The 56,701-nt window shown below is 68.0% G+C and carries 49 protein-coding genes and 1 tRNA gene (1 of these 50 cut by a window edge); 20 read left to right on the forward strand and 30 right to left on the reverse strand.

The annotated features are described in order from the left end of the window. Nucleotides 1–1,899: 1,899 nt before the first annotated feature. Nucleotides 1,900–2,193: a hypothetical protein gene (locus tag ACLV7J_RS00005; RefSeq protein WP_411867087.1), complete on the reverse strand. Its 294-nt coding sequence runs from the start codon at nt 2,191–2,193 to the stop codon at nt 1,900–1,902. 3,585 nt (nt 2,194–5,778) lie between these two features. On the opposite strand from ACLV7J_RS00005, the gene ACLV7J_RS00010 reads away from it, so the two are divergent. The 4 genes from ACLV7J_RS00010 (at nt 5,779) to ACLV7J_RS00025 (ending at nt 7,808) form a co-directional block, all read left to right on the forward strand. Further along, nucleotides 5,779–6,369, forward strand: a complete 591-nt coding sequence (locus tag ACLV7J_RS00010) for a M15 family metallopeptidase (protein WP_411867088.1) — start codon at nt 5,779–5,781, stop codon at nt 6,367–6,369. 243 nt (nt 6,370–6,612) lie between these two features. Next, nucleotides 6,613–6,915 carry a hypothetical protein gene (locus tag ACLV7J_RS00015; protein ID WP_411867089.1) on the forward strand — a complete coding sequence of 101 codons (303 nt, stop codon included), beginning with the start codon at nt 6,613–6,615 and terminating at the stop codon, nt 6,913–6,915. A gap of 147 nt (nt 6,916–7,062) precedes the next feature. Continuing rightward, nucleotides 7,063–7,302, forward strand: coding sequence for a hypothetical protein (locus ACLV7J_RS00020; RefSeq protein ID WP_411867090.1), 240 nt, complete (start codon nt 7,063–7,065; stop codon nt 7,300–7,302). Nucleotides 7,303–7,436: 134 nt separating this feature from the next. Continuing rightward, a complete protein-coding gene (locus tag ACLV7J_RS00025; RefSeq protein ID WP_411867091.1) occupies nt 7,437–7,808 on the forward strand; it encodes a hypothetical protein in 372 nt (123 codons plus the stop codon). Between the two features lie 95 nt (nt 7,809–7,903). On the opposite strand, the gene ACLV7J_RS00030 is transcribed toward ACLV7J_RS00025, so the two are convergent. Then, nucleotides 7,904–7,977 (reverse strand) — tRNA-Pro (locus ACLV7J_RS00030). A 188-nt stretch (nt 7,978–8,165) separates the two neighbouring features. Here ACLV7J_RS00030 and ACLV7J_RS00035 point away from each other — a divergent pair. Further along, complete coding sequence (locus ACLV7J_RS00035) at nt 8,166–8,843, forward strand: alpha-ketoglutarate-dependent dioxygenase AlkB family protein (protein WP_411867092.1); 678 nt, start codon at nt 8,166–8,168, stop codon at nt 8,841–8,843. Between the two features lie 10 nt (nt 8,844–8,853). Here ACLV7J_RS00035 and ACLV7J_RS00040 read toward each other — a convergent pair whose 3' ends face one another. Continuing rightward, on the reverse strand, nt 8,854–9,252 hold the full coding sequence (locus ACLV7J_RS00040; RefSeq protein WP_411867093.1) for a Rid family detoxifying hydrolase: 399 nt from the start codon (nt 9,250–9,252) through the stop codon (nt 8,854–8,856). Here ACLV7J_RS00040 and ACLV7J_RS00045 point away from each other — a divergent pair. Further along, nucleotides 9,251–10,522, forward strand: a complete 1,272-nt coding sequence (locus ACLV7J_RS00045; protein ID WP_411867094.1) for an ABC transporter ATP-binding protein — start codon at nt 9,251–9,253, stop codon at nt 10,520–10,522. The genes ACLV7J_RS00040 and ACLV7J_RS00045 overlap by 2 nt on opposite strands. 40 nt (nt 10,523–10,562) lie before the next feature. Here ACLV7J_RS00045 and gloB read toward each other — a convergent pair whose 3' ends face one another. Next, nucleotides 10,563–11,363 carry a hydroxyacylglutathione hydrolase gene (gloB, locus tag ACLV7J_RS00050; protein ID WP_411867095.1) on the reverse strand — a complete coding sequence of 267 codons (801 nt, stop codon included), beginning with the start codon at nt 11,361–11,363 and terminating at the stop codon, nt 10,563–10,565. Nucleotides 11,364–11,460: 97 nt separating this feature from the next. Here gloB and hisG point away from each other — a divergent pair, with 97 nt between their 5' ends. Then, nucleotides 11,461–12,111: an ATP phosphoribosyltransferase gene (gene hisG, locus ACLV7J_RS00055; RefSeq protein ID WP_411867096.1), complete on the forward strand. Its 651-nt coding sequence runs from the start codon at nt 11,461–11,463 to the stop codon at nt 12,109–12,111. After that, entirely contained in the window at nt 12,111–13,910 is a 1,800-nt protein-coding gene (locus ACLV7J_RS00060) for an ABC transporter ATP-binding protein (RefSeq protein WP_411867097.1), read from the forward strand. The genes hisG and ACLV7J_RS00060 overlap by 1 nt, the downstream gene beginning before the upstream one ends. On the opposite strand, the gene ACLV7J_RS00065 is transcribed toward ACLV7J_RS00060, so the two are convergent. Beyond that, the gene (locus tag ACLV7J_RS00065; RefSeq protein ID WP_411867098.1) at nt 13,883–14,665 is read right to left on the reverse strand and encodes an alpha/beta fold hydrolase; all 783 of its coding nucleotides are present in this window, start codon (nt 14,663–14,665) and stop codon (nt 13,883–13,885) included. The two genes, ACLV7J_RS00060 and ACLV7J_RS00065, sit on opposite strands and share 28 nt — an antisense overlap. 87 nt (nt 14,666–14,752) lie before the next feature. Between ACLV7J_RS00065 and ACLV7J_RS00070 the strand changes: the two genes are divergently transcribed. Further along, complete coding sequence (locus ACLV7J_RS00070; RefSeq protein ID WP_411867099.1) at nt 14,753–15,313, forward strand: GNAT family N-acetyltransferase; 561 nt, start codon at nt 14,753–14,755, stop codon at nt 15,311–15,313. A gap of 42 nt (nt 15,314–15,355) precedes the next feature. Here the strand turns inward: ACLV7J_RS00070 and ACLV7J_RS00075 are convergent, their stop codons facing one another. Continuing rightward, a complete protein-coding gene (locus ACLV7J_RS00075; RefSeq protein WP_411867100.1) occupies nt 15,356–16,534 on the reverse strand; it encodes a trypsin-like peptidase domain-containing protein in 1,179 nt (392 codons plus the stop codon). A 93-nt stretch (nt 16,535–16,627) separates the two neighbouring features. Between ACLV7J_RS00075 and dnaA the strand changes: the two genes are divergently transcribed. Further along, complete coding sequence (gene dnaA / locus ACLV7J_RS00080) at nt 16,628–18,070, forward strand: chromosomal replication initiator protein DnaA (protein WP_411867561.1); 1,443 nt, start codon at nt 16,628–16,630, stop codon at nt 18,068–18,070. Between the two features lie 15 nt (nt 18,071–18,085). On the opposite strand, the gene cbbX is transcribed toward dnaA, so the two are convergent. From cbbX to ACLV7J_RS00160, 16 genes are all read right to left on the reverse strand, one after another. Further along, complete coding sequence (gene cbbX, locus ACLV7J_RS00085; protein WP_411867101.1) at nt 18,086–19,051, reverse strand: CbbX protein; 966 nt, start codon at nt 19,049–19,051, stop codon at nt 18,086–18,088. Next, entirely contained in the window at nt 19,038–19,292 is a 255-nt protein-coding gene (locus tag ACLV7J_RS00090; protein ID WP_411867102.1) for a 4a-hydroxytetrahydrobiopterin dehydratase, read from the reverse strand. Before ACLV7J_RS00090 ends, cbbX begins: the two co-directional genes overlap by 14 nt. A gap of 33 nt (nt 19,293–19,325) precedes the next feature. Then, nucleotides 19,326–20,426 carry a CO2 hydration protein gene (locus ACLV7J_RS00095; RefSeq protein WP_411867562.1) on the reverse strand — a complete coding sequence of 367 codons (1,101 nt, stop codon included), beginning with the start codon at nt 20,424–20,426 and terminating at the stop codon, nt 19,326–19,328. 116 nt (nt 20,427–20,542) lie between these two features. After that, complete coding sequence (locus ACLV7J_RS00100) at nt 20,543–22,099, reverse strand: NADH-quinone oxidoreductase subunit M (RefSeq protein WP_411867103.1); 1,557 nt, start codon at nt 22,097–22,099, stop codon at nt 20,543–20,545. A 10-nt stretch (nt 22,100–22,109) separates the two neighbouring features. After that, complete coding sequence (locus tag ACLV7J_RS00105; RefSeq protein ID WP_411867104.1) at nt 22,110–23,966, reverse strand: NAD(P)H-quinone oxidoreductase subunit F; 1,857 nt, start codon at nt 23,964–23,966, stop codon at nt 22,110–22,112. A gap of 125 nt (nt 23,967–24,091) precedes the next feature. Next, nucleotides 24,092–24,616, reverse strand: a complete 525-nt coding sequence (locus ACLV7J_RS00110; RefSeq protein ID WP_411867105.1) for a ferritin-like domain-containing protein — start codon at nt 24,614–24,616, stop codon at nt 24,092–24,094. A gap of 5 nt (nt 24,617–24,621) precedes the next feature. Continuing rightward, nucleotides 24,622–25,167: a BMC domain-containing protein gene (locus tag ACLV7J_RS00115; protein WP_411867563.1), complete on the reverse strand. Its 546-nt coding sequence runs from the start codon at nt 25,165–25,167 to the stop codon at nt 24,622–24,624. 256 nt (nt 25,168–25,423) lie between these two features. Then, the gene (locus tag ACLV7J_RS00120) at nt 25,424–25,675 is read right to left on the reverse strand and encodes a carboxysome peptide B (protein WP_411867106.1); all 252 of its coding nucleotides are present in this window, start codon (nt 25,673–25,675) and stop codon (nt 25,424–25,426) included. Next, nucleotides 25,675–25,968: a carboxysome peptide A gene (locus ACLV7J_RS00125; RefSeq protein ID WP_411867107.1), complete on the reverse strand. Its 294-nt coding sequence runs from the start codon at nt 25,966–25,968 to the stop codon at nt 25,675–25,677. The genes ACLV7J_RS00120 and ACLV7J_RS00125 overlap by 1 nt, the downstream gene beginning before the upstream one ends. Continuing rightward, complete coding sequence (locus ACLV7J_RS00130; protein WP_411867108.1) at nt 25,968–27,785, reverse strand: carboxysome shell carbonic anhydrase; 1,818 nt, start codon at nt 27,783–27,785, stop codon at nt 25,968–25,970. The genes ACLV7J_RS00125 and ACLV7J_RS00130 overlap by 1 nt, the downstream gene beginning before the upstream one ends. 12 nt (nt 27,786–27,797) lie before the next feature. Next, nucleotides 27,798–30,278: a CsoS2 family carboxysome shell protein gene (locus ACLV7J_RS00135; RefSeq protein ID WP_411867109.1), complete on the reverse strand. Its 2,481-nt coding sequence runs from the start codon at nt 30,276–30,278 to the stop codon at nt 27,798–27,800. Nucleotides 30,279–30,465: 187 nt separating this feature from the next. Further along, nucleotides 30,466–30,807, reverse strand: a complete 342-nt coding sequence (locus ACLV7J_RS00140; RefSeq protein WP_255125784.1) for a ribulose bisphosphate carboxylase small subunit — start codon at nt 30,805–30,807, stop codon at nt 30,466–30,468. A gap of 151 nt (nt 30,808–30,958) precedes the next feature. Then, nucleotides 30,959–32,371 carry a form I ribulose bisphosphate carboxylase large subunit gene (locus tag ACLV7J_RS00145; protein ID WP_411867110.1) on the reverse strand — a complete coding sequence of 471 codons (1,413 nt, stop codon included), beginning with the start codon at nt 32,369–32,371 and terminating at the stop codon, nt 30,959–30,961. A gap of 71 nt (nt 32,372–32,442) precedes the next feature. Then, nucleotides 32,443–32,757, reverse strand: coding sequence for a BMC domain-containing protein (locus tag ACLV7J_RS00150; protein ID WP_094587519.1), 315 nt, complete (start codon nt 32,755–32,757; stop codon nt 32,443–32,445). 355 nt (nt 32,758–33,112) lie between these two features. Beyond that, nucleotides 33,113–33,394, reverse strand: coding sequence for a P-II family nitrogen regulator (locus ACLV7J_RS00155; protein ID WP_411867111.1), 282 nt, complete (start codon nt 33,392–33,394; stop codon nt 33,113–33,115). Nucleotides 33,395–33,397: 3 nt separating this feature from the next. Next, nucleotides 33,398–34,390 carry a sodium-dependent bicarbonate transport family permease gene (locus ACLV7J_RS00160; RefSeq protein ID WP_411867112.1) on the reverse strand — a complete coding sequence of 331 codons (993 nt, stop codon included), beginning with the start codon at nt 34,388–34,390 and terminating at the stop codon, nt 33,398–33,400. Nucleotides 34,391–34,532: 142 nt separating this feature from the next. On the opposite strand from ACLV7J_RS00160, the gene rdgB reads away from it, so the two are divergent. The 4 genes from rdgB (at nt 34,533) to ACLV7J_RS00180 (ending at nt 39,838) form a co-directional block, all read left to right on the forward strand. Then, a complete protein-coding gene (rdgB, locus tag ACLV7J_RS00165; protein ID WP_411867113.1) occupies nt 34,533–35,153 on the forward strand; it encodes an RdgB/HAM1 family non-canonical purine NTP pyrophosphatase in 621 nt (206 codons plus the stop codon). Between the two features lie 91 nt (nt 35,154–35,244). Next, nucleotides 35,245–36,666: a DUF3365 domain-containing protein gene (locus tag ACLV7J_RS00170; RefSeq protein WP_411867564.1), complete on the forward strand. Its 1,422-nt coding sequence runs from the start codon at nt 35,245–35,247 to the stop codon at nt 36,664–36,666. Then, entirely contained in the window at nt 36,663–37,874 is a 1,212-nt protein-coding gene (locus tag ACLV7J_RS00175) for a diguanylate cyclase domain-containing protein (protein WP_411867114.1), read from the forward strand. The genes ACLV7J_RS00170 and ACLV7J_RS00175 overlap by 4 nt, the downstream gene beginning before the upstream one ends. Next, nucleotides 37,871–39,838 (forward strand): EAL domain-containing protein, encoded by a 1,968-nt coding sequence (locus tag ACLV7J_RS00180; protein ID WP_411867115.1) that lies wholly within the window; start codon nt 37,871–37,873, stop codon nt 39,836–39,838. Before ACLV7J_RS00175 ends, ACLV7J_RS00180 begins: the two co-directional genes overlap by 4 nt. Here ACLV7J_RS00180 and ACLV7J_RS00185 read toward each other — a convergent pair. Next, nucleotides 39,816–40,598: a BMC domain-containing protein gene (locus ACLV7J_RS00185; protein ID WP_411867116.1), complete on the reverse strand. Its 783-nt coding sequence runs from the start codon at nt 40,596–40,598 to the stop codon at nt 39,816–39,818. The genes ACLV7J_RS00180 and ACLV7J_RS00185 overlap by 23 nt on opposite strands. 262 nt (nt 40,599–40,860) lie before the next feature. Then, nucleotides 40,861–40,983 carry a hypothetical protein gene (locus tag ACLV7J_RS00190; RefSeq protein WP_411867117.1) on the reverse strand — a complete coding sequence of 41 codons (123 nt, stop codon included), beginning with the start codon at nt 40,981–40,983 and terminating at the stop codon, nt 40,861–40,863. 135 nt (nt 40,984–41,118) lie between these two features. Between ACLV7J_RS00190 and ACLV7J_RS00195 the strand changes: the two genes are divergently transcribed. The 5 genes from ACLV7J_RS00195 to ACLV7J_RS00215 all read left to right on the forward strand — a co-directional run bounded on the left by ACLV7J_RS00195 (nt 41,119) and on the right by ACLV7J_RS00215 (nt 46,956). Continuing rightward, nucleotides 41,119–41,568: a hypothetical protein gene (locus ACLV7J_RS00195; RefSeq protein ID WP_411867118.1), complete on the forward strand. Its 450-nt coding sequence runs from the start codon at nt 41,119–41,121 to the stop codon at nt 41,566–41,568. A 196-nt stretch (nt 41,569–41,764) separates the two neighbouring features. Further along, nucleotides 41,765–43,672 carry an NAD(P)H-quinone oxidoreductase subunit F gene (locus tag ACLV7J_RS00200; protein ID WP_411867119.1) on the forward strand — a complete coding sequence of 636 codons (1,908 nt, stop codon included), beginning with the start codon at nt 41,765–41,767 and terminating at the stop codon, nt 43,670–43,672. Then, entirely contained in the window at nt 43,672–45,225 is a 1,554-nt protein-coding gene (locus ACLV7J_RS00205) for an NADH-quinone oxidoreductase subunit M (protein ID WP_411867120.1), read from the forward strand. The genes ACLV7J_RS00200 and ACLV7J_RS00205 overlap by 1 nt, the downstream gene beginning before the upstream one ends. Continuing rightward, nucleotides 45,222–46,532 (forward strand): CO2 hydration protein, encoded by a 1,311-nt coding sequence (locus ACLV7J_RS00210; protein ID WP_411867121.1) that lies wholly within the window; start codon nt 45,222–45,224, stop codon nt 46,530–46,532. Before ACLV7J_RS00205 ends, ACLV7J_RS00210 begins: the two co-directional genes overlap by 4 nt. A gap of 22 nt (nt 46,533–46,554) precedes the next feature. After that, nucleotides 46,555–46,956: a fasciclin domain-containing protein gene (locus ACLV7J_RS00215; protein WP_411867122.1), complete on the forward strand. Its 402-nt coding sequence runs from the start codon at nt 46,555–46,557 to the stop codon at nt 46,954–46,956. A 163-nt stretch (nt 46,957–47,119) separates the two neighbouring features. Here the strand turns inward: ACLV7J_RS00215 and ACLV7J_RS00220 are convergent, their stop codons facing one another. Further along, nucleotides 47,120–47,743, reverse strand: a complete 624-nt coding sequence (locus ACLV7J_RS00220) for a hypothetical protein (RefSeq protein WP_411867123.1) — start codon at nt 47,741–47,743, stop codon at nt 47,120–47,122. A gap of 89 nt (nt 47,744–47,832) precedes the next feature. Between ACLV7J_RS00220 and ACLV7J_RS00225 the strand changes: the two genes are divergently transcribed. Next, complete coding sequence (locus tag ACLV7J_RS00225) at nt 47,833–48,777, forward strand: helix-turn-helix domain-containing protein (protein WP_411867124.1); 945 nt, start codon at nt 47,833–47,835, stop codon at nt 48,775–48,777. On the opposite strand, the gene ACLV7J_RS00230 is transcribed toward ACLV7J_RS00225, so the two are convergent. The 5 genes from ACLV7J_RS00230 to ACLV7J_RS00250 form a co-directional block, all read right to left on the reverse strand. Next, nucleotides 48,717–51,575 (reverse strand): cyclic nucleotide-binding domain-containing protein, encoded by a 2,859-nt coding sequence (locus ACLV7J_RS00230; RefSeq protein WP_411867125.1) that lies wholly within the window; start codon nt 51,573–51,575, stop codon nt 48,717–48,719. The genes ACLV7J_RS00225 and ACLV7J_RS00230 overlap by 61 nt on opposite strands. Beyond that, nucleotides 51,553–52,395, reverse strand: a complete 843-nt coding sequence (locus tag ACLV7J_RS00235; RefSeq protein WP_411867126.1) for a nitrate ABC transporter ATP-binding protein — start codon at nt 52,393–52,395, stop codon at nt 51,553–51,555. The genes ACLV7J_RS00230 and ACLV7J_RS00235 overlap by 23 nt, the downstream gene beginning before the upstream one ends. An 80-nt stretch (nt 52,396–52,475) precedes the next feature. Next, on the reverse strand, nt 52,476–54,467 hold the full coding sequence (locus ACLV7J_RS00240) for a nitrate ABC transporter ATP-binding protein (protein ID WP_411867127.1): 1,992 nt from the start codon (nt 54,465–54,467) through the stop codon (nt 52,476–52,478). Nucleotides 54,468–54,583: 116 nt separating this feature from the next. After that, nucleotides 54,584–55,405 (reverse strand): nitrate ABC transporter permease, encoded by an 822-nt coding sequence (gene ntrB, locus ACLV7J_RS00245; protein WP_411867128.1) that lies wholly within the window; start codon nt 55,403–55,405, stop codon nt 54,584–54,586. 97 nt (nt 55,406–55,502) lie between these two features. After that, nucleotides 55,503–56,701 carry the 3' portion of a CmpA/NrtA family ABC transporter substrate-binding protein gene (locus ACLV7J_RS00250; RefSeq protein WP_411867129.1) on the reverse strand. The gene runs 142 nt beyond the window's last position, so the window shows 1,199 of its 1,341 coding nt (coding positions 143–1,341); its start codon lies beyond the right edge, outside the window; it ends in the stop codon at nt 55,503–55,505.

The following is a 56,701-nucleotide window of genomic DNA, read 5'->3' on the forward strand; positions in this document are numbered from 1 at the left end:
CAAGCCGGAGCCGGCCTCGCTGTGTCAGGCGGGCATTGGGGTGGCTATGCATGGAGGCGTGAGGTCGGGGTTGGTGGGTCGCACCTCAACCCGTAGCGGCCTCACACCCCCTTGTCAGCTGAACAACCTGCTGAGACAGAACAGCTAGAGCTGGAGAGATAAGCAAGGAGCCTGTCGTTACCCCCCCCCTGAGCAGTGGTGGGATTACAGGTAGTAATAGAGCGGTTACCAGGGTGGCTAGGCGGTTCATAGAGCTTGTAGAGCCACATGAGAGCGTAAGACCACGCCTAGAGGAGCTGGCTTCCATCGCAGCGCAATCCCTGCGCTGCTATCAGGTCTGCCCTCCTTATTTCCAGATCCGAACAAGGGCCTTGCGGGATCCTTCCTCTCTCAACGCTCGTGTCAAGCCAACTGCTTCTGTGTGCTGCTGAACCACCAGAGCAGTAGACCCCTAATGACCAGGGCGCAGAGTCCTAGTGGTGGGTATCCCACATTCAGGTGATACATCACACTGCCGTCTGCGCTCCTTGGCCCACTGAGTCTGCTGGTGCTGCTTGAATTGCCATTGGTCCTCGCTGACGACCATCCCGTAGTGCCCATATACTGTTGCGGGAGTCGGGCGAAACCAGTCGCTTGGCCGCGCATCCATCAGTTCCCCGTCTCTCTGGGTTGATGCCCTGTCCCTGCTGCTAGCGGGTCAGAGCGGGTACTGTAGATATTAACCCCGTCTCCAGGCACCGGATTGCCCGATCGGATCCTGCGTGTTGAAGGTGCACCTGGAGGCGTTCACCAGCGGAGCAGAGTACTTGCTACCCATAGTGCCTCCGCTTTCAATCGAAAACCACAGCCAGTACCAGTGGAGCAACATGTCTACTATTCCCTCCTCCGTTCACCCGAGTTCTCCAGGCCAAACTCAATCTGGCTCCCTCTCCATCCAGGTCTAACCATGTACTAAAGCCCACAACTCCCCTTCAGCACCCCCTCCCACAGTGCCGCGTGTGCTGCTAAAGCCTCGTTGCAAAGGTCATAGGTGCTGGGTGCTCAGCGGCGATTCGCGCGACAGGCTGGCTCGCTCTCGCAATACTCCTCAGTTTCAATGAGCCTTGCCTTGAAATGTCACCATCTGGGCTCGACAGACCTTACACTATTCTGGTATAAACATCTCAAGTACCAATCCACTCTTGCCCCTAAAGCCAATGCTCTGCCCGTGATCACTGGGTTTCATTGACAGAGTTAGCTTCGCTGGATCATTCGGGTAGTCATAGTCAGGACCAAGGAAGCGACACCCACCTTTCAAACATTCACCCACATATATCTCGATTCTGCCACCTTCTCTGTCTGGCGGTCTCCATACTGCGATCTTCGGGCGGCTACCGCTTTGTATCTTCGTCATGCAATATTCGAGGCCGCTGCCCTTTCCCCACCTACACATAGAACGTGTAAAGCCTTTAGGCGGACTATTGCTGGTGATTGGATAATATGACCCATTCCTTCCATGGTCGGCAGTCTGCCCGGGAAGCAAGTCTGCGGCATGAACTGTTGCTGTCAGCAATCCAGTGGCCCACGTACCTGCGATCAATGCAGTTCTGGTCTTCACGATCGATAGGCTGTCTTGCTTACGACAAGTCTAGCTCATCTGTTGCCACTATCGATCTATCCTCTAATTGACCGGTAGACTCTTCGCCACTCCGGGCTCTTGTCGGATCTGCCCGATTCCCGCTTGAGACCAAGCTCTGCATTATTTGGCGTCGCGACTCTATTGCATATTGTGCCTAAACCTAACGCCGCTACATCCCACAGGAACTTTCCAGGCCCCGGCCCCTGCTTGCAGTCAGTCTAAATTCTCTTTGTGACGAGAGCAGTATAAACCTGCTCCTAGGCCTGTGAATATCATCCTGTTCATATCTCTCGCGTGAGGCCTGGTCTAAGCGGGTCAAACAATTCACTCCCACTTAGAAATATGACCCTATTTGCTTCGGCTGATGTCTTCCGGCCCTCTTCGGCATCGATCGACCACCGCCCGGTCCCGTATCCGTTCGCCTTTCCAGTCGCAAATGGTGCCACTCGCTTGCTTTTGTAGCACAAGCCTCCCTCGTAGCCGAATGCCTCAGACCTGTCAATTCTGATAACTACGGATGACTTCTCCTCGCTCTTGAGTTCGTAAGTTCTCTTTAGGGACTCGGCGTTTGCCATTCTAGGGATTGATGCTGTCCCCGCTAGTAGTGTGAACGTAAAACGGGGTATCAATTGGACCCTGATTCCCGCGATGTTACACGCTGTTCCTAGGCAAGGCTTCTGGCTTGCTATGTCCAGGCTAATAATATCACAATTCGGAGTCTAGGCCTGGCACCATGGTGCTTCTCTCGCCCGTTGCATCTTTCGTGCCAATCGCACTGTGGCTTCCAAGTCTGCACCCTCCCAGAGATGTTCTTTCTTATTCTTGTGGTGGGCTGGTTGAAGTTGTGTCACGATGCATTGTGTGCGGAATCTGCTGCATTGTCTGCTGGTCTAATTCGTCGCACTCGCCGCCGCATTCTTGCTGTAGTAACAAGTCCCGTCACTCGACGTTGTCTTGCATATGTCTTCTACGTGTGGCTCTTCCTCTGGCTCCTGTGAGTACGTCTCACGCCCCAATCGTTGTTTTTCGGCTGCCTGGATTCCCACCCTCTGTCCTCCCAAGCCCCAACCCCCTCAAACCCCTCTCTCCATCCCTCGCCCACACCGATCCGCCCCCACCCTCGCCGCAGCTTCCGTGGCAAGCGAACGGCAATCCACAGCCTGCCCGCTTCCAGAGTCCTTCAATCTCGCGGGTGAAGCGTGCTGCCAGTAGGGAATAGTGAATGAGGAGCAGTATCTCTTATTGATTCGGCTCAGTAGACGTAGCTGAATTCACATCCCCCTTTAATATCGACTGTTGTCCGCTTCATCCTGCGTGCTCCCATCAAGGTGTAGTGGCGTCATAACAGGGCCAACCCACAGGACACCGTCCAACGCCTCCATGGCAACCCACTCAAGTTGACTCTTCGTAACTTTGTATCCCATTCTTTGTGCGATTCTGATGAGTGCATCGAGGAAGCCGGCTGCGGCTAATGCTTCTTCCTGCAGGTGACTACTCCTCCTCAATATATCTAGAAAGGCTTCTAGTTGTTCGTCTGGCACGGCTCGCTGGCAATCAGGCTTTCATTCCTACTCTACCTGATCTTTTGCGGAGGGTGGCTTTGTGGGTTCTTGTTGCTTGTGTGTCTGGATTGCTTCCTCTCCTTGGGCGGCGACATGCTCAGTTCTATTGGGACAGCTATTGCCTCTGCTCTCTCCGGCTTCCTATTCGAACCCCCCCCCCCCCAACTGGCTTCCAACCCCCTCACGTCCCTCCCCACCACGCGGCCAAACCGCTCTCACTCCCGCTGCAGCTTCCGTGTGCGGCCAAACCGCTCTCACTCCCGCTGCAGCTTCCGTGTCTGGAGATCGGTGATCCCCAGCTCTGCCGCCTTTGAAGTCGGTCGATTTCCCTGGTGAAGTGCCCGGCGAGCATGGGCTGGCCTAATCTTTCGACGATTATTGTTTTAGAGTGGTTTACCGCTTCTGCTAGACTATCTATGTCTTCAGAGGCAGCGAATGGTCATGCAGGCTTGTGCGCAGATTGCCTCTGGGCTTCTATTGGGCTCTTTTTTCCTCGTCCTGCCGCCAATGCGTGCTGACACGGCTTTCAGATACTGCGAACCCGGAACAAGGTGTGTCGAATTCAATACATGCTTCATTAATGCTGTTGAGCAGGCATGTGCTTATGGCAGCGGAGGCGCAACCTTTGGCGCTGTTATCTTTGATCACGGTGTGTTCCATGTGGAATGGCTTGGCAACAATTCCGCGCGTGTGACCTACGGGGTTGGAAAAGAGTTTCATGCTGCTGCAAGCATCTCAAGGGATGGCGACTATACTGTCCTCGGGCTTAGTGATGGTGTTACGGTGAGATATCCTTCCTGGGATAGCCGGGTCAGGGGTAGGCGTAACCCGAATGGCGGGCCGGTGCCCACACATCGCCCCCGCGTGGATTAGTCCCTGGCTTCCCTGGGAATCTCTACGATTTGGACTGTCTTTTGTTTTTTTGCAGGCACTGGCCGCAGAGACTCGCTTGTACGGGTTCGCTGTCTCCTGGCTTGAAACCTAGATTGCTTGTCTCCATGTATTGTCTAGTGTTGCCTTGATATCGATTGGAGTTCTTTGCGTCTGCCTACATCGCATCCTGGTCGGAGGCTTGCCTAGCGGTCAATCCTATTTCTTGCCGGTGCCACTAAATGTAGCTGACCAGGACCCCTGAAATCCGTCTACGGTGCATCTGACTTCTCTGCTGGTCGGCCTGGGAAAGGGAGCTCACCATGAAACACCCCAGGCATACGGCCGAGCTGATCATTCGCCATCCCAAAACCGTGGACCGCTGTTCGCCCAGGCCAAGAACGCCGACATCTGCCGCGTCAGCGAGGTGATTCAGCCGACCTGCGACAGCTGTCGGCGGTATGTAGTCCGAGTAAGTCAAGCGCTTGACCCAGCCTGGGAAGGAGTGATGCGGCCCCTAGGAATCAGTCCATGGTGAATGAATGTCCTCAATCGACCAAGCGTATCTGGGGTCTCCGCTAGGAAACGAATCCGCCACACCCGAGCAGACGGTTCACGGCTGCTGAGCCACTCCCCGATCAGGGCTGCGGCAACACTGGGAATGCCCACACGTCCATTCAGCCGCTCAGATCCCGCCAGCGCGGTGGTGTCCCAGGGCCTGAGGGTGGTGAGGCCCTCGCCTATCCACTCCAGTGGCTTGTACTGCAGCGACCTGTCTGGCGTGTAGAGGTGACGCAGCGACCCGGAGCCAATGGGGCCTTTCGCCCCGGCCGGGGCCGGGGCCCCAAACAATCCAACCTGCTCAGGCTTGGCCCGTGGAGCAATGCGTGTATTGCACTGGGCTTCTAGCGGCCAGATGCTGAGCCCATCACCCCAAGAGAAGCCCTAATGAATGATACCCCCCCCCTGAGCACCAGGCAGGAGTGCGCTGACGAACCGACCCCTGCTCCAACACTCTCGACGGATCTCTGGCCTTCCTGGCGTGTCAAGCCAGTCGCCGTCCTCTGCACCGCTCCAGGTGCCCCGGACCCAACAGAACGTCTCGATTGACACCTGGCCCCAGGTGCCAGCGCCGGCAGCTCCGACCACAACTGAAGACACCCTGAACTGACGATCACGGCTGATGCTAAGCAAAAACCACGCACAGCTACGCCCGACTCCCTTGGGAAGGCACCACGGCTCAGCAGATAAGTGCCCGGGGCCAACGCTCCGGGCTTTGTTTTGTCTCAGATCCTCACCCATTGAGAAGGGGCCCCTGTGCTGAGGGCCCTTGCACCGGTTGCGGTAGCTGTTGATGAACTACCGGTCGGGTTCTACCTCAGTACGAACCCTTTCCCACTGTGGTGTCAGTACGGGAAGCCGCTGTATGCTCGACATTGGTAGCTATACCAGCGCCTCCCACCAATCGCTGGCTCCAGCGGTCCCAAGGTGGCAGAAGGAGCTGACACATCGCGGCTTTTGCTGTGCCTGCCTTGTGCCTGGGTGAAGGCAGCTCGCTGACTGTCCATGGCGACCGGGCTTCTCAAGCTGGTCAGGCCTCTTCCGGAGCTTGGCCTCACGGTCGACTGAGCTCGGGAGCTGAGGGCAGGCCCCGGGCACGTGTCGAATTCGTCCCCGCGGCATAGCTTGTGGTGTCTAGGGCCGATGGCGCGGACCTTGGCTGCAGCGGTGACCCTGCTGACCTTCACCACGGCCGGCAGTACAGCACCAGTCTCTGCGTCGGTCGCCGCTGCAGGTGGATTGCGTTGCAGCGGTATCGCTCTGCTGCCCTTGCTGGCGCTAGAGCCCAGATCGCTGTTCGAGCTGCGTTACGTCAGCCCCTACAACTTCCTCGGCGCTAGCCTCTACCACGCACTTGATGGCCGGTTGCGCTGCCCAGTGGGCCTGGCCCTGCAGCAGGTGCAGCTGGATCTGGCGGCCGAGGGTCTAGGTCTCAATATCTGGGATTCCTATCGCCCCCTGGCGGTGCAGCAGCGGATGTGGGACGAGATCCGCGATCCCCGATACGCCTCCGATCCGGCCGTCAACTCCGGGCGCCACACCCGCGGCACGGCTGTGGATGTGATCCTGGTGGATCGCCGTGGCATGGAGATGCCGATGCCGACGGATTTCGATGACTTTAGCGAGGCTGCCCACGTGGACGCAGCCGGGGTCCCTACGGAGCGTCGCTGCTTCCGTTCATTCGCGACTGAGTGGTGGCACTTTGACCGGAAGGACTGGCAGACGCTGCCGGTGGTGACTGGCATCTCCCCGAACTAACCGAATTGGCCAGAATCTATGGATCACCATCAGCTGCCCATCTGTAGGCTGCACGTAAAGGACCCAATGATCCTGGTGTGGACGTGGAGTTCACAGCCGGGGTGGCGTGGCTGATGCTCTCCTTCATATGGAGGTGGATGAACCAGAGGCTGATCGACGCAGGGGCGGCACCAGCGCTTCCTGGCTCCGACAGACGTTGCCACTTAGCTTGGTCAAATTCGGTTTCCCCCGACCGCCCAGCCGATGTCCCTGCAGGATCAGCAGCTCGCCGAGACCGCCAGCCTGGGCGCCCGCAACCTGGCCGAAGCCTTCGCCAACTGGAGCTGCCTGCTGGACTTCCCCGATCCCGAGCTGCACGATGCCGACGCCATGGGCCTGACCGATCAGGTGGCCGAGTTCTCGATGCTGCTCCTGCACTGGCACGAAGTCGCCGCCCTGCTGCTTCCGGCCCAGAGCGCCCGGCTGAGCGGGATGTCACCCGAGTACCGCATCCCCGCCAGCGAGGTGGCCAGGCGGCTGGGCATCGCTACCCACCAGCAGGTCTGATCGCCACGGGGGCGGCTGAAGTCGCCCTGCTATATTGTGGATCTGGAGGTTGGAGCTACCTGTAAGAGCGCTCGGCGCTGGTGAGGTGTTGCGAGGCGCCGATCCGAAAGGCGCTGTGAACAGCCTCCACCCCATTGCCGAGCCGCCGTGAGCGAAGACGTCCTGGCTGAAGGCCCCTACGGGCCCGCCAAGCGCAACCCCGATGGAACCTTCGGGAGCTTGGAACACGCCAACGACCCGTGGGACATCCTCCCCGTGTCGATGCGGCGCTCCCTGAAGCAGCGGATCGTGGCCCACACCGCTGCCCGCAACACCAAGACCGCAGTCTGGGCCCGTGACGTGCTGGTGGCGGCCATGGAAGCCGACCAGGCAGATCCCCAGCCATGAGCGCCCGAACCCTCTGGGCCCTGCCCCTCGCACTGGCTCTGACGGGCCAACCTGCGGCTGCTCAGCTGCAGCATCCATCTGAAGTGCAAACCCCAGCCCCAGCGCTGAGCCAGCCTGAGAGTCCCTTCAAGGGGGTGAGCGAGGCCCTTGAGGCCATCTCACCTCCCGAAGCAGCACCGTCCAAGGAAGACCAGCTGCGCCAGAAGATCCATGCCCGTGAGGCTGCACGTGGGTGGCGCAGCTTCGGCGGCCCTACCTCCTACGCCTGGCGGGAGTGGAAGCTCATCGCCCCAGGCGTCAGGGACACCGCCTTCAAGACCGAAGCGGGGGGCTTCGCTCCCGTGATCACCAGCGGCACGGTTTCGGTGAACTGCTCGCGGCTCGCATGGCGGCAGCAGGGGGGAGCCTGGATCAACGCAGGCAGTCCCGAGAGCACCTCAGACGCCAACGCGATGGTGGTGGCCCTCTGCGCCCACCTCCCCAGCTCGGCCCGAAAGGCCAGTTGATACGCCCCGTATCAACGGTTTATCAACTAGCCCCCTCCGCAGGGCACGAAAAAAGGGCCCTCAGAATCGCTGAGAGCCCTTGGCATCACTGAATATCGGGGTGACAGGATTCGAACCTGCGACCTAATGCTCCCAAAGCATCCGCGCTACCAAGCTGCGCTACACCCCGTCGTGGGGCAACTTAGCTGGCCGTGACCCCGGTGCTGCGGCGGGATCACGGCGATCAGGCACCAATCCGCCACCCATCGTCCTGCCGCGCCGACGCCTGGGTGGCCGCTACAAAGGAGCGGCCCTGAAGCGCGCCATGGCTGAGGTCTGTGCGTCCTGGCCCCAGGCTGGCTCCGTGGCGCCGGGGCCGTGAGATCCCCGCTTCGGCTCCAGTGCGCCCCAGGGCTGCAGCTGCGCCACGGACCGGCCTGGCTGCAGGCCCAGGGGCTGGACCTGCCCCGGCTTCAACGCGCCTTGACGGACACGCTGCCCTGGCAGCAGCCCCTGGTCACGGTGTATGGGCGCCAGCACCCCACGCCGCGGCTGGTGTGCTGGGTGGCGGATCCGGGCTGCACCTACCGCTACAGCGGTCTGGAGCAGGCGATCACGCCCTGGACGCCGGAACTCAGCCAGCTGCGGGAGCTCCTGGAGCTGGAGCTGGGGGTGCGCTTCAACAGCCTGCTGCTCAATCGCTACCGGGATGGAGCCGATCGCATGGGCTGGCATGCCGACGACGAGCCCGAGCTCGATCCGCTCGCCCCGATCGCCTCCCTCAGCCTGGGGGCCCGCCGCAGCCTGCGCTTCCGGCCGAAGCCGCCCGGCCGCACGAGGCCTGGATCCGCCCAGGGCACAGGCCGGCCGGAAGTGGGCAGCGGGCGGTTGGATGGACCAGAGGCCCAGGCCCCCTTCGCCGTGGAGCTCGCCGATGGCGACCTGCTGGTGATGGATCCCCCCACCCAGCGCCACTGGCAGCACGCCCTGCCGGCGCGGGCGCGGGTGTCGAGCGAGCGGATCAACCTCACCTTCCGGCTGCTCCGCCCGCGTTGAGCCCGGGCGCTCAGCCCAGCACGGCGATGCAGTCGATCTCCACCCGGGCGCCCTTGGGCAGTGCCGCCACTTCGACGCAGGCCCGTGCGGGCGAAACGCCGGCGCCGAAGGTCTCGGCATAGATGGCGTTGACCAGGGCGAAGTCGCCCAGGTCGGCCAGGAACACGGTGGTGCGCACCACCTGCTGGGGGGTGGCGCCGGCCTCGGCCAGCACCGCCTCGAGGTTCGCGAGCACCTGGCGGGTCTCGGCCTCCACGTCGCCGCCGCCCACCATGGCGCCGCTGACGGGATCGAGGGCGATCTGGCCGGAGCAGAACAGCAGCCCGCCGGCCTTCACCGCCTGGTTGTAGGGGCCCACGGGGGCGGGGGCGCCGGCGGTGGTGACGGCCTCGATCGCTGCGGCGGACATGGCGGGGGAAGATGGGGCGCTGAGCCTATGGCCTCCGGGCCCGCCCGCCATCGCCAGCGCCGATCTGCCGCGCCCCGACCTGCTCTCCCCTGCGGCCGCCGCGGTCCCGGCCGCGCACGGGCAGCCGCTGGCGGCCGCCTCCGCAGCCTCCGCCGACCCGACGCCCCAGGTGGAGCTGCTGGGCCTCTGGCACCGCTACCGCGGCCCCGCCGCCAGCGGCGCCTGGACCCTGCAGGGCATCGACTTCCAGCTGCAGCCCGGTGAGCTGGTGGGCCTGCTGGGCCCCTCGGGCTGCGGCAAGACCACCCTGCTGCGCCTGATCGCCGGCTTCGAGCGGCCCGATCGCGGCCTGGTGCGCATCGGCGGCCAGGAGGTGGCCGGGCCCCACCGCTGGCTGCCGCCGGAGCGACGCGGGGTGGGCATGGTGTTTCAGGACTACGCCCTCTTCCCCCACCTCGACGCCTGGCGCAACACCTGCTTCGGCCTGCGCCGCGGCCAGGACACCAGCCGGGCCGCCTGGCTCCTGGAGCTGCTGGGCCTCCAGGGCCTCGAGCACCGCTACCCCCACGAGCTCTCGGGCGGCCAGCGCCAGCGCCTGGCCCTGGCCCGGGCCCTGGCGCCGGGTTCCTCGCTGGTGCTGCTGGATGAGCCCTTCTCCAACCTGGATGTGGAGGTGCGCCTGCGGCTGCGCAGCGAGCTGCCGGCGGTGCTGGCCCAGTGCGGCGCCAGCGGCGTGATCGTGACCCACGACCCGGAGGAGGCCCTGGCCATCTGCGATCGGGTGGCGGTGCTGGAGGCGGGGCGGCTGCACCAGTGCGCCCGGCCCCGGGAGCTGGTGCGCCATCCCGCCACGGGCTTCGTGGGCCGCTTCGTGCTGCAGGGCAACCTGCTGCCGGCCCAGTGGCAGGCCGGCCGGCTGCGCACCGCCCTAGGCCAGCTGGAGCCGGCACTGCCACCCTCCGGACCCGCGGCGGCCGTGCCCCGGCCCGAGCCCGGCGAGAGCCTCGAGGTGCTGGTGAGTCCCCAGGGGATCAGCTTCCAGCCGGAGTCCGGCGGCGAGGCCTGCGTGATGGGCCGCGAGTTCCTGGGGCGCGAGTGGCTCTACCAGGTGCAGCAGGGCAGCCTCAAGCTGCGGCTGCGCCTGCCCCTGGAGGCCGATTACCAGCGGGGCCAGCGGGGACGCCTGGGCCTGCGGGCCGGCGAGGGGGCGCGGCTGTTCCCCGGCGGCCTGGAGCTGGTGGCGGCACCGGACTGGCCGGCCGTGCTCTGAGGCGCCCGGATCCGCGGGACTGAGATATCCAGGGCCCGGATCAGCCGCGCCAGTGGTCCTTGCTGCGGCGCCGCTCGGCCAGCGCCTCCACCGTGGCGGCGCGCACGAACAGGTTGGTGGCCTGTTCCGCGCCGATCGTGCTGGGGATCGTGGGCTGGCCGGCGCTGCGGGCCGCGCCCACGGCGGTGAGCCGCTCGGCGATGGGGCCATCGCCGGGCTCCTGGGCGGCCGCCCAGCGCAGGTTGGCCTCGGTGTACTCGTGGGCGCACCACACCCGCGTGGCCGGCGGCAGGGCCGCCAGCCGCTGCAGGGCAGCGTGCATCTGGGCGGGGGTGCCCTCCATGATCCGCCCGCAGCCGCCGGCGAACAGCGTGTCGCCGCAGAAGAGCTCGCCGCCGCCGGCCCCGGAGCCCGCGGCTGCAGCCCCCGGCAGCGGCGGCAGGACATAGGCGATGTGCTCGGAGGTATGGCCCGGGACCGCGAGCACCTGGATCTCGCGGCCCAGCAGCGTGAGCCGATCGCCGCCGGCGACACCGCGGGTCTGCAGGGGGATGCGCTGGCGATCGGCGGCGCTGGCGATCACCTCGGCCCGGGGCCAGCGGCGCAGCAGGCCGGGGGTGCCACCGATGTGGTCGCTGTGGTGGTGGGTGTGCAGGATCGCCACCAGCTCCAGGCCGCGCGCCTCCAGCCAGGCGATCACGGGCGGCGCCACGGCCGGATCCACCACCACGGCAGGCCCGGGCCCGTCGCCGTGGAGCACGAACACGTAGTTGTCGTCGAGCACCGGGATCAGCGACACCCGCTGGGCCGGCTCGGGACTCGGGGCGGACGGGTGGCTCACTACAGTCGCGGTTGATGCGCAGCTCCATGATCGCCGCTGCTCAACGGCCCGGGGCCACCGCTCTCCCGGGCGTGCTGACCACCCGACGGAGCGCGCCATGATCACCGTTGCCCTGGCCAAAGGCGCCCTGCTCAAGGACTCGGTGCGCCGCTTCGCGGCCGCCGGCCTCGATTTCGCCGCCGTGCTCGAGCCCGGCAACCGCCAGCTGATGGTGCCCAGCGCCTGCGGCAGCGCCCGGGCCCTGCTGGTGCGCAATGCCGACGTGCCCGTGTACGTGGCCTACGGCCAGGCCCAGCTGGGCGTGGTGGGCTACGACGTGCTGCGCGAGCACCAGCTGCCCGTGGCCCAGCTGCTGGATCTGGGCTTCGGCGGCTGCCGCATGAGCGTGGCGGTGAAGGCCAGCAGCCCCTACCGCCGCTCCGCCGACCTGCCCGCCCACTGCCGCATCGCCAGCAAGTTCACCCGCTGCGCCCAGGAGTACTTCGACGCCCTGGACCTGCCGGTGGAGCTGATCCACCTGGCCGGCTCGGTGGAGCTGGGGCCGATCACCGGCATGAGCGAGGCGATCGTGGACCTGGTGGCCACCGGCCGCACCCTCGAGGAGAACGGCCTGATCGCCATCGAAGACCTGTTCCAGTCCACCGCCCGGCTGGTGGGCCACCCCCTGGCGCTGCGGCTCGATGACGGGCCCCTGCAGGCGATCGTCGATCGCCTCGCCGCCGCCGCCCTGGCCCCCCTCCCCGCCTGATGGCCCGTCTCGATCGCCAGCGGCTGCTGCGGCTGCTCCCCTACCTGGGCCGCGACCGCCGGCGCCTGCTGCTCACCCTGGTGCTGCTGATCCCGGTGGCGGGCGCCGCCGCCGTGCAGCCGCTGCTGGTGGGCCAGGCGATCTCGGCCCTGCGCCACGAGCCGGTGATGCCCTGGCTGGCGGGCATGGCCGTGCCCGAGCAGCTGCGCACCCTGGTGGGGCTGCTGCTGGTGGCGGTGCTGGTGCGGCTCGGGCTCCAGGGCGTGCAGAGCTACAACGTGCAGGCGGTGGGCCAGCGGCTCACGGCCCGCATCCGCGACGACCTGTTCGCCCACGCCCTCGACCTCTCCCTGCGCTTCCACGACCGCACGCCGGTGGGCAAGCTGCTCACCCGCCTCACCAGCGATGTGGATGCCCTGGCCGAGGTGTTCGGCAGCGGCGCCGTGGGGGTGCTCGCCGACCTGGTGACCCTGCTGGTGATCGCGATCACGATGATCTCGATCGAGCCGCGCCTGGGGGTGCTGCTGCTGGCCACCCAGGTGCCGGTGACCCTGGCGATCCTCTGGCTGCAGGGCCGTTACCGCAAGGCCAACTACCGGGTGCGCGAGGAGCTCAGCCAGCTCAACGCCGACCTGCAGGAGAACCTGCAGGGCCTGGAGGTGGTGCAGATGTTCCGGCGCGAGGCCTTCAACTCCGCCCGCTTCGGCCGCACCGCCGACGCCTACCGCCAGGCCGTGACCGGCACGATCTTCTACGACTCGGCCATCTCCGCCCTGATCGAGTGGGTGGCCCTCACGGCCATCGCCGTGGTGCTGGGGCTGGGGGGCTGGATGGTGACGGCCGGCGCCATGGGCCTGGGCACCCTCACCACCTTCATCCTGTTCTCCCAGCGCCTGTTCGATCCCCTGCGCCAGCTGGCGGAGCGCTTCACCCAGATCCAGGGGGGCCTCACCGCCGTGGAGCGCATCGGCGAGCTGCTGGAGCAGCCGATCGAGATCCAGGAGCTGCCGCTGGAGCAGCGCTCCGCTGCGGCCGTGCTCAGCGGCGTCGAGCGCGCCAGCGCCGGCGAGGTGATCTTCGACGACGTGTCGTTCGCCTACCGCGACGACGATCCGATCCTCACGGACCTCTCCTTCCGGATCGCCCCCGGCGAGCACGTGGCCCTGGTGGGCCCCACCGGCTCCGGCAAGACCACGGTGATCCGCCTGCTCTGCCGGCTCTATGAGCCCCAGCGGGGCCGGATCCTGCTGGATGGCGTGGACATCCGCGAGCTGCCGATCCCCACCCTGCGCCAGCGGCTGGGGGTGGTGCTGCAGGACACGTTCCTGTTCAGCGGCAACGTGGCCGACAACCTGCGCCTCGATGCCCCAATCGCCGACGCCGATCTGGAGCGGCTCTGCGCCGAGCTGGGCCTGGCGCCCCTGCTCAACCGCCTGCCCCAGGGCCTGGCCACCGAACTGCGTGAGCGGGGCGGCAATCTCTCCTCCGGCGAGCGCCAGCTGCTGTCGGTGGCGCGGGTGGCCCTGCGCAACCCCTCGGTGCTGGTGATGGATGAGGCCACCGCCTTCCTCGATCCCTCCACCGAGGCCACCCTCCAGCGCGACCTGGACCGGCTGCTGCGCCAGCGCACGGCGATCGTGATCGCCCACCGCCTGGCCACCGTGGAGGCCTCTGATCGCATCCTGGTGCTCAAGCGCGGCCGGCTGGTGGAGGAGGGCAACCACCGCCAGCTGCGGGCCGCCGGCGGCCTCTACGCCCAGCTGGCCGAACTTCAGGAGCGGGGGCTGGCCGCGCTCTGAAGGGCCGGCAGTAGGTCGTCCTCGCCCACGGCCCCTGACGCTCCGGCGCCGCTGCCGCCGAGGCCCTGCTCCGTCAGCCAGGTGCTGATCAGGGCCGCCACCGGTGCCGCGTGGCGGCCCACCGGCAGGTGCCCGGCCCCGGCCAGCAGCTCAAAGCGATGCTCGGGGCTGTAGGCCGCCAGGTGGCGCACGTAGCGGGGCTCCATCACCTGGTCGCGCTCGCCGGCGATCCACAGGCTCGGCACCTGCAACTTGGCCGTCAGGGCCGGCAGCTGCTGCACGGCGCCGCGGGTCATGCTGCAGGCCAGCAGGCCACGGGCCGCCCGCAGCTCCGCCGTGAGCGGGCTGCGCAGGGCCTCGGTGCCGGGCAGCTCCGCCAGCCAGCGGGGCCGCCAGCGCAGGAAGGCGGCCCCGCCGCGGCGCACGGTGCGGAAGGGCCGCGGCTGGTAGACGCCGCCGCCGGCGGCGATCTGCACCAGGCCCACCAGCTGGTCCTCCAGGTGGCCGGCGGCGTGCAGGGCCAGGCTGCCCCCCAGGGAATGGCCCACCAGCACCAGGGGCCGCCCCGCGGCCTGGCGCCGGGCCTCCTCGGCCACCCAGCGGCCATAGCTGGCCAGGCTGGGCTGCAGGCCCCGGGGCCGCTCCGCCAGGCCGAAGCCCGGCAGGTCCGGGCTCCAGATCTGCCACTGGGGCTCGAGTTCGGCGCGCAGCGGCTGCCACAGCCGGCCGGAGAGCAGCCAGCCGTGCAGGCACACCAGCAGGGGGGAGTCGGTCAGGGGCCCGGTGGCGGAACGGGCTCCAGCCTGCCCCAGGGGGGCGCCGCTTCGGGCAGGATCGTGCCAATGCTTAGCCGCCCGCCCAACCAGGAGCCCGCGCCGCCCGCCGCCGCTCCATCCCCCGCGCCGGAGGCTGGTGACGGCGGCGATCCGCTGTTGGAGCGCTTCTACGGCGGCGGCCACCGCTGCTGTCCGGTGCCCAACGCCCAGCTCACCCTGGTGCTGAGCCGCGAGCGGGAGATCGACCTCTACGACCTCGAGCAGCTCTGCGATGCGGTGGGCTGGAGCCGCCGGCCGCTGCGGCGGGTGCGCAAGGCCCTGGAGCACAGCCTGCTGGTGGTGGGCCTGTGGCGCCACGACGAGCGCCTGCCCCGGCTGGTGGGCTTTGCCCGCTGCACCGGCGACGGCGTGATCGAGGCCACCGTCTGGGATGTGGCGGTGCACCCCCTCTACCAGGGGGCAGGCCTGGGGCGGGCCCTGATGGACTACGTGCTCGAGCTGCTGCAGGCCATGGGCACCGAGCGGGTGAGCCTCTACGCCGATCCGGGCGTGGTGGGGTTCTACAGCGCCCAGGGCTGGGAGCTGGAGCCCCAGCAGAAGCGCTGCGTGTTCTGGTACTCGCCCTGAGGCGGGGCCGGAGCCGCCCCTGGGCGCCCCCGGCGGGCCGGCTCAGTTGCTGCGGGGCAGTTCGGCGGGCCGCAGCTGCAGGGTCAAGTCGCGGCCGCCGCGCTGCACCTGCAGGCTGAGGGGCTCGCCCACCTCGCCCTGGTCCACCGCCACCTGCACCTCCGACGGGTTGTCCACGGCGGTGTCGTCCACCCGCTCGATCAGGTCGCAGGGGCGCAGGCCGCCGCGGGCCGCCGGACTGCCGGGCACCACGTCCACCACCACCACGCCGTTGGTTTCCGGCAGGCGGCACTCGGCCTGGGTGGCGTTCACCTCCCGCGCCAGCTGGGGCGTGAGCGCCTGCAGGCGCACGCCGATGTAGGGGTGCGAGGCCCGGCCCCGCTCCAGGATCTGCGCGGCGATCGACTTGGCCAGGTTGATCGGCAGGGCAAAGCTCAGGCCGGCGCCGGGGGCCTGGCGGATGGCGGTGTTGATGCCGATCACCTGGCCCCGGTCGTTGATCAGGGGGCCGCCGCTGTTGCCGGGGTTCACGGCCGCGTCGGTCTGGATGTAGGGCACCCGCTGGCCCTCGCCCACGGCGTTGGTGCGCTGCACGGCGCTGATGATCCCGGCCGTCACGGTGTTGTCGAGGCCGAGGGGGTTGCCGATGGCGATCGCCCACTCACCGGGGCGCACCTTCGCCGAGTCCCCCAGGGAGGCCACCGGCAGCCCGGAGGCCGCCACCTTGACCACGGCCACGTCCGTGAGCGGATCCACCCCCAGCACCTTGCCGCGGTAGCTGCGGCCATTGGGCAGGGTCACCCCCACCTCGCTCACCCCATCCACCACGTGGGCGTTGGTGAGGATCACCCCGTCGGAGCGGGTGATGAAGCCTGAGCCCTGGCCCTGCTGCTGCTGCACCGAGGGGCCGCCGCCGAACAGGCCCCCCAGGGGGTTGATCACCTGCTTGACCGTGTCGATCCGCACCACCGCCGGCCCCACTTTGTCGACGGCGCTGACGATGAAGTTGTTGCCCGGCTGCAGCGGCACCGGTGGTGGCGCATCGCTCACCCGCGCCCGCGGCTCGCCGCCCGGGCGGTCGCCGCCACCACCGGGAAGGCCGGGCAGGCGCGGCAGCGAGAGCGGGCCTCCGCAGCCCGCCAGCAGGCCGCTGAGCGCCAGGCTGCCGGCCGTTCCAGCCAGGGCCAGGCGACGCGGCGACGGGGGCATCAGAGGGGCCATGGCAGCGGGCCGGGGGGCCAGGTCAGGATGCGCATCATTAAAGACGGCCAGGCCGGGGCGGGGCCCCTATATTTCGGTGCTGGGCGCAGGGGGCTGACGGTGCAGCAGGGATCGGAACTGTGGCACCAGGTCCAGCAGGCCCTCCAGGGCAACCTCAGCAAGCCCACCTTCGAGACCTGGATCCGCCCGGCCAGCTGCTCGGGCTTTAGCGGCAGCGAGCTGCAGCTGCTGGCCCCCAATGCCTTCGCCTGCGGCTGGCTGCGCAAGAACTACCTGTCCACGATCGAGGCGGTGGCCAGCGAGCTGGCGGGGCGGCCGATCAAGGTGCTGGTGGAGGCCGCCGCCGAGGCACCCGACGCTGCCGGTCTGCAGGCCCTCAACGGCGCCGCCGGGGTCGTGGTGGGGGACGCGGGGCCGAGCGGTGAATCGCGCAACGGGGCCGGTGGGCTGGCCCTGGCGGCGGGGATCACCGCCACCGCCACCGGCGAGACCCCGCGCAAGCTCGCCCCGGGGCTCAACCCCCGCTACGTGTTCAACCGCTTCGTGGTGGGCCCCAACAGCCGCATGGCCCACGCGGCGGCCCTGGCGGTGGCGGAGGCCCCGGGCCGCGAGTTCAACCCCCTGTTCATCTGCGGCGGCGTGGGCCTGGGCAAGACCCACCTGATGCAGGCCATCGGCCACTACCGCCTCGAGATCGACCCCGACGCCCGCGTGGCCTACGTGAGCACCGAGACCTTCACCAACGACCTGATCCAGGCCATCCGCAAGGACGGCATGCAGAAGTTCCGCGACCGCTACCGGGCCGCCGATCTGATCCTGGTGGACGACATCCAGTTCATCGAGGGCAAGGAATACACCCAGGAGGAGTTCTTCCATACCTTCAACGCCCTGCACGAGGCGGGGCGCCAGATCGTGATCGCCAGTGATCGCCCCCCCAGCCAGATTCCGCGCCTGCAGGAGCGCCTGATCTCCCGCTTCTCGATGGGCCTGATCGCCGACATCCAGCCGCCCGATCTGGAGACGCGCATGGCGATTCTCCACAAGAAGGCCGAGGCGGAGCGCATGAGCCTGCCCCGCGATCTGATCCAGTACCTGGCGGGCCGCTTCACCTCCAACATCCGCGAGCTGGAGGGAGCCCTCACCCGGGCCGTGGCCTTCGCCTCGATCACCGGCCTGCCGATGACCGTGGAATCGGTGGCGCCGATGCTGGATCCCACCGGTGTGGAGGTGGAGGTCACCCCGGCCCAGGTGCTGGCCAAGGTGGCCGAGGTGTTCGGCGTGGGGGTCGACGAGATGAAGAGCCCCAGCCGCAAGCGGGCCGTGAGCCAGGCCCGTCAGGTGGGGATGTACCTGATGCGCCAGGGCACCAACCTGAGCCTGCCGCGCATCGGCGAGGCCTTCGGCGGCAAGGACCACTCCACGGTGATGTACGCCGTGGAGCAGATCGAGAAGAAGCTGAACACCGATCCCCAGCTGGGCCGCCAGGTGCAGCAGGTGCGCGATCTGCTGCAGATCGCCTCGCGCAAGCGCCAGTAGGCCGCGGCAGCGGGCCTACTCGGTGATCGGCTGGCTGGGGTCGAGCCCCTCCACTTCGCCGGCGAAGACGCGGCTGGCGGTGATGTCCTCGGCCTCCAGGGTCATCAGGTCGCGCTTGGTGATCGGCAGGCTGCTGATGCGGTTGAACAGGCGGTTGGCCTGGCGCATGCGGGCCCGGTCGATGGCGTTGCGGATCGAGCGGGCGTTGGCGAAGAAGGGCAGCTGCATGCGCCGCACGATGTACTCGGCAAAGGCGGCGCCGGCCTCCTCGCTGAGCCGGTAGTTCTCCTCCGCCAGGATCAGTTTGGCGATCGCCAGCAGTTCCTCCGCCGTGTAGTCGGGGAAGTCGATGTGGTTGGCCACCCGCGAGGAGAGGCCGGGATTGGACTGGTAGAACACATCCATCCGGTCCTTGTAGCCCGCGAAGATCACCACCAGATCGTCGCGGTTGGCCTCCATCACCTGCAGCAGGATCTCGATGGCCTCGGCGCCGTAATCCCGCTCGTTCTCCGGGCGGTAGAGGTAGTAGGCCTCATCGATGAACAGCACCCCGCCCATCGCTTTTTTGAGCATCTCGCGGGTCTTGGGGGCCGTGTGGCCGATGTACTGACCCACCAGGTCGTCGCGGGTGGCCGTCACCACGTGGCCCTTGCGCACGTAGCCGAGGCGGTGCAGGATCTGGCTCATGCGCTCGGCCACGGTGGTCTTGCCGGTGCCGGGCCGCCCCGTGAACGACATGTGCAGGCTCGGGGCCGTGGTGCTCAGGCCCACCTGCTTGCGGGCCCGCTCCACCACCAGCAGCGCGGCGATCTCGCGGATGCGGGTCTTCACCGGCCGCAGGCCGATCAGTTCGCGGTCGAGCTGCTCGAGCACCTCCTGAACTTGGGCGCCCTCGTAGGCCGCCTGCAGGTTCACCGGGGTGTCGTCGGGTGTCTGGGCAGGCGAGGGCGGTGCCCCGGCGGCTGGCTCAGAGGAGTCCATCGATGGCCGCGGCGAAGGCATGGTCAGCCTCGCCGATCGGCGCGTCGGTGCCCTCGGCCCGCAGGGTGATGTTCACGTAGGTGCGCCCGAAGCTGATGTCTGGGAAGCGACCCTCCTGCTCGGAGAGGTCGTTGAGCTTCTCGAGGAAGAGGCGGTTGCTCTCGTAGTCGGGGAACTCGATGCGGCGCTCCAGGCGCTCGGGGTTCTCCGGCTTGGGCCGGGGGGTCCAGGGCTGATCCATGGGCTGAACTTAGGGCGTCGCGGGAACGGCCCCTCAGCCCGCCAGGCAATCCGTGCGGCCGGCGGCCAGGCGGGCGGCCCAGGCCTCGGCGTAGGCGCGGTTGGCGGCCTGCTCGGCCGGATCGGTGCTGGCCAGGGGATGGGGCAGGGTGCCGGCGATGGCGGCGTTGGTGACGCAGAACATCGACTTCTGGAAGCTGCTGCAGATCTTGACCCGCACGTCCCCCTCGCCGCGTGTGCGCTCCAGATACCACTGATGCAGCGGCTCGGGCAGGTGGCGGTACATGTCCTGCATCAGCAGGCTGGGAGGGATGCCGGCGCCCATGGTGGGCAGGGGATCGGCGTAGAGGGCGCCGTAGGCGAACTGGGCCTGGTCGTGGGAGATCTGCTGGGCCTGGGCGTTGAAGCTCACCGTGCCCAGGAACGGCATGCCCCGCAGGAACACCGCCTCCACGTAGGGCACGGCCACATCCACCAGGAAGGTGAGGCCCGCCTCGGGCGGCAGCACCCAGAAGTGGCTGTCGCCCAGGGTGACGCCGTAGTGGATGGGCAGGCCGGCGGCGGCCACCAGGCCCTGCTTTAGAAACTCCACCACCGCGGGGATCGAGCGCACCCGGCCGTCGCGCTCGGCCTCGGCCAGGTCAATGAACAGATCGCTCATCACCCGCCAGAACTGGCCCAGGGCATGGGTGGTGGCGGCCGAGCGGATCAGCTCGGGCAGGAAGGCCGGGAACAGCGGGGCGAGCACGGCCAGCAGCGGATCCCGCCGCTTGTGGCGGATGATCGCGGCGCAGTTGGCGGCAAAGGCCTCGCTGTCGAAATAGGCATCCATGCCGCCGGTGCCGTGCCAGAGCATCGCCTTCTGGCAATACTCGGCGTACTCGAAGTTGATCCGGTCGTGGACTAGGTGGCGCCAGATCTTCCCGGGGCTGAGGTCGCCATCGAAGAAGCGGAACACCGGAAAGGGCTTGAGAAACTGGCGCTCGGCCTGGAAGATCAGGTTGCGGCTGTAGGCATCGAGCACGATCCCGTAGCTCTCCAGCACCCCCACCACCTCCAGCAGGTGGTCGGGCGTGTCGGCCAGCAGGGTCTGTCCCTGCAACAGCCGATCAGTCAGCTCGGCCGCCGTGGGCATCAGTGCGGCACCCACGGGTGCGCCTGGGACCTGGGCCGTGGTGGCCACGGCCGCAGCACCGGCCGTGGTCTGGGCCAGCTCGGGGGAGACGGGGGTGGGGGAGTCGGTGGGGGCCATCAGCTGATCGTTCCTCCGCTGGCCGGGCCGGCGGCCATGGCCGCCACCAGGGCCGGCAGCTGGGCCATGGCGGTGGTGGTGGCTTCGCCCAGGTGGGCCAGACCGCCCGGCACCAGGCCGATCACGATCACCAGGCCCGTGAGGGCCAGGGCCGGCACCTGGTCCTGCCAGGGCACCACCGCCAGCCGCACATCCACCGGCGCCAGCCGCTGGCCTTCGGCATTGGTCTCCGGCTGGGGCGGCGTGACCGCCAGCCGGCCGAAGAAGGCCCGGTTCACCAGCAACAGGAAATAGACGGCCGTCAGGCCACTGCCCACCATGCACAGCAGCGTGGGCAGGGGATAGGCGGTGAGACTGCCGCGGAACACCAGAAACTCCGAGATGAAGCCGGCCATGCCGGGCAGGCCGGCGCTGGCCATCACGCCCGCAATCATCAGGGCGCCGGTGAGGGGCAGGCCCCGCTCGGGGTTGAGCAGGCCGCGCAGCACCTCCAGGTCCCGGGTGCCGGTGACCCGGTAGATCACCCCCACCAGCAGGAACAGCAGGGCCGAGATCAGGCCGTGGCTCACCATCTGGAACACGGCCCCCAGAAGGCTCACGGGGGTGGCGGCGGCTGCCGCCAGCAGCACGTAGCCCATGTGGCCCACGGAGCTGTAGGCCACCATCCGCTTCATGTCCCGCTGGGCGATGGCAGCCAGGGAGCCGAACAGCACCGACACCGCCGCCCACAGGGCCAGGGCGGGGGCCAGCTGGGCCCATGCCTCAGGGAACAGCCCCAGGCAGAAGCGCAGCAGCCCGTAGGTGCCCAGCTTGAGCAGCACCCCGGCCAGCAGCACCGACACCGGCGTGGAGGCCTCGGTGTGGGCGTCGGGCAGCCAGGTGTGGAAGGGGAAGAGGGGGATCTTGATGCCGAAGCCCACCAGCAGGGCCCCCATCAACAGCAGCTGGGTGCCCATGCCCAGCTGCTGGGTGAGCACGGGGGTGAGGCTGAAGTCCACCTGGCCGGTCACCAGGGCGATGCCGAGGAAGGCCCCCAGGATCAACATGCCGGAGACGGCCGTGAAGATCAGGAACTTGGTGGCCGCATAGGCCCGGTTGGCCCCACCCCACACCGCGATCAGCAGCCAGAGAGGGATCAGCTCCAGCTCATAGAAGAGGAAGAACAGCAGCAGGTTCTGGGCCAGGAAGGCGCCGTTCACCGCCGCGCTGATCACCAACAGCAGGGCGAAGTAGAGGCGTGGTCGCTGCACCACGGTGGTGGAGGCCCAGGCCGAGACCAGCGTCAGCCCGGCGTTGACCAGCAGCAGCGGCATCGACAGGCCGTCGACCCCCAGGCGGTAGTCGAGGCCGAGGCTGCTGACCCAGCCCAGGGCCTCGTTGAGCTGCATGCCGCCGTAGTCGGCCTGGAACGTGACCAGCACCTTGACGCTCCAGGCCAGCTGCAGCACCAGCAGTCCGAGGGCCGTGCGGCGCACGGCCTCGGGGCTGGGGTTACCAGGCCAGAGCACCAGGCCCAGGGCACCCAGGAGGGGGATCAGCAGGAGGGCGCTCAACATCCGATCTGCCTCACCCGAACACCCAGCTGATGGAGGCCAGCAGCAGCACGATCGCCAGCACGGCCGTGAGCACGTAGGTCTGGCTCTGGCCGCTGACGCTCAGTTTGAGGCCATCGGCCGTCACCAAAGACAGCCGGCCCAGCTGATTGACAAACCCGTTCACGACGGCCCGGTCGAACCAGTCGGAGAGGCGGGCCAGGCCGGACACCAGGGCCACGATCGTGGCCCGGTAGAAGCGATCGGTGTAGAAGTCGTAGGCCAGGAAGTCCTGCAACACCCGCACCGGCTGCAGGATCGAGCGGGCGTAGCTCTTGTGGATCGGCAGCAGGCAGCCCACCACAACCCCACCGGCGCTGGAGCCGACTACCGCCAGGGCCACCGGCAGCGAGAAGGCGGCGATGCCGGGCACCGGATCGAGCTGACCCATCAGCAGCGGCGTCAGCACCACCACCACGCCCAGGGCCACCATCGGCAGGGCCATCTGCCAGTTCACCTCGGGGGCCCGGCGGCTCTTGGGCTGGGCCGGCCCCAGGAACACCTGGCGGAACACGCGGGTGAGGTTGAGGGCCATCAGGGCGTTGGTGGCCAGCAGCAGCACGGCGAACAGCGGCGCCTTCTCCAGCAGCACCTGGGCCGCCAGCCCGAAGCTCCAGAAACAGCCCAGGGGCACCAGGCCCGTCAGACCGGCGCCCGCCACCAGGTAGGCGCTGGTGGTGGCCGGCATGCGACCGCCCAGGCCCCCCAGCTCGGTGATGTCCTGGCAGTTGGTGGTGGCGATCACGCTGCCCACGCTCATCATCAGCAGGGCCTTGGCCACGGCGTGGGCGAACAGCAGCAGCAGGGCGATCGAGGGCAGCTGCAGGGCGATGGCGATGAACACCAGGCCCAGGTAGGCGGTGGTGGTGTACGAGAAGGCGCGCTTGATGTCCACCTGGGCGATCGCCACCAGGGAGCCGCCGATGGCGCTCACGGCGCCGATCACCAGCAGCACCGTGGTGGCCACCGGCGAGTACTGCAGGATCGGCATCACCTTGATCAGCACGATCGCGCCGCAGGTCACCACCACCGAGTTGCGCAGGATCGAGGCAGGGTTCGGTCCCTCCATCGCCTCATCCAGCCAGAGGTGCATCGGCACCTGGGCGCACTTGCCGGTGGGGCCGGCGATCAGCCCCAGCCCCAGCAGGGTGGCGGCCAGGGGCGAGAGGCTGCCGTTGGCCGAGGCCTCCGCCGACCAGCGGTAGAGGCTGGGAAAGTCCATGGCGCCGGCCCAGGCGGAGAGGGCCACCACCCCCATCAGCAGCAGCACGTCGCCGACGCGCTTGGTGAGGAAGGCGTCGCGGGCGGCGGTGATCACCAGGGGCTGGGCGTACCAGAAGCCCACCAGCAGGTAGGTGGAGAGGGTGAGCATCTCCAGCAGGAAATAGCTCAGGAACAGCGAGCCGCTGATCACCACGCCGCTCATCGCCCCCTCGAAGAAGCCCACGAGGGCGTAGAAGCGCGCCAGCGACCACTCCTTGTCCAGGTAGCCCAGGCCGAAGAACTGGCCCAGCAGGCTCATGGCCGTGACCAGCTCCAGGGCCACCAGGTTGGTGGGCGAGAGGTCGAACTGGATCGCCAGGTGCAGGTCCGCCACCTGCAGCCACTCGAAGCTGAGGCTGGCGGGGCCGTGCTCGAACACGGCCTGCATCGCCAGGCTGCCGTGCAGGAAGGCCACCAGGGTGGCCAGCAGGTTGAGGTAGGCGGCCGGTCGCGGTCCGGTGCGCCGGATCCAGCCCGCGGCCCAGGGCAGCGACAGCAGCACACCGGCGAACCCGTAGATCGGGATCAGCCAGGCGGTCTGCAGCGATAGGGGGAGGGCGGCGGTCAAGGGGAAGGGCAGGGAATCCGGAGGGAAGAACGCGGATCAGCGGCGGAATCTAGGTGAAAAAGCCCCCGGACGGCCTGGCCGATCCGGGGGCTGAAAGGGGCTGAAGCGGACTGGGGTCGGGGCGCTCAGAAGCGGGCCCGATCGCCGGGGCCAGCCGCCGGCATGGCCCGGGCCTGGGGGGCCCGGCGGCCGTAGGCCTGGTAGCCGCGGCGACGCGGACCCCCCAGCTCCCGCAGCCAGGTGGCCAGCTCCTCGGTGTGGTGGGTCTCCTCCTCCCACAGGGCCCGGAAGAAGGCCCCGTTGGCCCCATCGCCGATCAGCTCGCAGAAGCGTGTCGCCTCGTCGTAGTGGGCCACCAGGGCGGATTCCAGTTCCACGTTCTGCTCCAGCAGCCCGACCAGGTCGGGGGCGTGGCTCACCGGCTGCAGCTGGGAGGCGGCGGGGGCCACCCCCAGGGAGAGCATCTGCTGCACGATCCGCTCGCCGTGCTGCATCTCCTCCACGGTTTCGGCGCGGAAACGCTCGGCCGAGGCGGCATCGCCCCAGAGGTCCACGAGGGACGCCTGGGTCATGTACTGCTGGACGGCGGAGAGCTCCAGGCTGAGGGCGCGCCCCAGGTACCCCAGGACGCGCGGATGGACGGCGTCCATGGCCATCAGAGACGACGGGCGGTGTCGGTGCTGCCCACCAGGGCGGGCTCCACTTCGGTGTGGGGGCGGGCAATGATGTGCGCCGCCACCAGGCCGTCGCCCACCCGCTCACAGGCATCGGCGCCGGCCCGCACGGCGGCGTTCACGGCGCCGGTCTCGCCGCGCACCATCACGGTCACGTAGCCACCGCCCACGAATTCGCGGGCGATGAGGGTCACTTCGGCGGCCTTGGTCATGGCGTCAGCGGCCTCAATGGCCGGCACCAGTCCGCGGGTTTCGATCAGACCGAGGGCGATGCCGTGCACGGAAGGAGCCATGGCGTTGGAAGAGCGGGTGGAGGAGGTGGGTGGGGTGCCGGCACCCCCGCCCGAACGGGCGGGGGTGGAGCTGGCCTTGGCGGCCGGGCGGGAGGAGCTGGTGGAGCGGCCGCTGGAGGCGGCCCGGGCCGGAGCCGAGCGGCTCACCGTGGTGGCGGTGGTGGTCACCACGGGGCTGGGTGTGGCCGCTGCGGCCGGGGCCTTGGCGGCGGGAGCCGGGGTGGGGCTGGCCACCTCCGGTGTCACCACCGGAGGTTCGGCCGGCTTGGCCACCGGCGCCGCCGGCGCGGAGGCCGGGGCCCCGGCGGGCTGGGCCGCAGCTGTGGGCTGAGCCGCGGCTGTTGGCTTTGCCGCAGCCGTGGGTTGGCTACCGCTGGCCCGGCTTGCGCTGGTCTTGGAGGGTCGGGAGCGGGGGGTGGCCATGGCTGGGGAGGATGCAGGCGAGGGAGGGCGAAGACCTGGAGGGATGGTCGGAGTGGTGATCCGGGCCTCAGCCGTCCGGTGACCAGTGGTCGATGATGCCGGCGATGGTCAGGTCGGTGAACAGATCCGGTTTGCCGGTGGCGAAGCGGGCGGCGGACCCGCTGGCGGTGAATACCCAGTTGCCGGGGGCGGCACCCACCGGATCGCAGGCGACGCTGAGCTTGCCCTTGGGGGTGCGCAGCACCCGCAGGTTCAGGTGGGCGAAGCCCGCCACCCGCTGGGTGCAGACGAGGGAGCCCATGACCTGCATGATCTCCATTACTTCGCGCCTCCTGCCGGCGGGTTGCCAGCAGCCATGGCCTTGGCGGCGTCGGGATCCCAGTGGTCGATGATCCCCACGATCGTCAGATCGCTGGGATACGACTTGCTGCCGGCGGCTTCGCGGGCCGCCGAGCTGCCCACGCAGATCACCCAGTCGCCGGGAATGCAGCCCACGGCATCGACGGCCACCTTCTGGGTGCTGCCGTCGAGCACCACCTGCAGGTGCTTGTGCTGGAAATCGGCGATGCGATTGGTGGAGACCAGCGGCTTGATGACTTTGCAGATCAACATCAGTGTCCCCCTCCGGTGTTGAACGTGATGGACGAGCTCACGGTCTCGGCCGGAACCGGACGGTCCCGGTCGCGAATCGTGAGCAGGGTGTGCAGCAGCCCCTGGCCGCAGAGCTCCGCATAGCGGCTCTCGATCGCAGCCTGGACCCGCTCGCAGTGGCGGATCGCCCGCTCCCTGGCCCCGGGGACGGCCCCGTGGTAGTCGAAGCGGAGCACCACGGGGATCGGCAGACCCCGCGACACATTCAGGCCCTTGAAGATCTTGACACCCACGTCGAGGTCGGGCGCGCCCTCCTCCACCGTGTCCATGTGGGCGAAGTAGGTGAGGTTGCGCAGGTGGATCTCCTTGAAGCCGATCCCGACGCCGATGAAGCGCTCGGCATGGCCCGCGTCGGCGTAGTGGCCGCCGTGGTACTGGCGCACGTAGTCGATCTGGGAGAGGTTGTGCTCGATCAGGCGGGCGATCAGCCGCACCATGCCCGGATCGGGGCTGGCGGCGGCGGCCTGGAGCACCAGCTGCTCGATCCGCTCGCGGCCCGCCTCGGGGCTGAGCTGGCGCGTGGCCTCGTAGACATCCCGGGCATCCAGCCACTGGGTCAGGTCGGTCCGGCCGTCGCGGCCCGGCACATGCACCCGGATCGCGTCGGTGTCGGTGTCCATGCCGATGAGCAGCAGATCCACCGAGGCGCCGCAGCAGAAGCTGTTCTCCACCGCCTGCTGGAAGTCCTGGAGGCGCTGCAGGCCCTGGGCGGCCGCCGCCTTGTCGTCGCTGCCGTGGGCGGCGCAGCCCTCGTGGCAGGGGTCCACCGAGCTGAAGTGATAGACGACGGTCTTGAGGTAACGGGTGTCGGCGTGGGCGGGGTTGGGGATCGCCTCGCGGTAGCGGCGGTGCTCGGTCTTCACCCAGCGGTCCACCGTGTTCTCCACGTCGAACATGGCGCCGGCGTGGGGACGCCGCCGCACGGCGCTGAAGGGCAGCCGCAGGGCGTAGGCGATGGCGTGGGCCAGGCGCCCGTCGGCGCAGGGGGTCACATCCAGCAGGTGGAAGCCGCAGTCCAGCAGGAAGGCCTCGAAGGCCTCGGCGTCGGGGCTGCCGGCCTCGGCCGCCCGGGGGTCGGCCTCGAAGAAGCTGATGCTGGTCTGCTCGTAGGCCTCGAACACGCACCAGGCGTAGAGGGTCCGCATGTCCAGCTGGCTGGTCCAGGCGGTCTCGAGGATCGGCAGGGGCAGCTCGTAGCCCAGCTCGGCCTGGGCCAGGCGCTGGGCCTGGCCCACGAAGTCGGGCTCGTGCTGCAGGGCCGACAGGCGCTTCAGCACCGGCACGATCCGATCGAAGGCGCCCTTGATGCGCTCTTCGTAGGCGCGCAGGGCTGCGTTGGCGGCGGGATGGCTGAGGGGGTGGAGGCTGCCCGCGGCGGTGTTGGCACGGGCCGCGGTGCGGATCACCTGGGCCGCCACGGGTCGTACCCGGCGTCCTGCCGGGCCACCGCTGGCGGGCCTGCTGGTCAGCGGGGATGCCGCTGCGGCCGTGGTCGCCGGGCCGGCGACCACCGGGTTGGCGGTCTCGTCACTGGAGCGGATCGCGGCCACGCTGGAGCGCAGGGCCTCGGCGGCCGGATTGCGGCGCTGGCGGGGACGGCTGCCCCCCTGGCGGGCGGCCTGGGCCAGTTCCCGCTGGCGCAGCACCTTGCTGAAGGCCCGGACCGGGGCCAGGCCCGCGTCGGCCTGGACCACGGGGGATCCGGGACGCCGGCGCGGAGCCGTGGGGCCAAGCGGGGTCGGCCGGGTCTGGTTGGAGTTGGCGGGACGCCGGGGCATGGGTTAGCTCGCTCAGCCGCGGGCGCCGCCGGACACCGTGATCAGGGAGCCCTGATCGGTGCTGCCGCTGGAACCGGTGACGCGGCTCACCGGCACGGCCACCTCGACATTGCGCTTCGGCTGGGCGGAGGGCATGGCGCTCATCGGGCCGACGCGGGTGGGGTTGCGGCGGCGGGCGGAGCTGCCCTCGGTGCCGGTCACGCGCTCACCGCGGTCCCAGTCGTCGCCGGTGATCTTGTTGCCTGAGCCCTCCCCGGTGACCCGGGAGGCGGGGCGCAGATCCTCATCGGCGGTCACCGCGGCGGCGACGGGACGGGCGGCGAGGGCCTGAGGGGCCCGGCGGTCGAAGCGGAACTGCTCCGTGCCGGTCACCTTGCCGCCGGCCATGTCAAAAGGGCCGGTGATCCGTCCTCCCTGCTCATAGGTACTGCCGGTCACGGCGCCGGTGCGCTCGCGCTCAATCTGGGCCTCCCGGGCGGGGGACTGGACGCTGAACTGCTGCCAGGCGGCGGCGTTCAGGGGCTGGGGAAAATCCGGGGCCACGGCACCGGTGGAGAGGCCGCAGGCCTCGGCCTGCTGGTCGGCGCCGATGTAGGGGGTGCCGGTCACGTCCTCGCAGGCGCCGCGCTCGTCACCGGTCATCACGCCGCCCACGCCGGGCTTGATGCCGGTCATGCGGCGGTTGGCCATGGCCATCGCCATCGGCAGACGCTCGCGAACCGCCTGGACCTGCTGGCTGGAGCACCACTGGCCGGTCTGCTCGAGGCCGGCGTAGGGGGTGCCGGTCACGGCCTTGCAGGTGCCCGGCTCATCGCCGGTGACCTTTTCGCTGCGGCCGGTGCGGGTGCCGCTCACCACCAGGTTCTTGTTGGTGATGCTGAAGCCCACCTTGGCGGCTTCGGGGGCGGGGCGGTTGCCGCAGAACTTGTCGAACTGCTGGGAGCCCAGGTATTCGTCGCCGGTGACGTTGCGGCAGCTGCCGGGTTCATCGCCGGTGACGCGCTCGCTGCGGCCCACGGAAGTGCCGGTGATGCCGGTGCCCCGCAGGGTGTTGAAGCTGGCCACCTTGGCGGGAGCCTGACCCGGGGCGGGAGCCTCCCGGCCGAGGTACTGGTCGCCGGTGAGCTGCAGGCCCGAGCCGGGCTCGTCGCCGGTCACCTTTTCGGAGCGGCCCACCAGCACGCCGGAGACGGCCTGGCCGCCCTGGGTCTGGCTGCGGCCCACCTTGCGCACGGAGGCGGCGGGGCTGGAGCCGCACCAGGCGGCGGACTGGTTGGCGGAGATGTATTCGGTGCCCGTGATGCTCTTGCAGGTGCCGGGCTCATCGCCGGTCACCTTCTCGCTGCGGCCCACCTCGTTGCCGGTGACCCGGTTGCCGTGGCTGGTGGCGCTGACGCGCACCTTGGCGGGCTGGGCGGGGCTGGGCTGCGACTGGCAGAAGGTCTGGAACACCTCGGCGCCGAGGTATTCGGTGCCGGTGATCGTGCGGCAGGTGGCCGCCTCGTTGCCGGTGGTCTTGACCGAGCGGTTGGCCTGGGTGCCGGTGACCACCTGGCCGCTCAGGGTCTCGCTCACGCCTACCTTGAGGCTGGCCTCAGCCGCCTGCTTGGCGCCCTTGCGGTTGGGGCCGCTGGGGCGGGTGCTGCCGCTGCCACTGCCGGTGCGCACGATGCCGGCGCTGCCGCTCTTGTTCTTGAGTTCCCGCAGCTTCTGGGCGAGTTCGCGGGTGCTCAGATCGGGATTGCCCTGGCGCACCACGGCGGCGCTGCCGGCGGAGGCGCTGGTGCTGGCGGATTTGCCCTTCTTGGCCAGGGCGTCGCGGCGGGCGAGCACCAGGGCGCGGCTGGGGTTGTGCTGGGCGGTGCCCTTCTTGGTGACGGCACGGTTGCCGTTGCCATTGGTGGCGCTGCTGGCGGCGCGGCTGCTGCCCAGGGACAGGCTGGCGGTGCGGTCACTGCCGCGACGATCCGCTGCTGTCGCGTCGCCACCCTTGTCCTGGCACTTGCAGGGCTGGCTGCCGGCCTCCTTGCGGGAGGGATCGCTGGCCGAAGGCGCACTGCCGGCGACGAGGGCGGCCTTGGCGGCTTCCTTGGCGGCTTCGGTGCGGCTGCGGTCCTTGGAGCGATCGGCCCGCTTGCCGCCGCGGCTGAGGGCTTCGCGGCGGGCCAGCACCAGCTCGCGGCTGGGGTTGGCGACGGGCTTGGCGGCGCTGCGGTGGCCGCCGGCCGGAGCGGAGCTCAGCTCCACACTGCGGCGCGGGGCGCGCTCGGGCTGGCCGGCCCGTCGGCGCGAGGGATCGCTCGCACTCGGAGCGCTGGCGGCGATCACCTCGGCCGGACTGGGCACCGGGTTGTTGGTGCGGGTGGGTCGGGCGTCGGCAGCGGTGCGCACACGGCTGGGGGACGAGGCGTAGCGGCCCGTGGCTTTCTTGCCACCGTTGGTCAGGGCCTTGCGGCGCTCCAGAGCTGCTTCACGACTCGATGTGCTGGCCATGTCCGCCCGGCGAATGGAATGACTGAGGAATAAGCAGTGGTCGGCGGTTCAGCTCAGCCCAGGCCAGCGGCATGCCGGCGGTGGTGCGGATGGTGAACGGCCTTCGACTGCGGAGTGCAGGAAACCTGCGAATAAAGGGAGGTGGTCCCGATCACGATCGGGACCACGGCTGACGAAGTCCGCTGAATCAGCGGCCTTCGAACACCACGAAGCAGGAACCCTGGCTCTGGGTGTAGGCGTCGTAGCCCACCAGACGCACATGGTGGTCGGGATAGGCGCGATGGCAGGCTTCCAGCTCGCTCACGATCACGTTCAGATCCTTCTCACCGAAGAAGGGCAGCTTCCAATAGGACCAGTAGGTGGCCATGGAGTTGCTGGGGTGGACGTGCTCAACGAGCGGGCTCCAACCCTGGGCAATGATGTAAGCGATCTGGTCGTAGATCTCGTCCTGGGTGAAGGGCGGCAGGAAGCCGAACGTCTCCAGGGTGGCGACTGTTTGGTAGTCACCCACGGTGCTCTTGAAGGGCATGGGGATCCTTGGTGAAGGGATGGAATGAACCCGGAACCTTGGGGTGCTCGGGTTGTGTCGCGTTCAGACGGCCCGCTGAATCGGGGCTGGGCGATCGGTTGGCAGGGCAGGGAGAGGGCCGAAGCACCTCTCCACCACACCGCCGGAACGATCAGTTGACGTCGAGCTTGTCGACGGTGTCGAACTCGAACTTGATTTCCTTCCAGGTCTCGAGGGCGATGGCCAGCTCGGGGCTGTGCTTCGCGGCTTCCAGGAGGATGTCGCGGCCTTCGCGCTCGATCTCGCGACCGGCGTTGCGGGCCTTGACGCAGGCTTCGAGAGCCACGCGGTTGGCAGCAGCACCAGCAGCCGAACCCCAGGGGTGGCCGTGGGTACCACCACCGAACTGCAGCACGGAGTCGTCGCCGAAGATGGCCACGAGGGCAGGCATGTGCCACACGTGGATACCGCCGGAGGCCACGGCGAACACGCCGCCCATGGAACCCCAATCCTGGTCGAAGAAGTTACCGCGGCTGCGATCTTCGGGAACGAAGGATTCGCGCAGCTGGTCGATGTAGCCCAGGGTGGACTGACGATCGCCTTCCAGCTTGCCCACCACGGTGCCGGTGTGCAGCTGGTCACCACCGGAGAGACGCAGGCACTTGGCCAGCACACGGAAGTGGATGCCGTGCTTGGGGTGACGGTCGATCACCGCGTGCATGGCGCGGTGAATGTGCAGCAGCATGCCGTTCTTACGGCACCACTTGGCCAGACCGGTGTTAGCGGTGAAGCCGCCGGTGATGTAGTCGTGCATGATGATGGGCTGGCCCAGTTCCTTAGCGAACTCGGCACGCTCATACATCTCCTCAGGAGTGGCGGCGGTGCAGTTGAGGTAGTGCCCCTTCTTCTCGCCGGTTTCCTGTTGGGCCAGCTTCACAGCTTCGGCCACGAACTCGAAACGGTTCTGCCAGCGCTGGAAGGGCTGCGAGTTGATGTTCTCGTCATCCTTGGTGAAGTCCAGACCGCCACGCAGGCACTCATAGACAACACGGCCGTAGTTCTTACCGCTCAGGCCGAGCTTCGGCTTGATGGTGCAACCCAGCAGGGGACGGCCGTACTTGTTCATCCGGTCGCGCTCGACCTGGATGCCGTTCGGGGGACCCATGCAGGTCTTGATGAAGGCCAGCGGGAAGCGGATATCTTCCAGGCGCAGGTGGCGCAGGGCCTTGAAGCCGAACACGTTGCCGACCAGGGAGGTCAGCACGTTGGTGATGGAGCCTTCCTCGAACAGGTCGAGGGGGTAGGCGATGAACGCATAGAAGGATTCCTTGTCGCCAGGAACGTCTTCGATGCGGTAGCAGCGGCCCTTGTAGAAGTCGAGGTCGGTGAGGAGCTCGGACCACACGGTGGACCAGGTGCCGGTGGAGGATTCAGCGGCCACAGCAGCGGCCACTTCCTCGCGGGGCACACCTTCCTGGCCGGTGCACTTAAAGCACGCGAGCAGGTCGGAATCGAGGGGAACGTAATCAGGAGTCCAATACGTGTCGCGGTACTCCTTGACCCCAGCGTCGTACTTCTTTGCCATGGAGAATCTCCGGGTGGGTTCGGGAAAAAGAATCAGAGTGTTGAGCGGCCGTCAGCGGCCCGCCTCAGGCCTCAGTCCTTGGAACCCACGAAGCCGGCGCTGCTGTTCAGGGCAGGCTCCACTTCACGGTGGGGGCGGGCAATGATGTGGGCGGCCACCAGGCCGTCGCCCACGCGCTCACAGGCATCGGCGCCGGCGCGAACGGCAGCGTTGACAGCGCCGGTTTCGCCACGGACGAGAACGGTCACGTAACCGCCGCCCACGAACTCACGACCGATCAGGCGCACTTCGGCGGCCTTGGTCATGGCGTCTGCGGCCTCGATCGCGGGGACCAGACCCCGGGTCTCGATCATGCCGAGGGCGATGCCCATGGTTTCGTTAGCCATTACCTGCTCCTGGAGGAGGGGTGGAATGTTCGCCAGCAACCATGGTCGGCGGCGGTTCCCCCCGTCAAGCCGTTTGGGGTGTTGGAGCCATCAGGGTCGACGCTGCCTTGCATAAGCGAGGCTGATCTAAGCGCCACAAAACGTCTTAAATGCTTGTGGGCGGCGCGTCAGTGGACGCCAACCTCCCGCCCCAGAACAGGGATTCCGCCTCTAAGGCGCCGTGATGCGCGCCTGTCCCGCCCACGGCTCCCGTGGGGGTCCCTGGGGGGCCGAGACCGTCCGGTCGCCCCAGGCTTCCCGGAGGGGCCGCGCCCCTGGCGTCCGCCGGCGTCGCTCGGCGGCCGTGGGCCCGGGCTCAGAGGGGCGTCGCTTCCGACACGAAGGCCACGCCGCCGTAGTAGCGCAGCAGGGGCTGGATCCCCTCCCGCAGCTTCTCCAGCGTCTCCGGCTCACAGAAGACGATCACGTGGGCGTTGGCCCCCAGGCTGCTGAAGTCCATCGATTCGGACACGGCGCCGTGGGGCCCCTTGCCCGTGACGTGGCGCATCACCGAATAGCCCGGTGCTCCGGCGGCATCGATCACGTGCAGCACCTTCTGCAGGGCCCGTTCACTGAGGATCAGATCGACGCGTTTCATGGTTCAGCCAGCGGGAATGAGTTGCTTCACCAGGACCATGTAGATGGGGATCCCCACGATGATGTTGAAGGGGAAGGTGACCCCCAGGGAGGTGGAGATGTAGAGGCTCGGATTGGCCTCCGGCACCGTCATCCGCATCGCGGCAGGAACAGCGATGTAGGAGGCGCTGGCGCACAGAACCATGAATAGCAGGGCATCGCCCTGGTTCAGGCCCAGCCCGCGGGCGATCGTCACGCCGATCAGGGCGTTGAGCAATGGCATCAGCACCGCAAAGGCGATCAGCAGCGGGCCGGCGCGGCGCAGATCCCCCAGGCGCTGGGCCGCCACGATGCCCATGTCCAGCAGGAAGAAGCTGAGGGCCCCGTAGAACATCTTGTCGGTGAAGGGCAGCATCTTCTCGACCCCCTGGGGGCTGAAGCTGGCCACCAGCACGCCGATCACCAGGCTGCCCACCAGCAGGAACACCGAGCTGTTGAGAAAGGCCTCCTGCAGCACGGCGCCCCAGCCCATGGCCCCGTCGTCGGGACGCTTCTGGGGCCCGGCCAGTTTCACCAGCAGCAGGCCGATGATGATGGCCGGGGATTCCATCAGGGCCAAGGCCGCCACCATGAAGCCGTCGAACGGCAGCCCCAGCACCCCGAGGAAGCTCTGGGCGGTGATGAAGGTCACGGCGCTGATCGAGCCGTAGGTGGCTGCGATCGCGGCGGCGTTGTAGAGATCGAGCCGGGTGCGCAGCAGCAGAAAGCTGTAGAGCGGCACCACCAGCGACATGGCCACGGCCGCCAGGATTGTGGGCAGCACCTGGCCGCCGAGCCCGCTATGGGCCAGCTCCACCCCGCCCTTGAAGCCGATGGCCAGCAGCAGATAGAGGGAAAAGAGCTTGGGTAGCGGCGAGGGAATTTCCAGGTCGGAGCCCAGGAGGACCGCCAGCACGCCCAGGAAGAAGAACAGAACCGGAGGCGAGAGCAGGTTCTGCAGCACCAGGCTGGTCTCCATGGGCGCCCGGCTCTGACAACAGTGGCCCTAACCCTAGGAGTGGTGTTTGCTGGCTCCTTCAGGCCCTTAGCCAATTGCAAACGCCCTGGGCCGACGGGTTTCAGCTGCCATGGCTCCAGGGCCGCGCGCGCCGTTGGCCACAATGGCGATCCCTGTGAGCGATGCCGTGCGGCCAGCGGCGCCCCATCCCGTGCTGGTGATCGCCAGCAGCAACCGCTGGAAGGTGGCGGAAATCGGTGCCATGCTCGATGCCGTGGCCCTGGAGGTGCGTCCCCAGCCGGATGGGCTCGAGATTGAGGAGACCGGTCTCACCTATCGGGAGAATGCGCGCCTCAAGGCCGAAACCGTGGCCCGGCTCACCGGCCAGTGGGCCCTGGGGGACGACTCCGGCCTGGAGGTGGATGCCCTGGGCGGTGCCCCCGGCCTTTACTCCGCCCGCTACGCCCCCACCGACCACGAGCGCATCCATCGGCTGCTGCACGCGCTGGGGCCCACGCCCTACCGCAGCGCCAGTTTCAACAGCGCCATGGCCCTGGCCGATCCCAGCGGCACCACGGTGCTCGAGGCCGAAGGGATCTGCCGCGGCGAGATCCTCACCGCTCCCCAGGGCCATGGCGGCGGCTACGACCCGATCTTCTGGGTGCGGGAGGCGGGCCTGAGCTACGCCGAGCTCCCCGAGCACCTGCGCCACAAGCTGGGCAGCCGCGGCAAGGCGGCGCGGGCGCTGGCCCCCGGGCTCCGGCACTGGCTGCGGTTGCCCTGAGGCCGCAGTACCGTTGAAGCGGTACCTATTGCATGGCTGTCGATCTGTGGCTCAAGGGCGTCGCTGGTTCGATCTGCCCCTGGTGTCCCGGATGGCTGGCGGCATCGGCAAACTGCGCCGGGTTGTGCTGCGGCCTGATGCCATCCTCTGGCTGCTGCTGGCCTGCCTGTTGATGCTGCCCGTGGTGGCGCTCAACGCCGTCTCGAGCGCCACCATCGACCAGATGCGGTTGCAGGCCCGGGAGGTCTCGACCCTGGCCTCGGGCATCCGCGCCTACTACGCCGACAACGTGATCGCCCGCCTGCAGGCCGCCGACGGCCAGGCGGTGTATTCCGAGAACTACCGCGAGGTGCATGGCGGCATTCCGATTCCCGCCACCCTCTCGATTGAACTCGGCGCCCTGTTTGACAACGCCCACACCGATGGGCGCATCCACTACGACTTCATCTCCGACTATCCCTTTGCCAACCGGGCGTCCCGAACGCTCGATGCCTTTGAGGAGAAAGCGCTGGAGACCTTCCGCAGCGAGCCGGGCCTGAAGACCTTCACCCAGCTGGAAGGCAACGGCCTGGGGCGCTCCACCTATCGACTGGCCACCCCGGTGCTGATGCGCCAGGCCTGTGTGACCTGCCACAACGCCCATCCCGATTCGCCCAAGCGCGACTGGAAGCTGGGCGATGTGCGCGGCATCCAGGAGGTGACGGTGCGTGGCATGCGCGTGGACGGCTTCGGCAACCTGGGCTACCTCTTGGGCTACGTGGGGCTGCTGGGTGTTGTGTCCGTTGGGGCCACAGGCGTCTTTCGGCAGCAGAGCCTGCAGCTGAACAAGACGAACCGGCGGCTGGTTGAGGCCAATGCCCGCGAGTCGACGCTGTCGGCCCGCATGGCCGACCAGCTGCAGGAGCTCTCCATCTTCGGCACGGTCGTGGACAATTCCGTGGTGGGCATCGCCGTGGCCGACATGCGCCAGCCGGACAATCCGCTGGTGTATGTGAACCAGGCCTTCACGGCGATGACGGGCTATCCCAGGGAGCTGAGCATCGGCTTCAACTGCCGCTTCCTGCAGGGGCCCGACACCGACCCCCAGGAGGTGGAGCGCATTCGCCAGGCGATCCGCCGCGGGGATGCCTACAGCGGCGAACTGATCAACTACCGCCAGGACGGCAGCCGCTTCTGGAATCGCCTCACCCTGACGCCCGTGGGTGGCGCCAGCCGCGAGAAACCAGATTTCTACGTGGCCAATCAGGTGGACATCACCAGCCTCAAGGAGGAGGCCGGTGTGCCGCTACGGGAGCTGCGCGCCCTGGAGGGAGAACTCCAGACGGCCGATCAGGCCCTGAGCGATGCCGGCCGCTTTGGGGATGCCCTCCAGCGCCAGATGGAGGCTGCGGGCGATCTCGCCTCGCTGCAGATGGAGGCGTTCCTGCGGTCGCAGCAACAGGCCCATCGTCAGCTCACCGAGGTGTTCGAGCGCATTGCCCAGCTGCTGCGACAGCACCGCGACGCCGCATGAAGGAAACCCCCTCCCTGCACCGTCGATCGTCCCGCCTGCTTCGGCCCCTGCTGTTCGGCTACTGGCTCGGGGCTTCGCTGCTGTTCACCCTGCTGCTCTCGCTGATCGACGTGCTGGAGCGCCATCGCGAGGTGGTCCGCGCCGGTGAGCAGGCCAGCGAGGTCGTGGCCAGCTCCATGGCGGTCAGGATGCCGTCCGAGCTCCGCCAGGGCCTGGTGGAGGCCTATGGCACAACCTCCGGGAATGCGGGAGCCGATGGTCTCAATCTGCTGCTGGTGGTGGATGACGAGGGACGCGTTGCCTACAGCTCCAGGCCTGCCTGGCGTCTGCTGCCCATTACCGATCCGGTGTTCTCTTTTCCTGAAACCAGCGATCCGGAATTCCGCGGGGTTGTCGACTGCTTTCGGCTGAATCGTCACGACTGCGGCCTGTTGCGATCAGGCAACATCCGGATCGCCACCGGCGGCCTGACGGTCGTCAGGCCCGTGGAGATGGCGTCGCAGGATCTGGGCCTTCCCCGCCAACGCTTCCTGGTGGTGGTGAATTTCGATGCTGGCCTCATCTGGGTGAATCTGCTGGAGGACGTGCTGGTCTGGCTGCTGGTGTCGATGGCGGTCGCCAGTCTGCTGGTGGGCTTCTTCTGGCTGGCCATCGCCACGCGGCTGCTGCCGCGGATGGCCGAGGAGGCCCAGATGGATGGCCTCACCGGACTGAGCAACCGCACCCACTTCATGGAGCAGGCCATCACCCTGCTGGCCGCCGCCGAGGAGAGCCACTCCTCGTATGTGTTCGCCATCCTCGATATCGACCACTTCAAGCGCATCAACGACACCTACGGCCACGGCTGTGGCGACGCGGCCCTGGTGGCCGTTGCCGGCGTGCTCAAGGCGGTGACCCGCCCTGAGGATCTGGTGTGTCGCTTCGGTGGCGAGGAGTTCGCCCTGCTGATCCCCGCCCAGAAGGAGGCCGGTTGCAGGGCGATGGAGCGGCTGCGGATTCAGCTGGAGACCAGTTCCGTTCGCTACGGCGGTCATCGCCTGTCGATCACGGCCAGCATCGGCGCCGTGGCCACGGGCGATAGTGGCTACAACATCGACTATCTCTATACCGTGGCGGACCGTGCGCTCTACCAGGCCAAGCAGGAGGGGCGCAACCGGGTTGTGTGGTTCGGCGGTGAGGCGAACTCGCGCCTGAGGCTGTCGCCATGACCGGACTGCAGGAGCCCGCGATTCCGGCCGATGAGCACGCCAGGTTGCTGGAGCTCTACAGCCTGGGCGTCCTCGATACGGGCGCGGAAGACCGCTTCGATGACATCAGCGAGTTGGCGCGGCGCATCGCCGGCACCGAGATCGGCATCATCAGCCTGGTGGACGCCAACCGCCAGTGGTTCAAGAGCTGCTTGGGTGCGCCCCTGGCCCAGGAGGAGACACCGCGCCGCATCTCCTTCTGCGGCCACACGATCCTGCAGCGTGATCCGCTGATCGTGGACGACTGTCTGGAGGATCCCCGCTTCGCCGCCAATCCCCTGGTGGGCGGTGATCCCCACATCCGCTTCTATGCCGGCTTTCCGCTGATCACCACCCGGGGCTTTGCGGTGGGGAGTCTGTGTGTGATCAGCCGCGAGCCGCACCAGCTCGATCAGCAGCAGATCGACAGCCTCACGCGGCTGGCCTCTCTCACCGTCGGCCAGCTGGAGGGCCGGCCCGACGCCGGCCGGCCGTCCGGCCGCACGCTGGGCCAGGAACCGGAGCGTCTGGGTGAGGCTTCCCCCCAGCGCCTGAGCTCCCTGGAGCGCCTAGTCAGTCGCGATCAGATGGTGCAGATGCTGGATCTGCTGTTCACGATGGATGTCGGCTCCCCCTTCGCCCTGATGCGCTGCCGCTTCCGCGATTACGAGCGGATCAATGCCACCCTGGGCGGCCGGGTGGCCGAAGACTTCCTCAATGAAGCGGTGCGGAGGATGTTCGCGGCCCTGCCCAGGGCGGCCACCATCGCCCGATTTGCCGATGCCGAGCTGGTGGCGCTGCTGCCCTTCCAGCAGGATCAGCCCGCCGTGGAGCAGCTGGCAGAACGGGTGATCGCCTTCAGCGGCCAGCCCTATCGCAGCGGCTCCCAGGCCCTGTCGATGGGGGTGGCCATCGGCCTCGCCCTCTGCCGCCACAACGATCAGAACGCCGAGGCGATCCTGGCGGATACCAGCATGGCCCTGCGGATGGCGAGCCGACGCACGGCCAGTGCCTTCTGCCTGATCGATGCCGAGGCCCGCGTCGCCGCCCAGCGGATCTATCGGCTGGAATCGGATTTCCGCGATGCGGTGGCCGGCAAGCTGCTGGTGCCCTACCTGCAACCGATCGTGGACCTCGCCAGCAGCGAGACCGTGGGCTTTGAGGCCCTGGCGCGCTGGCCCCAGAACGGCGACGTGCTGCCGCCGAGCCACTTCCTGCCGCTGGCCCTCGAGACCGGCCTGACCGGAGAACTCGACCTGCTGATTCTGGAGAAGGCCCTGGCGGCGCTGCCGTTGCTGGCCCAGCCGATTCCGCGTCGCGAGATGACGATGAGCGTCAATCTTTCCGGCACGCTGCTGGAGGATCCCCAGCTGCGCGAACGGCTGCTCAACCTCATCGACGCGACGCCGATTCCACCGGCCTGGACCCTGCAGGTGGAGCTTGTGGAAGACATCTTTCAATACACGGATGCGGCCTTTGATCAGTTCCTCGATGCCCTGGTGCACCGCGGCGTGAGGATCGCCCTGGACGACTTCGGCACTGGCTATTCCTCACTGGCCCGGCTGATCTCCCTGCCGATTCAGATCGTCAAGGTGGATCAGACCTTCGTGGCCCGTCTCAGTGGACAGCAGGATTCACCCCGCACCCTGCTGCGCACCATGCTCACGATGCTGCAGGATCTGGGGATGGCGACGATCGCCGAGGGCGTCGACTGTGGCGCCCAGCGCGACTGGCTGCTGCAGAACGGCGTGGCCAAGGCCCAAGGCTATCTGTTCTCCCAGCCGGTCTCGGTTCCCGAGGCGATTGAACAGCTGCAGCAGCAGGAGTTCCGTCCCCCGGCGATTCCAGCGGACCCCAGCCGCCTGCGGGCCCTGCGCCGCCGCCTGCCGGGGCGTTCCTGGGTCGCGGGTGCGCTGGGGCGGCTCAGTCGCGGGCGCGGCGGTTGATGCCGTCCACGGCGCGCATGGCGGCGGCGGCGGCCTCCTCCACGTCGCCCTCGCGGCCCGCCAGGGTGAGTCGGCCGAAGGCCCCCACCCCCTTCACGTCCACGATCGTGATATTGGAGGCCTTCTCGGCCTCATTGGCGGCGATCAGCACGTAGCCGGCGGGCTCGGTTTCGAGGATGAACATGCTCATGCCGGCCTGGATCATCGAGCCGCGCCTGTTCTGGCGGTTGATCAGCACCGCGTGGTCGGGGGTGATGGCGCGGATGATCTCGGTCCAGCTCACCTCGCAGCGGCTGCGCTGCTCCACCGTGCTGCCGATGGCCTCGAGCACCACCTCGCCCGAGTGGAGCACGTTGCTCTGGTCGCGGTGGTAGAGCGCCAGCGAGCCGAAGGCCCGCTCCACGATCATCTGGCCCAGGCGCACCGTGCTCGCCTTGAGGGCGATGTCGGTGACGCGGTGCACGGCCATGCCCGGCGACACCTCCAGCCAGAGGCAGGCATCCCCCGGGATCGGCAGGAAGCCCTGGCTCACCGTGCCCATGTAGGCGGCGAGCTGGGGCTGGAGCGAATCGAGGAACACGTAGGTGCGCAGCTCGATCGACTGCACCTGGCTCGACTGTCGGCTCAGCCGTGCCCCCTCGGAATCGGTGGTGATGACGCAGCTGGCTGCCGATGGCGAGGGACCCGCTGAGCCACCGAGGCCGCTGCCGCTGCCGAGACTGCCGCCACCGAAGCCAAGGTCGGTTCCGGTGATCTGCACCGACCGCGCTCTGGCCCTGGGGATGCGGTTCGGCAAGGGGAAGGGGTCGCTCCGGGGACTGCGTCGCCCCTGGATGGGCGAGACCAGAGGGGGGGACCGACGCGACGACCAGACGGTCCTGGTCGCTGCCCCACCTCTGAATGTTGGTGCGATCTTACCGCCCGCCCCCGGCCCGATCCCCCCGGCCGATCCCGCCATGGTGGCGTCGCCTGGAGCTCGGCCTGGGAGCGCCCCTCGGCCACCACCTGCACGTCCGGGCGTTTCAGCCGCTCGGAGAGCAGCGGCTGGCTCGCGGCGATGTCGGCTCGTAGTGGTGGCAGACGATGGAGTGGATCGGCTTCGGATCGACGCCGTGCAGGCTGATGGGCAGCTCCGACAGGACCATGGATCGGGGCGGGATCAGCTGCTGCCAGGCCACCCAGACCTAGAAGGATCGGAAGAGCCTGGCCACGGCTGCGCTTGCCCCCTTGCACGCCCGTGTCCAGGGGGTACCGTCCGGCCACCCCCAGCCCGAAGCTCCGTGGCCCCCAAGCGCGCTGCCTCCAACGGTTCCTCCGCCGCCCAGCCCCTGCCCGGCAGCGCCGATCCCCAGGGCCTCGGGGCCTGGATCGCCGAGGCCGTGGGCCCCGGCGTGAAGGCCGAGCAGGCCCTGGCGCTGGTGGGCCTGGGCCTGATGCAGAAGCTCGCCGCCAACGGCGAAGCGCCCTGGAGCTGGAGCGAGGTGGAGGATGGCGGCAGCTGCGATGTGGCCCAGTTGCGCCACCGCCTGGAGCTGATCGATCTCGCCCTTAGGACCGGCGCCCCCCTGAGCACCGCCGAGGTGACCTTCCTGCTGGGGGCCCGCCCCGGCTCGGAGCGGGTGGAGCGGGGCGGCCTCCGGGCCCGGCGCCTCAGCCGCAACGTCTGGAAGCTGAGCCAGGTGGGCGAGGAGCGCAGCGGCGGCTTCAACGACGGCCGGCGGCGCTTCTGAGCCCCAAGTCGATAACGCTGCCTTAGCCCTTCGATAGGCAACACCTTTCGCCAGCGTCACCCAACGGCCGTCCACGGTTTCTACCGTTCGCACCACGTCAGCGCCCCGACCCTTCCGGTGGTCTGCCCGCCAGGCCCCCAACACCTGGGTCGTCGCTGCGTTCGAGCTCCGTTGACCTCCGTCGCTGACATCGCCGATGCCCATCGCCCTGTTGGAAACGGCCTGGCTGGTTCCGGTCTATCCACTGCTGGCCGCCGTGGCGTCGCTGGCCTGGTCGCCCGGTCTGATCTCCCGCACCGGCCCACGCCCCTGCGGGTACATGAACCTGCTGATGGTCTCGCTGGCCTTCGTGCACAGCGTGGTGGCCCTGATCGCCCTGCACACCAATGCCAGTGCCGGCGCCGAGGCCCTCTACCGCCCCGTCACCTTCGGCTGGACCTGGCTGAGCACCGCTGGCCTGCGCATCGGCTTTGACGGCCTGATCACGGAACCGGCCCTGGTGGCCATGACCGTGATCACGGGCCTGCACGTGCTGGTGCAGCTCTATTCGATCGCCTACCTGGAGATGGACTGGGGCTGGCCCCGGTTCTTCGGGTCCCTGAGCTTCTTCGAGGCGGGCCTCTGCGCCCTGGTGCTCACCGATTCGCTGTTCTTCAGCTACGTGATCCTCGAGCTGCTCACCTTCGGCACCTATCTGATCGTGGGCACCTGGTACAACCAGTCGCTGGTGGTGAAGGGCGCCCGCGACGCCTTCCTCACCAAGCGCATCGGTGACCTGATCCTGCTGGCGGGCCTGATCGCGCTTCTGCCCATCACCGGCACCTGGAACTTCCACGGCCTCCAGGCCTGGGCCGCCGATCAGGTCAACAACGACCATCCCCTGCCCCAGGTCCTGCCCCTGATCCTGCTGGCCCTGATTGCCGGTCCCATGGGCAAGTGCGCCCAGATCCCCCTGCACCTCTGGCTCGACGAGGCGATGGAGAGCCCGCTGCCCTCCACCGTGCTGCGCAACTCGGTGGTGGTGGTGGGCGGCGCCTGGGTGCTGCTGCGCCTGGAGCCCCTGATCGAACTCAGCCCCCTGGTGCAGAGCGTGTTGGTGATCGTGGGCGGAACCACCGCCCTGGTCGCGTCCCTGATCGCCCTGGCCCAGATCGATGTGAAGCGGGCCCTCTCCTTCCTCGTGAGCAGCTGGCTCGGCCTGCTGTTTGTGGCTGTCGGCCTGGGGGGCATCAGCGTCGCCGATCACCTGATGCTCGTGTATCCCCTGCCCATGGCGCTGATGCTGATGGCCATCGGCGCCATCGTGCTCACCAACGTCACCCAGGACCTCACCCAGCTCGGCGGTCTGTGGAACAAGCGACCGCTGATGGGCCTGGCCTTCCTCACCGGCGCCGCCGGCCTGATGGCCCTGCCTCCCTTCGGTGGCTTCGCCGCCCTGCGGGAACTGCTGGAGCTCACCGCGGCGAGCGACCAACCGCTGGTGCTGGGGGGCGTGGTGCTGCTCACCAATGCCCTGATCAGCGCCGGCCTCATCCGGGTGTTCGGCCTGATCTGGGGCGGTCGTCCCTCCGTGTTCACGGCCCGCTCCCCGGAGGTGCTGTGGCTGATGGCTCTCCCCACCTTCGTGCTGATGGGGCTGGTGCTGCATCAGCCCCAGCTCTTCGCGATCAACGGTGTCTTCCCCCTCGCTCCCCTGCCGGGCTGGGGTCCCCAGGCGATTCCCCTGCTCGTCTCCACCCTCGTGGGGGGAGGCCTCTCGGCGGTGTTCTATCTGCGTCCCCATCCGCTCGCGCACCTGCCCTCGGCCCTTGGTGGCCTCCAGGACTGGCTGGCCCACGACATGCAGACCGAGCGCTTCTACCACCGCACCGTTGTCTGGCTGGTGGTGTCCCTGGCCCGCCTGAGCGCCTGGTCGGATGACCGCCTGATCGAGGGGTTCAGTGGCGCCTCCGGCAGCGCCGCCATGGCGGGGGCCCGTCGCCTCAGCCTCACCACCTCCGGACGGTCCCAGGCCTACGCCCTCACCCTGATCCTCAGCGTGCTGCTGATGGCCGCCTGGCTCATCGCCTCACCGCCCACCGACCTCGTCCGCCCGTTCCGCTGATGGGACCGACTCCTCTCCTACTGCTGCTGGTCCTGCCCCTGGTGGGAACCCTGGTGCAGCCCCTTCTGCCGGCGGGCTTCAGCTCCGCCCGCATCCGCAGCATTGCCGCAATCCCCGGCGCCCTGCAGGTTCTGTTCGCCCTGATCTGCTGGCAGCATCCGCCGGCTGATCTGCAGCTGTCCTGGCTGCCGACCCTGGGCCTCAGCCTGGATCTGGGCCTCGATGGACTGTCCCTGCCGCTGGTGCTGCTCTGCGGCCTGCTCACCAGCCTGGCCATCCTCTCGGCCCCAGCGGATCAAAGCCGTCCCCGGCTCTTCTTCTCGCTGATGCTGCTCACGAACCTGGGCGTGATCGGGGCGTTCCTGGCCCGCAATGCCCTGTTGTTCCTGCTGGCCTTCGAGCTGGTGCTGATCCCGCTCACCCTGCTGATTGCCACCTGGGGAGGAGAGCGCCGCGCCGGAGCCGCCGTGCGCTACCTGCTCTACAGCGCCGTGTCGGGGCTGTGCATGCTCGCCGCGGTGCTGGCCTTCAACTGGTTCAACGCGGCAGGTCCTGGATTTGATTTTGCCGATCTCGCCTCCGCCGAGCTCACTCCCAGCGCCCAGCGCTGGATCCTGGCCCTGCTGCTGCTGGCCTTCGGCCTGAAGCTGCCCGTGGTGCCCCTGCACGGCTGGCAGCCCTTCACCTACGGCCAGGCCTCCACCCCTGTGGTGATCCTGCTCGCCGGTGTCGTCTCCAAGCTGGGGGCCTATGGCCTGCTGCGCTTCGGCGTCGGCTTCCTGCCGGAGGCCTGGATCGCCTGGTCTCCCTGGATCGCCGCCGCCGGCGCGATCAGCGCGGTGTACGGGGCCCTCAACGCCATCGCCCAGACCGACATCCGTCGGCTGATGGCCTTCAGCTCCCTGGGGCACATGGGGCTGCTGGTGCTGGCGCTCGCCGCCGCCACCCCGCTCAGCCTGCAGGGGGCGATCGCCCAGGTTCTCGCCCACGGCCTGATCGTGGCCCTGCTGTTCGCCTGCGTCGGCCTGATCGAGCGCAAGACCGGCACCACCTCCATCCCCGAGCTCTCGGGTCTGATGAATCCGCTGCGGGGTCTGCCGTTCACGATGGGCATGCTGCTGCTGGCCCTGATGGCCGCCGCCGGTATCCCCGGGCTGGCCGGCTTCCCCGCTGAGCTGCTGGTGTTCGAGGGCAGCTGGACCACGTTCCCGGTGGCCACCCTCATCAGCCTGATCGCCTCGGGCTTCACGGCCGTCTACGCCATCCGGCTCTTCAACCGTGTGGGCTTCGGTCGACTCGACAACGAGCGTGCCGACTGGGCCCACACCCTCTGGAGTGAACGGGCGCCGGCCATGCTGCTCACCGTGTTGGTGGTCGCGGCGGGTCTGTGGCCCACGGCCCTCACCGGTTGGAGCGAAGCCGAAGCGACCGGCCTGGCCGTCCGGGCTCAGCCGTTCCTGGTGGGAGCTTCAGGCGCCACCTACTACGCCCGCTCCAGCACCGCCCTCATCGCCGCCACCCTGCCTTCCGACTCGGAGCTGCTGCCCTCATGACCCCTCCCACCGCCGCGGTCACCGAGACGGTCCGCCAGCCCCTGATCCCTCCCTCCACCCATCCCTATGCCGATGTGATCCATCGGCTGGAGGCGGGCGGCTCGATGCTTCCGGATACGCCGGAAAACCTGATGCAGATCATCGGCATCTACAAGGCTTATGCCGTGCCGATGGATTTCTACTGGCGTGATCTTCTCTACATCGCCGAGAGGGTTTTCCTCAATCCCCTGCCGGCCTTCAAGTATTTCATCAGCCAGGACTATCTCGATCTTCCCAACTCCTACGCCGGTGACCAATCGAAGCTGCGCATCTGGCGCGGTGGCGAGAAGGCCCATCCTGAGTTGCTGGAGTTCATGGCCAAGGGTGAAACCGGCAAGCTGCCCAAGCTGCTGCATCACCTCTGGCATGACCGCATCAACATGGAGTTTGCCGAGGCCTGCATGCAGGCCATGCTCTGGCATCAGAACATGGGCGGCCGCTTCAACGACTACCTGGCCAGCGACGCCTATCGCGCCAATGCCGACCGCGCGATCAAGGCCTATTTCCGCGGCAACCCCCTGATGCTGGGGTTGTACCGCCTGTTCCCTGAGATGTTCATGGAGCAGGTCAAGCAGATGAGCTACTACGCCAACCTGGGCCTGTTCTGGGAGGTGATGGCGCCCGTCTTCTTTGAGATGAGCGATATCTACGATGAGGGTGGCTTCAAGGGGGTGCCCGATGCCATGGACTTCCTGGTGAACGGCATCTTTGCCGTGGCTGGGCGGCCGATCTATCACCATGTCTACATCGATGGTGAGTGCATCGAGATCATTCCCAAGAGTGAGGGTTTTACCTGGCTCTACGAGGCGGCCCTGCCCTATGTGGAGGCGGTGTTCTATCGCACGGCTCCCTTCCGAGGCACCAAGAGCTACAACGCCCAGGCCGATCAGGTGCCGTCCGATCAGGCCGATTTCCACTACGGCATCCTCTATGCCGATGTGTTCCCGGTGGGATCCGCCGGCATCCCGCCCACCCTGCTGATGCAGGACATGCTCCATTTCCTGCCCCCCTACCTCGAGGAGCTCTACAAGCAGCACAAGCGCGGTGACGCTGACAAGCTGATCCAGCTGGGCGTCACCTTCCAGCGCTCCATGTACAACGTGACCTCGGCGGTGATCCAGGCCCTGCGCTGTGCCCTTCTGTATCCCCTCGACGACACCGATCCCGAGCATCTGCTGGCCAACCGACGCTTCTTTGAGGCCCAGATGGATCGCTTCCTGCGGCCGGAGGCGCGTCTGCCCCAGGTCCAGACCCAGGACTACCGCTGATCTCGCCGCTCACCCCATCCCCATGGCCAACATCATCGAAACCGCCAAGGGCGCCGGCTGCTTCGGCACCCTGCTCACCGCCGTGGAGGTCGCCGGTCTCACGGGTGCCCTTGAGGGTCCTGGCCCGTTCACGGTGTTCGCCCCCGTGGATGACGCCTTCGCCGCCCTGCCGCCGGGCACCGTGCAGACCCTGGTGGACAACCCTCCCCAGCTGGGGCGCATCCTGAAATTCCACGTGCTCAGCGGAGCCCACTCGCGGGAGGAGCTGGTGACCCAGCCGGAATGGCAGAGCCTGGAGGGCGCACCGGTGGCGATCCGCCGCGCCGATCCCTTCGAGGTGAAGAACGCCACCGTGGTGAGTGCCGACATCGTCTGCGACAACGGCATCGTGCACGTGATCGATCGGGTGATCCTGCCGGGCTGATGGGTCTAACGGGCCGATGTCGGATGCCCTGCTGACTCTCGCTGTCACCGAACAGCAGGGCCTTGATGGGGGCAGCAAGGCTCTGGCTGATCGCAAGAACCATGGCCTGAATTGATCGGCTCCATCCCCACCAGCGTCGGCATCCCGCTAGCAGTCCTGAGGGTCAGTCCTGATCAACACGCACCGGTTTCAGCTGCCAGCTCGCTTCACCGGGCACCAGCTGGTAGCTGATCTGCCGGATGCCGCCGCTGGGCTTGGCGTTGGTGTCGCCGGGCCGATAGATGGGGAAGCGCCGCGCCAGGGTCCGTTCGACCACGGCGAAGCTGTCGTGCCCCTGATAGCCCTGGGCGGCCTTGCCGCTCAGTTCGGGCAGGTTGATCGGCGTGATCGAGGTGGAGCCTCGGTTCACCGCATAGCCCACCAGCGAGCCATAGCTGCCGCTGCCGGCGCTGGTCACAAACACGTAGATCTCCGGCAGGCCGTTGGCGTCGAGGTCCGCCACCTCCACCCCGCTGACGCTGCCGAGGATCTCCTGCCGGATCGGGCCGATCGGCCGGCGGCCGCCGCTGGTTCTGATCGTGAGCTGGCGGGCGGAGCCCTCGCCGCTGCTGCTCACCGTGAAGGTGATGCCCTGCAGCGACACCCGGACGGGCTGGCCTGGGGGTTCCGCCCGCATCGGTGCGGCCCCGATCAACAGGCCCGCCGCCGCCGCGGCAGCCAACCGGGAACGCCGCAGCGCCGCCGTCAGGGTCATGGCCATCACCAGGGGCTCCTTCCGCTGAACCACCCTCCAGTGTTGTCGGCCTCTGGCGTCGGCGCCATCGCCAGATCCACGCCAGAGGCCCCGGGCAGAATGCCGCCATCCACGCCAGCCCCTTGGTCGCTCTGAAGCCGCAGCTGCTGCGGGAGGCCCCGGGCCTGCGCACCGTTCTGCACAGCCACGATTTCGACCAGTGGGAGGCCCTGGTGGCCAGCACCCTCGGCCACCACCGCAGTCGCCTGCTGGCCGGTTCGGTGCCCTTTGAGTCCCAGATCCGCTGCGGAGCCGTGGAGGAGTTCCAGGTGCTGCTGCTGCACGGCCGAGGCGCCCTGGAACTGGTGCGGGAGCAGTGTGGGCACGGCGTGCTCTGGCTGCCGCTGCAGGGGTTGACCCTGGAGCAGGTCAACGGTGTGGAGCTGCTGGCGGAACCGGGCCTGGGCCTGCTGGTCCGCCCCGGTGACGTCCTGCGGGGCACCACCACCGAGGCGGTGACGGGGGTGTCGATCCTGATCCCGGCAGCTCACCTCGATGGCCCGGCGCCCACCTCCCCCCTGCTGGTCCAGGGCCGGCTCCAGCGCCAGTTGATCGCAGCGGGCCTGCAGCTGGCGCAGGCCGCGGCCTGGCAACCCCAGGGCTCCGCCCAGGCCGCGGCGCTGCTGGTGGAGGCCCTGCGGCAGTGGCGCCAGCCCCCCGATGCGCGGCAGGGCCCGCCGGCGGCCTCGCGTCGCCGCGCCCTCGTGCTGGAGGCGTGCCAGTGGATGGCGGAGCACCTGGCCGAGCGGTTCAGCGTGGCTGACCTGGGCCGGGCCCTGGGCGTGTCGGTGCGCACGCTGCAGTACAGCTTCCAGCAGGAGCTGGGCTGCACGCCGATGGCCCAGGCCAGGCGTCTGCGCCTGCGCCGGCTGCGCCGCCTGCTGCAGGATCCGGCGCAACACCAGCACAGCATCGCCGAGCTGATGGCGCAGGCGGGTCTGCTGGCCTGCGGGGCCACCGCCGCCGACTACCGCCTCTGGTGCGGCGAGTCGCCGCGGCGCACCCGCCGTGCCGGAGCCCCCAGCTGAAGCAGCCGCTGCAGCTGGCGGCTTTCCAGCTCCATCACCCGGCGGGCCAGGTCTGGATCGTGGTCCAGGACGGCGTCGAACGCATCCACGGGCAGGGCCAGCAGGCGGCTCCGCTCCGCGTCCGCGACGATCGGGGAGTCGACGGTTCCATGGCTGAGCACCTCCAGCTCGTCGACCACCTGGCCAGGCCGGAGCTCCTCCACCCAGACCCCGTCGGGACTCTGGCGGTGGATCGTGACGGCCCCCTCAATCAGCAGCAGCAGTTCACGGCAGGTGTCGCCCGCGGCGGTGATCACCTCACCGCGGCCGTAGCTGCGGATCTCGGCCTGCTCGGCCAGGGCCTCGAGGCTGTCGACCCAGGTGCGCCGGAAGAAGTCACTCGTGGCCAGAAACACCCGCTTCTCCAGGTCCGGGTTGTCGGAGAGATCCGGCGCCTGGTCGGGGTTGGCCAGCAGCCACCGGGCTGTGTTCCGCGTCAGATCGGCGCCACCGGCCGCCGCGATCCCCGCGGCCAGCGCCAGCCCCCGCTCGCGGTCGAGCCGGGTGATCAGGAACAGGGCGGAGGCCACCACGATGGCGTTGCCGTCCCGCACCAGGCCCTCGAGCTGGCCCACGCTGCGGCTCAGCGGGATCGCGATGGAGCAGACGGCGGGCAGCGCTCCCGGTTCCGAAAGCTGCCGGCGCACCTCGGCCGGCAACCTGGCGGCCCAGTCGCCCTCGGCCAGCAGTTCCTGCAGGATCAGGGGGGAGGCCTGCTGGAGCGCGGCCACGAGGGGGACGACGGCCGGATCGTCCTGCAGGGTGACCAGGCAATCCAGGATGGTGCGCAGGGCCAGTTCCTTGCGCTGGCGCAGGTGATCGCTCAGCAGGGCCAGCACCACCGGTGACTCCCGCAGGTTCGGCTGGTGCAGGCAGCGGTAGGCGTCGATGAGATCAGGCAGCCGCTGCACCAGCACCTGGGCCTTCTGGGCCGCACTGGCACTGGGGGAGAGGTCGCCGAGCACCATCGCCTCCTCCTGGGGCGAGATCGCGTACTCCCGCTGCAGGGCCCGCCGGGCGACGGCATCGTTGGTCTGCAGGGCCATCAGCCGCTCCAGGGAGCGGCGATAGCCACTGAGGCGGATCTGGTTCTCGAGGCTGCGGCGCTGGGCCGGATCCAGCAGGGAAGGATCCCCGACCCCCAGCTCTTCGAGCAGCTGCTGATGCTCGTCGTCGCTGATGCCGAGTTCCCGCCGCATCTGCTGCAGCACTTCAAGGCTGCTGGCGGCATTGACGTAGCCCTCCTCCAACGCCTCGCGCACCACCCCCTTGTAGGCCTCGTGGCGCTTCTGGCGGCTGAAGCCCGGCAGCACCTTGGCCAGCACGTACACCTCGTGGGTGTTGAGATCTCCGAGGGAGCGGCCTTCGAGGTAGTGGCCCAGATCGAGGCCCAGCTTGTCGAGCTGCTTGCGGAACCGGCTCGAGAGGCCCTCGCGGCTATAAAGCTCGGGGCTGCGCCGCCAGGCCTTCACCAGCCACAGGGTGCTGGTGGCCACGATGGCCAGATCAAACAGATACTGAACCCAGCCCGGCAGCAGCAGCAGGATTGGCCGACCGCCGAACAGGAAGAAGACGTTGAACACCAGCACCGTGGCGAGCACGAACACCCGGTGCCGCACCAGGGTTCTGGCCTGCTCCACCCCTTGACCATGGGCGTGATGGCGCCAGCGGTGCTCCAGCCAGCGGCCGAGGTGCCAGCCGCCCCAGGTGAACAGGCCCAGGGTGATGGGCACCGCCACAATCCGGGGAATGTTGATCGCCTGTCCAAACACATAGAAGCCCGGGCTCAGCAGCGTGCTGAGCTGATCGCTCTGGCGCACCCAGAGGCCGGAGAAGTAGTAGTCCCAGTTGCCTGCGTAGAGGTAGTAGTAAACGAAGTAGCCCACCACGAGGCCAACGTAGGCATAGCGCTCGAAGCTGAACTGGCGGGTTTCCAGCCTGGCCCAGTACATGCGCTCGGCATCGATGTCGATGCAGGGCTGCTGGCAGGCCACACAGGCACTCTGCTCACTGCCATCCGGGCGCGTGCTGCGGCACATCGACTGGGTGATGGGCTGCGGGCTCAGATGGGCCTTGCTGCCCAGCAGGCCCGAGGGCGTGGAGTAGATGCTCTGCACCGGTGCCATCGGGCAGAAGTACTGGCACCAGGCCTTGCCGCCGTAGAGCCAGCCCACCAGAACCGCCGCTGCGATCGTGAGCAGCAGCCAGCCGGCCAGCAGCACGCGGTCGGCATTGAAGAACAGGATCCGGCCGCACAGGCCGACGAACAGCCAGCCGAACTGGATCTTGCCGTAGTGCTTCGCCAGCCACGAATCGGGCGGCACCTTGGCGAGCGTCGTGCGGACCTGACCGGTCTTGGCCTGCAGGCTGCTCAGCTGCCGCTGAAGGCCAAGGGCCCTGGGGATCTGGGAGAGAAATGCCAGCGGACAGATGCGCCGCCAGAGCTCATGGCCGAACACCAGCAGGATGAAGATGGCCGCCGGCACCACGGCTCCCCAGAACAGGGTGGTGCCCAGGGCATAGGGCTGCTCCACCACGCAGGTCCCCTGCACGGAGACACAGGTCTCCGGCAGGCGGAACAGGCTCCAGGGGTGATCCCGCTGGGTCAGCTGGGGCGTCCAGGGGTCGTAGAGCAGGGAGCCCACGATCAGCAGCCAGCCCGTGGTGAGGAACCAGCGGATGGCATGCATCCGCCGCTCCGGCACCCCGGCTGCCTGCCCCAGGTGCTGCCCGGATTCAGGCGGCTTCGTCGTCATCATGGGCAAAGCGGTTGTAGAGAAAGTCCAGGGCGCTGTTGCGCAGCTCGTAATAGAGAGGATCCTCCATGATGTCCTCCCGGTTGCGGGGTCGGGGGAAGTCGATGCTCAGTACCTCACCGATGCCGGCCGCAGGGCCGTTGGTCATCATCACCAGCCGATCGGCAAGGAACAGGGCCTCGTCGATGTCGTGGGTGATCATCAGCACCGTGCACTTCTGGGTGTTCCAGATCTTGAGCAGCTCCCCCTGCAGCTCCTCCTTGGTGATCGCATCGAGGGCGCCGAAGGGCTCATCCAGGATCAGCACCTCCGGCCGGATCGCCAGGGCGCGGGCGATGGCCACCCGCTGCTTCATGCCGCCGGAGAGCTGGGTGATGACCTTGTCGGCTGCCTGGGTGAGACCCACCAGCTCCAGGTGCTCCATCACGATCTCACGCTTCTCCCGCTCGCTCAGCTGCGGCTTCACCGAGTCGATGCCGAGATACACGTTCTCGTAGGCGGAGCACCAGGGCAGCAGGGCATAGCCCTGGAACACCACCATGCGGTCGGGGCCCGGCCGCTGGATCGGCTGGCCCCTGAGCAGCACCTGACCGCTGGTGGGCTTGGCGAACCCGGACACGGTGTTGAGCAGGGTGCTCTTGCCGCAGCCGGAGTGGCCGATCAGGCAGACGAACTCGCCGGCCTGCACCTCCAGATTGACGTTCTCGAGCACCGGATAGGGCCCCTTGGGGGTGGGGTAGGCCATGCCCATCTGCTCGAAGCGGAGCAGGGGGGCAGCAGCCGTGGGGACGCTGGGCTGGTGGGACCGCAGGGTGGAGGTCATGGCGAGGCGCGGTGGATGGAACGGGAGGTGGGAGCGGGGAGTCGAGCGGGGGCTGGAGTGGAGGGGAGCCAACGGCGAGTTCAGGTCGCCAGGCTGCGGGGAACGCCGACCGGGATCTCGGCCACGCTGAAGTCCTGGTGGATCGAGAGGGCGTTGAGGTAGCCGATCGGGTCGTCGGCGTTGAAGGGCACCCCGTCGAACAGTTCGATGCCGCTGCGCTGGTACGACACATCGTCGAGGCCCAGCTCGCGGGCGGCCGTGCTGTAGACCCCCACGGAGCACACGCGCTCGAGGATCTCCACGTAGTTGCGGGGGAAGGGAATCTCGCTCCAGCGGGCCAGCTGGGTGAGGATCCACAGGTGTTCACTGCGGCTCGGACGGTTGACGCCGGGGCCGAAGAACAGGGTGTGGGCGGTGCCGTGGGGATTGTCCTGGTCGCCAGCGGGCACGCCGAAGCGGATCAGCTCCGGCTTCATGCCCAGGTAGCGCCGGTCGCTGAGCAGCGCACTGAGTTCGTCCCAGTGGGCCGGATCGGCGCAGTAGCGGCAGGCCTCGAGCAGGGCCTTGGTGAGGGCGATGTGGGTGTTGGGGTAGGCGAGGGCCCAGTCCTCGCGCACGCCGAGCACCTTGCCGGGGTGGCCGTCCCAGATCTCGATGTCGCCCACGATCGGGAAGCCGTGGCCTTCCCGTTCCGCGCGGAAGTTCCAGGGTTCACCCACGCAGTAGCCGTCGATGGAGCCGTCCTTGAGGTCGGCCAGCATCTGGGCCGGCGGAATGGTCTGCAGATGCACGTCGCGGTCGGGGTCGATCGCGTTCGAGGCCAGCCAGTAGCGCAGCAGCAGGTTGTGCATCGAGGCCGGATGCACGATGCCGAGGGTGTGGGCGTCCCGGTTGGTGCGCAGCAGGTAGTCGCGGTAGTCGGCCACGCTGCTCACGCCCTGTTCGGCGAGCCGACTGGCCAGGGTGATGCCGTTGCCGTTGCGGCTCAGGGTGAGGGCCGTCACGATCGGGGTGGGATTGCCACCGTGGCCGCCGGCCGTCATCCAGGTGGGCATGCCCGAGGGCATCAGCGCCGCATCGAGGGTCCGATCCAGCAGGCCGTCGGTGATGCCGCGCCAGCTGGTCTCCCGCACCAGCTGCACCTCATCGAGCCCGTGCTTGCTGAAGAAGCCCTTGGCTTCGGCCACCGCCAGGGGGGCACAGGCGGCCAGGGGGATGAAGCCCAGGTCGAGATTCACCTTCTCCAGGCCATGGCGGGCCAGCACCTTGTGGGGCTTGGCCTGCCACTGCTTCACCCGCTTCTGGCGGTTGAGGAAGTAGATGATCTCGGAGCGCAGGCTGTAGTAGCTGGGGTGGTGCACCACCTCCAGGCGCTGGCGGGGCCGGGGGATGTCCACCTCGAGGATGTCGCCGATCTTCGAGCCAGGCCCGTTGGTCAGCATCACGATCCGGTCGGAGAGCAGCACGGCCTCGTCCACGTCGTGGGTCACCATCACGGCGGTGAGGGCGTGCTCGTTGCAGATCTGCATCAGCTTCTCCTGCAGATTGCCGCGGGTGAGGGCATCGAGGGCCCCGAACGGCTCATCGAGGAGCAGCAGCTTCGGTTTGATCGCCAGGGCGCGGGCGATGGCCACCCGCTGGCGCATGCCGCCGGAGAGCTGCAGCGGGGGCTTGTCGGCCGCATGGGCCAGGCCCACCATGGCGATGTGCTCCACCACCACGGCGTTGCGCTCAGCCGTGGGGAGATCCGGCATCACCTCATCCACGGCCAGGGCGATGTTCTCGCGCACCGTGAGCCAGGGCAGCAGCGAGTAGTTCTGGAACACCACCATCTTGTCGGGACCCGGCCGCTTCACGGTCTCCCCATCCAGGAGAACCGTGCCGCCCGTCGGCAGATCCAGACCGGCGATCATGTTGAGCAGGGTGCTCTTGCCGCAGCCGGAGTGGCCGATCAGGGAGATGAACTCCCCCTTGCGGATCTCGAGATCAATGCCCTTGAGGGCCAGATAGTTGCCTCCCCCCTGCAGGGGGAAGTCCTTGGCAACGTCTTGAACGGCAACCAGTGTCGTCATGGCATGGCAGTCCGAAGGGACCAGGCAGGGTGGGTCAAGGTTGTGAGCGGGGCCCTGGGCTGTGGCGATCGGCCCCGCACGATCCCCTCAGCAGGGGGCGCAGATCTGGGAGGGGTTCAGCGGCCGGCGGCGATGCGGGTCTGCAGCCAGGCCATCAGGCGATCGAGGATCAGACCGATCGCGCCGATCCAGATCACACCCAGCACGATTTCGGACACATAGCCGTTCTGGTTGGCATCCCAGATGAAGAAGCCGATGCCGGGGGTGCCGGGCATCACGATCTCGGCGGCGATGATCGCCAGCCAGGCCAGACCGATCGAGATGCGCAGGCCGGTGAAGATGTAGGGCAGGGCCGAGGGAATCAGGATCTTGGTGAAGAAGCGCTTCTTCGACATCTGCAGCACGAGGGCCACGTTGCGGTAGTCCTGCGGGATCTGACGCACGCCTTCAGCCGTATTGATCAGGATCGGCCAGATCGAGGTGATGAAGATCACGAAGATTGCCGCCGGCTGGTTCTGCTGGAACATCACCAGGGCGATCGGCACCCAGGCGAGGGGTGCCACCATCCGCAGGAACTGGAACAGGGGATCAAAGGCGCGGTTCAGGGCCTGGTTGAGCCCCACGGCGATGCCGACACCAATCCCCACCACCGCTGCCAGGGAATAGCCCAGGGCCACACGGCTGAGGCTGCTCATCGTGTGCCAGAACAGACCCTTGTCGAGCCCACCGCGGTCGAAGAAGGGATAGAGCAGCATTTCACGGGTGCGCTCCTCGGTCCACAGGCTCAGGGGGCCGGAGAGTTTGGTGAGGCCGAGGCTGGCGCTGAGCTGCCAGAACAGCAGGAAGCCGACGATGCCGAACAGGGGGGGGAGGATGGTCTTGCGGCTGCGCTTCCACCACTGGGCGAGGTTGAAGCCGGAGCTGGGAGCTGTGGTCATGGCAGTGTCCTGGAGTGGGGGATGAACGGAGAGTGGAAGGGGGAGCAACGCAGCGGCAGTTGCACAGCAGGGGATCCCGATGGTGCTCCCCACGGGATCAGCGCTTGATCCTGAGGCTGTTCAGATAGGCCTGGGGATTGCTGGGGTCGTAGACGGTGCCGTCGAAGAACACCTCCTTGCCGCGGCTGGGCGACGTCGGGATGTCCTTGGCCGGCAGACCCAGCTCCCTGGCGGCCTCCAACCAGAGGTCGTCGCGGGTCACCTTGTCGTTGATCGCCTGGGCCTCCTGGAGGTTGTCCAGCGTGCCGGGGTAGAACTTCCAGCGCAGCGACTCCACCAGGAACCAGAGTGTGAGGCTCTTGTAGGGATAGGAGATCACACCGCGATCGCTGTTCCAATAGAGCGGCCCCAGCTTCGGGTTGGTGACGGGTGTGCCCTTGGGGCCCATTTTGTATTGACCCTTGAGTGATTGCTGCAGCACGGGCAGGGGCACGTTGAACCACTTGCGGGTGCTGAGAATGCTGGCGGCTTCATCCTTGTTCTCGGCTTTGTCCAGCCACTGCTGCGCCTCGATCAGTCCCTTGAGCAGGGCAACGGCAGCCTTGGGATGCTGGTCAACCCAGTCCGAGCGAACCGCCAGGTATTCCTCGGGGTGGGCCTTCCAGATCTGGGCCGTGGTGGCCGCCAGATAGCCCACGTCGTCTCTGCTGATCCGAGACGGCCAGGGATCCCCCGTGGAGAAGGCCTCCATCGTGCCGTTCCTCATCCCCTGCAGCGTTTCCGGTGCCGGCACGGTGAGGAGTTCCACGTCCTTGTCGGGGTTCACCCCGGCGGCGGCCAGCCAGTAGCGGATCCAGATGTCCTGGTTGGCCTTGGGGAAGGTGTAGGTGGCCCGGAACCTCCGACCTTCCTTCTGATTGAACGTCTGGAAGAAGCCAGGCGACGACGTCTTCAGATCAACTGTCAGGTTCCCATCCTTGACGGAGTTGGCGGCCGCGATGCCATTCCCCTGGCTCATCAGCATGGCCAGCACCACCATCGGCACCTTCTTGCCATTGGTGATCGCGCCTTCGCTGATCATCTGGGGCATGGGCAGCTGCCACTGGCCGCCGTCGATGCCACCCCCGGTGGACCCCAGCACCACGTTGTCGCGGGCGGCCGACCAGCTGGCCTGCTTGCTCAGCTTTACATCCAGGCCATGCTTGGCAAAGAAGCCCTTTTCCACACCCACCACCAGTGGAGCTGCCTCGAGGATGGGCACAAAGCCCAGGCTGATGCTCTTGGTTTCCAGCTGGG

Source organism: Vulcanococcus limneticus LL, from assembly GCF_943369875.1.
In the GTDB taxonomy this organism is placed as follows: Bacteria; Cyanobacteriota; Cyanobacteriia; order PCC-6307; family Cyanobiaceae; genus Vulcanococcus; species Vulcanococcus limneticus_A.

Bases quoted from the DNA above. Each gene is read 5' to 3' on its own strand.
- ACLV7J_RS00005 (WP_411867087.1), bottom strand. From the start codon at position 2,193: ATGGCAAACGCCGAGTCCCTAAAGAGAACTTACGAACTCAAGAGCGAG.
- ACLV7J_RS00015 (WP_411867089.1), top strand. From the start codon at position 6,613: ATGTCCCTGCAGGATCAGCAGCTCGCCGAGACCGCCAGCCTGGGCGCC.
- ACLV7J_RS00045 (WP_411867094.1), top strand. From the start codon at position 9,251: ATGGCGGGGGAAGATGGGGCGCTGAGCCTATGGCCTCCGGGCCCGCCC.
- ACLV7J_RS00040 (WP_411867093.1), bottom strand. From the start codon at position 9,252: ATGTCCGCCGCAGCGATCGAGGCCGTCACCACCGCCGGCGCCCCCGCC.
- hisG (WP_411867096.1), top strand. From the start codon at position 11,461: ATGATCACCGTTGCCCTGGCCAAAGGCGCCCTGCTCAAGGACTCGGTG.
- ACLV7J_RS00060 (WP_411867097.1), top strand. From the start codon at position 12,111: ATGGCCCGTCTCGATCGCCAGCGGCTGCTGCGGCTGCTCCCCTACCTG.
- ACLV7J_RS00070 (WP_411867099.1), top strand. From the start codon at position 14,753: ATGCTTAGCCGCCCGCCCAACCAGGAGCCCGCGCCGCCCGCCGCCGCT.
- ACLV7J_RS00075 (WP_411867100.1), bottom strand. From the start codon at position 16,534: ATGGCCCCTCTGATGCCCCCGTCGCCGCGTCGCCTGGCCCTGGCTGGA.
- cbbX (WP_411867101.1), bottom strand. From the start codon at position 19,051: ATGGACTCCTCTGAGCCAGCCGCCGGGGCACCGCCCTCGCCTGCCCAG.
- ACLV7J_RS00090 (WP_411867102.1), bottom strand. From the start codon at position 19,292: ATGGATCAGCCCTGGACCCCCCGGCCCAAGCCGGAGAACCCCGAGCGC.
- ACLV7J_RS00095 (WP_411867562.1), bottom strand. From the start codon at position 20,426: ATGCCCACGGCGGCCGAGCTGACTGATCGGCTGTTGCAGGGACAGACC.
- ACLV7J_RS00100 (WP_411867103.1), bottom strand. From the start codon at position 22,099: ATGTTGAGCGCCCTCCTGCTGATCCCCCTCCTGGGTGCCCTGGGCCTG.
- ACLV7J_RS00110 (WP_411867105.1), bottom strand. From the start codon at position 24,616: ATGGACGCCGTCCATCCGCGCGTCCTGGGGTACCTGGGGCGCGCCCTC.
- ACLV7J_RS00120 (WP_411867106.1), bottom strand. From the start codon at position 25,675: ATGGAGATCATGCAGGTCATGGGCTCCCTCGTCTGCACCCAGCGGGTG.
- ACLV7J_RS00125 (WP_411867107.1), bottom strand. From the start codon at position 25,968: ATGTTGATCTGCAAAGTCATCAAGCCGCTGGTCTCCACCAATCGCATC.
- ACLV7J_RS00130 (WP_411867108.1), bottom strand. From the start codon at position 27,785: ATGCCCCGGCGTCCCGCCAACTCCAACCAGACCCGGCCGACCCCGCTT.
- ACLV7J_RS00135 (WP_411867109.1), bottom strand. From the start codon at position 30,278: ATGGCCAGCACATCGAGTCGTGAAGCAGCTCTGGAGCGCCGCAAGGCC.
- ACLV7J_RS00140 (WP_255125784.1), bottom strand. From the start codon at position 30,807: ATGCCCTTCAAGAGCACCGTGGGTGACTACCAAACAGTCGCCACCCTG.
- ACLV7J_RS00145 (WP_411867110.1), bottom strand. From the start codon at position 32,371: ATGGCAAAGAAGTACGACGCTGGGGTCAAGGAGTACCGCGACACGTAT.
- ACLV7J_RS00150 (WP_094587519.1), bottom strand. From the start codon at position 32,757: ATGGCTAACGAAACCATGGGCATCGCCCTCGGCATGATCGAGACCCGG.
- ACLV7J_RS00155 (WP_411867111.1), bottom strand. From the start codon at position 33,394: ATGAAACGCGTCGATCTGATCCTCAGTGAACGGGCCCTGCAGAAGGTG.
- ACLV7J_RS00160 (WP_411867112.1), bottom strand. From the start codon at position 34,390: ATGGAGACCAGCCTGGTGCTGCAGAACCTGCTCTCGCCTCCGGTTCTG.
- rdgB (WP_411867113.1), top strand. From the start codon at position 34,533: ATGGCGATCCCTGTGAGCGATGCCGTGCGGCCAGCGGCGCCCCATCCC.
- ACLV7J_RS00170 (WP_411867564.1), top strand. From the start codon at position 35,245: ATGGCTGGCGGCATCGGCAAACTGCGCCGGGTTGTGCTGCGGCCTGAT.
- ACLV7J_RS00175 (WP_411867114.1), top strand. From the start codon at position 36,663: ATGAAGGAAACCCCCTCCCTGCACCGTCGATCGTCCCGCCTGCTTCGG.
- ACLV7J_RS00180 (WP_411867115.1), top strand. From the start codon at position 37,871: ATGACCGGACTGCAGGAGCCCGCGATTCCGGCCGATGAGCACGCCAGG.
- ACLV7J_RS00190 (WP_411867117.1), bottom strand. From the start codon at position 40,983: ATGGTCCTGTCGGAGCTGCCCATCAGCCTGCACGGCGTCGATCCGAAG.
- ACLV7J_RS00200 (WP_411867119.1), top strand. From the start codon at position 41,765: ATGCCCATCGCCCTGTTGGAAACGGCCTGGCTGGTTCCGGTCTATCCA.
- ACLV7J_RS00205 (WP_411867120.1), top strand. From the start codon at position 43,672: ATGGGACCGACTCCTCTCCTACTGCTGCTGGTCCTGCCCCTGGTGGGA.
- ACLV7J_RS00210 (WP_411867121.1), top strand. From the start codon at position 45,222: ATGACCCCTCCCACCGCCGCGGTCACCGAGACGGTCCGCCAGCCCCTG.
- ACLV7J_RS00215 (WP_411867122.1), top strand. From the start codon at position 46,555: ATGGCCAACATCATCGAAACCGCCAAGGGCGCCGGCTGCTTCGGCACC.
- ACLV7J_RS00230 (WP_411867125.1), bottom strand. From the start codon at position 51,575: ATGATGACGACGAAGCCGCCTGAATCCGGGCAGCACCTGGGGCAGGCA.
- ACLV7J_RS00235 (WP_411867126.1), bottom strand. From the start codon at position 52,395: ATGACCTCCACCCTGCGGTCCCACCAGCCCAGCGTCCCCACGGCTGCT.
- ACLV7J_RS00240 (WP_411867127.1), bottom strand. From the start codon at position 54,467: ATGACGACACTGGTTGCCGTTCAAGACGTTGCCAAGGACTTCCCCCTG.
- ntrB (WP_411867128.1), bottom strand. From the start codon at position 55,405: ATGACCACAGCTCCCAGCTCCGGCTTCAACCTCGCCCAGTGGTGGAAG.